This is a genomic window from Streptomyces sp. HSG2 (assembly GCF_016598575.1).
Lineage (GTDB): Bacteria > Actinomycetota > Actinomycetes > Streptomycetales > Streptomycetaceae > Streptomyces.
Genome location: NZ_CP066801.1, coordinates 1,036,335 through 1,094,005 on the forward strand (window position 1 = coordinate 1,036,335; position 57,671 = coordinate 1,094,005).

The 57,671-nt window shown below is 70.5% G+C and carries 46 protein-coding genes and 4 pseudogenes (2 of these 50 cut by a window edge); 20 read left to right on the plus strand and 30 right to left on the minus strand.

From position 1 onward, the window contains the following. Together JEK78_RS04055 and nrdR are read right to left on the minus strand one after the other, a co-directional pair. On the minus strand, positions 1-2,471 hold the 5' portion of the coding sequence (locus JEK78_RS04055; RefSeq protein WP_200262728.1) for a vitamin B12-dependent ribonucleotide reductase. 415 nt of this gene lie to the left of the window's left edge; 2,471 of the gene's 2,886 nt are visible here — the first part of the coding sequence; it begins with the start codon at positions 2,469-2,471; its stop codon lies off the left edge, out of view. A 247-nt stretch (positions 2,472-2,718) separates the two neighbouring features. Next, a pseudogene (nrdR, locus tag JEK78_RS04060) lies at positions 2,719-3,153 on the minus strand (transcriptional regulator NrdR); the annotation flags it as partial. Between the two features lie 519 nt (positions 3,154-3,672). Between nrdR and lexA the strand changes: the two are divergent. Then, positions 3,673-4,452, plus strand: coding sequence for a transcriptional repressor LexA (gene lexA, locus JEK78_RS04065; protein ID WP_200262729.1), 780 nt, complete (start codon positions 3,673-3,675; stop codon positions 4,450-4,452). 165 nt (positions 4,453-4,617) lie between these two features. On the opposite strand, the gene JEK78_RS04070 is transcribed toward lexA, so the two are convergent. The 9 genes and pseudogenes from JEK78_RS04070 to miaA form a co-directional block, all read right to left on the minus strand. Continuing rightward, positions 4,618-6,594, minus strand: coding sequence for an ATP-dependent DNA helicase (locus JEK78_RS04070; protein WP_200262730.1), 1,977 nt, complete (start codon positions 6,592-6,594; stop codon positions 4,618-4,620). Positions 6,595-7,158: 564 nt separating this feature from the next. Next, a pseudogene (locus JEK78_RS23195) lies at positions 7,159-7,683 on the minus strand (GNAT family N-acetyltransferase); the annotation flags it as partial. 247 nt (positions 7,684-7,930) lie between these two features. Next, a complete protein-coding gene (locus JEK78_RS04080) occupies positions 7,931-9,628 on the minus strand; it encodes an IucA/IucC family protein (protein ID WP_242483256.1) in 1,698 nt (565 codons plus the stop codon). Between the two features lie 374 nt (positions 9,629-10,002). Continuing rightward, positions 10,003-11,493, minus strand: a complete 1,491-nt coding sequence (gene hflX, locus JEK78_RS04085) for a GTPase HflX (protein ID WP_200262732.1) — start codon at positions 11,491-11,493, stop codon at positions 10,003-10,005. A gap of 186 nt (positions 11,494-11,679) precedes the next feature. Then, positions 11,680-13,179 (minus strand): M1 family metallopeptidase, encoded by a 1,500-nt coding sequence (locus JEK78_RS04090; protein WP_200262733.1) that lies wholly within the window; start codon positions 13,177-13,179, stop codon positions 11,680-11,682. Between the two features lie 105 nt (positions 13,180-13,284). Continuing rightward, positions 13,285-15,480 (minus strand): HD domain-containing protein, encoded by a 2,196-nt coding sequence (locus JEK78_RS04095; protein ID WP_200262734.1) that lies wholly within the window; start codon positions 15,478-15,480, stop codon positions 13,285-13,287. A 169-nt stretch (positions 15,481-15,649) separates the two neighbouring features. Next, positions 15,650-16,543, minus strand: a complete 894-nt coding sequence (dapF, locus tag JEK78_RS04100) for a diaminopimelate epimerase (protein WP_200262735.1) — start codon at positions 16,541-16,543, stop codon at positions 15,650-15,652. 53 nt (positions 16,544-16,596) lie between these two features. Continuing rightward, on the minus strand, positions 16,597-17,067 hold the full coding sequence (locus JEK78_RS04105; RefSeq protein WP_200263984.1) for a hypothetical protein: 471 nt from the start codon (positions 17,065-17,067) through the stop codon (positions 16,597-16,599). Positions 17,068-17,175: 108 nt separating this feature from the next. Then, positions 17,176-18,114 (minus strand): tRNA (adenosine(37)-N6)-dimethylallyltransferase MiaA, encoded by a 939-nt coding sequence (gene miaA, locus JEK78_RS04110; RefSeq protein WP_200262736.1) that lies wholly within the window; start codon positions 18,112-18,114, stop codon positions 17,176-17,178. Between the two features lie 179 nt (positions 18,115-18,293). On the opposite strand from miaA, the gene JEK78_RS04115 reads away from it, so the two are divergent. Further along, positions 18,294-18,581, plus strand: a complete 288-nt coding sequence (locus JEK78_RS04115; protein ID WP_200262737.1) for a hypothetical protein — start codon at positions 18,294-18,296, stop codon at positions 18,579-18,581. A gap of 22 nt (positions 18,582-18,603) precedes the next feature. Beyond that, a complete protein-coding gene (locus tag JEK78_RS04120; protein WP_200262738.1) occupies positions 18,604-18,891 on the plus strand; it encodes an antitoxin in 288 nt (95 codons plus the stop codon). 166 nt (positions 18,892-19,057) lie between these two features. Here the strand turns inward: JEK78_RS04120 and JEK78_RS04125 are convergent, their stop codons facing one another. Continuing rightward, positions 19,058-19,771, minus strand: a complete 714-nt coding sequence (locus tag JEK78_RS04125; protein ID WP_200262739.1) for a class III extradiol dioxygenase subunit B-like domain-containing protein — start codon at positions 19,769-19,771, stop codon at positions 19,058-19,060. A gap of 83 nt (positions 19,772-19,854) precedes the next feature. Then, a complete protein-coding gene (miaB, locus tag JEK78_RS04130) occupies positions 19,855-21,375 on the minus strand; it encodes a tRNA (N6-isopentenyl adenosine(37)-C2)-methylthiotransferase MiaB (RefSeq protein ID WP_200262740.1) in 1,521 nt (506 codons plus the stop codon). Positions 21,376-21,573: 198 nt separating this feature from the next. On the opposite strand from miaB, the gene JEK78_RS04135 reads away from it, so the two are divergent. The 3 genes from JEK78_RS04135 to JEK78_RS04145 all read left to right on the plus strand — a co-directional run bounded on the left by JEK78_RS04135 (position 21,574) and on the right by JEK78_RS04145 (position 24,438). After that, complete coding sequence (locus JEK78_RS04135; RefSeq protein ID WP_200262741.1) at positions 21,574-22,059, plus strand: cation:proton antiporter regulatory subunit; 486 nt, start codon at positions 21,574-21,576, stop codon at positions 22,057-22,059. A gap of 4 nt (positions 22,060-22,063) precedes the next feature. Then, complete coding sequence (locus tag JEK78_RS04140) at positions 22,064-23,305, plus strand: cation:proton antiporter (protein ID WP_242483257.1); 1,242 nt, start codon at positions 22,064-22,066, stop codon at positions 23,303-23,305. Between the two features lie 137 nt (positions 23,306-23,442). Beyond that, positions 23,443-24,438, plus strand: coding sequence for a TAXI family TRAP transporter solute-binding subunit (locus JEK78_RS04145; protein WP_200262742.1), 996 nt, complete (start codon positions 23,443-23,445; stop codon positions 24,436-24,438). Between the two features lie 71 nt (positions 24,439-24,509). Here JEK78_RS04145 and JEK78_RS04150 read toward each other — a convergent pair whose 3' ends face one another. Together JEK78_RS04150 and JEK78_RS04155 are read right to left on the minus strand one after the other, a co-directional pair. Then, positions 24,510-25,931: a HAMP domain-containing sensor histidine kinase gene (locus JEK78_RS04150; RefSeq protein WP_200262743.1), complete on the minus strand. Its 1,422-nt coding sequence runs from the start codon at positions 25,929-25,931 to the stop codon at positions 24,510-24,512. An 8-nt stretch (positions 25,932-25,939) separates the two neighbouring features. Next, the gene (locus JEK78_RS04155; protein WP_200262744.1) at positions 25,940-26,635 is read right to left on the minus strand and encodes a response regulator transcription factor; all 696 of its coding nucleotides are present in this window, start codon (positions 26,633-26,635) and stop codon (positions 25,940-25,942) included. Positions 26,636-26,948: 313 nt separating this feature from the next. Here JEK78_RS04155 and JEK78_RS04160 point away from each other — a divergent pair, with 313 nt between their 5' ends. From JEK78_RS04160 to JEK78_RS04180, 5 genes are all read left to right on the plus strand, one after another. Next, complete coding sequence (locus JEK78_RS04160) at positions 26,949-27,725, plus strand: amino acid ABC transporter ATP-binding protein (protein WP_200262745.1); 777 nt, start codon at positions 26,949-26,951, stop codon at positions 27,723-27,725. Between the two features lie 208 nt (positions 27,726-27,933). Then, positions 27,934-28,770: a glutamate ABC transporter substrate-binding protein gene (locus tag JEK78_RS04165; RefSeq protein WP_200262746.1), complete on the plus strand. Its 837-nt coding sequence runs from the start codon at positions 27,934-27,936 to the stop codon at positions 28,768-28,770. 84 nt (positions 28,771-28,854) lie between these two features. Next, entirely contained in the window at positions 28,855-29,520 is a 666-nt protein-coding gene (locus JEK78_RS04170) for an amino acid ABC transporter permease (protein WP_200262747.1), read from the plus strand. After that, positions 29,517-30,395 carry an amino acid ABC transporter permease gene (locus tag JEK78_RS04175; RefSeq protein WP_200262748.1) on the plus strand — a complete coding sequence of 293 codons (879 nt, stop codon included), beginning with the start codon at positions 29,517-29,519 and terminating at the stop codon, positions 30,393-30,395. Before JEK78_RS04170 ends, JEK78_RS04175 begins: the two co-directional genes overlap by 4 nt. A gap of 177 nt (positions 30,396-30,572) precedes the next feature. Further along, positions 30,573-32,159, plus strand: coding sequence for an FAD-dependent monooxygenase (locus tag JEK78_RS04180; RefSeq protein WP_200262749.1), 1,587 nt, complete (start codon positions 30,573-30,575; stop codon positions 32,157-32,159). Positions 32,160-32,487: 328 nt separating this feature from the next. Here the strand turns inward: JEK78_RS04180 and recX are convergent, their stop codons facing one another. From recX to JEK78_RS04200, 4 genes are all read right to left on the minus strand, one after another. Next, positions 32,488-33,270, minus strand: coding sequence for a recombination regulator RecX (recX, locus tag JEK78_RS04185; RefSeq protein ID WP_242483258.1), 783 nt, complete (start codon positions 33,268-33,270; stop codon positions 32,488-32,490). A gap of 3 nt (positions 33,271-33,273) precedes the next feature. Further along, positions 33,274-34,386 carry a recombinase RecA gene (gene recA, locus JEK78_RS04190; RefSeq protein ID WP_200263986.1) on the minus strand — a complete coding sequence of 371 codons (1,113 nt, stop codon included), beginning with the start codon at positions 34,384-34,386 and terminating at the stop codon, positions 33,274-33,276. 297 nt (positions 34,387-34,683) lie between these two features. Then, a complete protein-coding gene (locus tag JEK78_RS04195; RefSeq protein ID WP_200263987.1) occupies positions 34,684-35,823 on the minus strand; it encodes an AI-2E family transporter in 1,140 nt (379 codons plus the stop codon). 169 nt (positions 35,824-35,992) lie between these two features. Continuing rightward, positions 35,993-36,187, minus strand: coding sequence for a DUF3046 domain-containing protein (locus JEK78_RS04200; protein WP_200262750.1), 195 nt, complete (start codon positions 36,185-36,187; stop codon positions 35,993-35,995). Positions 36,188-36,362: 175 nt separating this feature from the next. Between JEK78_RS04200 and JEK78_RS04205 the strand changes: the two genes are divergently transcribed. Together JEK78_RS04205 and JEK78_RS04210 are read left to right on the plus strand one after the other, a co-directional pair. Beyond that, the gene (locus JEK78_RS04205) at positions 36,363-41,240 is read left to right on the plus strand and encodes an ATP-dependent helicase (protein WP_200262751.1); all 4,878 of its coding nucleotides are present in this window, start codon (positions 36,363-36,365) and stop codon (positions 41,238-41,240) included. Positions 41,241-41,418: 178 nt separating this feature from the next. Further along, positions 41,419-42,228: an Fpg/Nei family DNA glycosylase gene (locus tag JEK78_RS04210; protein ID WP_200262752.1), complete on the plus strand. Its 810-nt coding sequence runs from the start codon at positions 41,419-41,421 to the stop codon at positions 42,226-42,228. Positions 42,229-42,375: 147 nt separating this feature from the next. On the opposite strand, the gene JEK78_RS04215 is transcribed toward JEK78_RS04210, so the two are convergent. Then, positions 42,376-42,648, minus strand: coding sequence for a hypothetical protein (locus JEK78_RS04215; RefSeq protein WP_200262753.1), 273 nt, complete (start codon positions 42,646-42,648; stop codon positions 42,376-42,378). Between the two features lie 555 nt (positions 42,649-43,203). Here JEK78_RS04215 and JEK78_RS04220 point away from each other — a divergent pair. The 4 genes and pseudogenes from JEK78_RS04220 to JEK78_RS04235 form a co-directional block, all read left to right on the plus strand. Further along, positions 43,204-44,781, plus strand: coding sequence for an MFS transporter (locus JEK78_RS04220; RefSeq protein ID WP_200262754.1), 1,578 nt, complete (start codon positions 43,204-43,206; stop codon positions 44,779-44,781). Positions 44,782-45,192: 411 nt separating this feature from the next. Further along, complete coding sequence (locus JEK78_RS04225; protein WP_200262755.1) at positions 45,193-45,369, plus strand: hypothetical protein; 177 nt, start codon at positions 45,193-45,195, stop codon at positions 45,367-45,369. 127 nt (positions 45,370-45,496) lie between these two features. Continuing rightward, on the plus strand, positions 45,497-45,691 hold the full coding sequence (locus JEK78_RS04230) for a hypothetical protein (RefSeq protein WP_200262756.1): 195 nt from the start codon (positions 45,497-45,499) through the stop codon (positions 45,689-45,691). Positions 45,692-45,868: 177 nt separating this feature from the next. Further along, positions 45,869-46,642 (plus strand): annotated as a pseudogene (locus tag JEK78_RS04235) (transposase); the annotation flags it as partial. On the opposite strand, the gene JEK78_RS04240 reads toward JEK78_RS04235, so the two are convergent. The 3 genes and pseudogenes from JEK78_RS04240 to JEK78_RS04245 all read right to left on the minus strand — a co-directional run bounded on the left by JEK78_RS04240 (position 46,624) and on the right by JEK78_RS04245 (position 49,210). Further along, entirely contained in the window at positions 46,624-47,874 is a 1,251-nt protein-coding gene (locus JEK78_RS04240; protein ID WP_200262757.1) for a transposase, read from the minus strand. The pseudogene JEK78_RS04235 and the gene JEK78_RS04240 sit on opposite strands and share 19 nt — an antisense overlap. 191 nt (positions 47,875-48,065) lie before the next feature. Then, positions 48,066-48,365: pseudogene (locus JEK78_RS23750) on the minus strand (transposase); the annotation flags it as partial. A 371-nt stretch (positions 48,366-48,736) separates the two neighbouring features. Then, positions 48,737-49,210, minus strand: a complete 474-nt coding sequence (locus JEK78_RS04245) for a MarR family transcriptional regulator (protein WP_200263988.1) — start codon at positions 49,208-49,210, stop codon at positions 48,737-48,739. A 61-nt stretch (positions 49,211-49,271) separates the two neighbouring features. Here JEK78_RS04245 and JEK78_RS04250 point away from each other — a divergent pair, with 61 nt between their 5' ends. From JEK78_RS04250 to JEK78_RS04260, 3 genes are all read left to right on the plus strand, one after another. After that, positions 49,272-49,658 (plus strand): cupin domain-containing protein, encoded by a 387-nt coding sequence (locus JEK78_RS04250; RefSeq protein ID WP_242483260.1) that lies wholly within the window; start codon positions 49,272-49,274, stop codon positions 49,656-49,658. Positions 49,659-49,857: 199 nt separating this feature from the next. Continuing rightward, entirely contained in the window at positions 49,858-51,096 is a 1,239-nt protein-coding gene (locus JEK78_RS04255; protein WP_200262758.1) for a helix-turn-helix transcriptional regulator, read from the plus strand. A 46-nt stretch (positions 51,097-51,142) separates the two neighbouring features. Next, the gene (locus tag JEK78_RS04260; RefSeq protein ID WP_200262759.1) at positions 51,143-51,505 is read left to right on the plus strand and encodes a hypothetical protein; all 363 of its coding nucleotides are present in this window, start codon (positions 51,143-51,145) and stop codon (positions 51,503-51,505) included. Between the two features lie 328 nt (positions 51,506-51,833). Here the strand turns inward: JEK78_RS04260 and JEK78_RS04265 are convergent, their stop codons facing one another. The 7 genes from JEK78_RS04265 to JEK78_RS04295 all read right to left on the minus strand — a co-directional run. Further along, positions 51,834-52,304, minus strand: coding sequence for a DNA starvation/stationary phase protection protein (locus tag JEK78_RS04265; protein ID WP_200262760.1), 471 nt, complete (start codon positions 52,302-52,304; stop codon positions 51,834-51,836). Between the two features lie 175 nt (positions 52,305-52,479). Then, complete coding sequence (locus tag JEK78_RS04270) at positions 52,480-52,860, minus strand: helix-turn-helix transcriptional regulator (protein WP_200262761.1); 381 nt, start codon at positions 52,858-52,860, stop codon at positions 52,480-52,482. 109 nt (positions 52,861-52,969) lie between these two features. Continuing rightward, positions 52,970-53,515 carry a CinA family protein gene (locus JEK78_RS04275; RefSeq protein WP_200262762.1) on the minus strand — a complete coding sequence of 182 codons (546 nt, stop codon included), beginning with the start codon at positions 53,513-53,515 and terminating at the stop codon, positions 52,970-52,972. After that, positions 53,512-54,414 carry a CDP-diacylglycerol--glycerol-3-phosphate 3-phosphatidyltransferase gene (pgsA, locus tag JEK78_RS04280; RefSeq protein WP_200262763.1) on the minus strand — a complete coding sequence of 301 codons (903 nt, stop codon included), beginning with the start codon at positions 54,412-54,414 and terminating at the stop codon, positions 53,512-53,514. The genes JEK78_RS04275 and pgsA overlap by 4 nt, the downstream gene beginning before the upstream one ends. Continuing rightward, positions 54,411-55,892: a 30S ribosomal protein S12 methylthiotransferase RimO gene (gene rimO / locus JEK78_RS04285; protein ID WP_200262764.1), complete on the minus strand. Its 1,482-nt coding sequence runs from the start codon at positions 55,890-55,892 to the stop codon at positions 54,411-54,413. The genes pgsA and rimO overlap by 4 nt, the downstream gene beginning before the upstream one ends. Positions 55,893-56,024: 132 nt before the next feature. After that, complete coding sequence (locus JEK78_RS04290) at positions 56,025-56,870, minus strand: RodZ domain-containing protein (protein WP_200262765.1); 846 nt, start codon at positions 56,868-56,870, stop codon at positions 56,025-56,027. A 260-nt stretch (positions 56,871-57,130) separates the two neighbouring features. After that, positions 57,131-57,671, minus strand: partial view of a DNA translocase FtsK gene (locus tag JEK78_RS04295; RefSeq protein ID WP_200262766.1) — the 3' end only. The gene runs 2,186 nt beyond the window's last position; the window shows 541 of its 2,727 coding nt (coding positions 2,187-2,727); the start codon falls outside the window, past its right edge; its stop codon occupies positions 57,131-57,133.

Here is a 57,671-nt window from a genome sequence, read left to right on the forward strand (position 1 = left end):
GTCATCCCGGCCGGTTCGAAGCGCATGTTGGTGAACTTCGCCACGTAGGTCTCCAACGGCACACCGTACTGGAGGCCGACGGAGACCGCGATGGAGAAGGCGTCCATCATGCCCGCGAGGGTCGACCCCTGCTTGGACATCTTGAGGAAGACCTCGCCCAGGCCGTCGTCCGGGTAGGAGTTCGCGGTCATGTAGCCCTCGGCGCCACCCACCGTGAAGGACGTGGTGATGCCGGGACGCCCCTTGGGCAGCCGCCTGCGGACGGGGCGGTACTCGACGACCTTCTCGGTGACGGCCTTGTCGGACGCCTCGGGCGCGGCCCGCTTGCCCTCCTCCTTCTTCTTGGCGGAGAGGGGCTGGCCCACCTTGCAGTTGTCGCGGTAGATCGCGAGCGCCTTCACTCCGAGCCTCCACGCCTCGAAGTAGATCTCCTCCACCTCCTCGACGGTCGCCGACTCGGGCATGTTGACCGTCTTGGAGATGGCGCCCGAGATCCAGGGCTGGATCGCGGCCATCATGCGGACGTGACCCATCGGGGAGATGGAACGCTCGCCCATGGCGCAGTCGAACACCTCGTAGTGTTCGGCCTTGAGCCCCGGGGCGTCGACCACGTTGCCGTGCTCGGCGATGTGGGCGACGATCGCCTCGATCTGCTCCTCCTGGTAGCCCAGGCGGCGCAAGGCCTGCGGGACGGTGCCGTTGACGATCTGCATCGAGCCGCCGCCGACCAGCTTCTTGAACTTGACCAGGGCGAGGTCCGGCTCGACGCCGGTGGTGTCACAGGACATGGCCAGACCGATGGTTCCGGTCGGAGCGAGGACGGAGGCCTGGGAGTTGCGGAAGCCGTTCTTCGCTCCCAGCCGCTGGACGTCCTGCCAGGCCTCGGTCGCCGCGGCCCACACGGGGTTGTCTAGGTCGTCCATGCGCGTGGCCGCGCCGTTCGCGTCGGCGTGCTGCTTCATGACCCGCTTGTGCGCGTCCGCGTTGCGCGCGTACCCGTCGTACGGACCCACCACGGCGGCCAGTTCGGCGGAGCGCCGGTAGGCGGTGCCCGTCATCAGGGAGGTGATGGCCCCGGCCAACGCCCGTCCCCCGTCGGAGTCGTAGGCATGGCCGGTGGCCATGAGCAGGGCTCCGAGGTTGGCGTAGCCGATTCCGAGCTGGCGGAACGCACGCGTGTTGTCGCCGATGGCCTGGGTGGGGAAGTCGGCGAAGCAGATCGAGATGTCCATGGCCGTGATGACCAACTCGACGATCTTCTGGAAACGCTCCGTCTCGAAGGACTGGTGGCCCCGCCCGTCGTCCTTGAGGAACTTCATCAGGTTCAGCGAGGCGAGGTTGCAGGACGTGTTGTCCAGGTGCATGTACTCGCTGCACGGGTTCGACGCCGTGATGCGGCCGGACTCGGGGCAGGTGTGCCAGTTGTTGATGGTGTCGTCGTACTGGATCCCCGGGTCGGCACAGGCCCACGCGGCCTCGGCGATCTTCCGGAAGAGGCCGCGCGCGTCCACCTCGTCGATGACCTCGCCGGTCATCCGAGCCCGGAGGCCGAACTTCCCACCCTGTTCGACGGCGGTCATGAAGGCGTCGTTGACACGCACGGAGTTGTTGGCGTTCTGGTACTGGACGGAGGTGATGTCGTCGCCGCCCAGGTCCATGTCGAAGCCCGCGTCGCGCAGTACACGGATCTTCTCCTCCTCCTTCACCTTCGTCTCGACGAAGTCCTGGATGTCGGGGTGATCCACATCGAGGACGACCATCTTGGCGGCACGGCGCGTGGCGCCCCCGGACTTGATGGTGCCGGCGGAGGCGTCGGCACCCCGCATGAAGGAGACGGGCCCGGAGGCATTGCCTCCGGAGGAGAGCAGTTCCTTGGAGGAGCGGATACGGGAGAGGTTCAGACCGGCGCCGGACCCGCCCTTGAAGATCATCCCCTCTTCCTTGTACCAGTTGAGGATCGACTCCATGGAGTCGTCCACGGAGAGGATGAAGCAGGCGGACACCTGCTGGGGCTGGCTGGTGCCGACGTTGAACCAGACGGGGCTGTTGAAGCTGAAGACCTGGTGCAGTAGGGCGTACGCCAACTCGTGCTCGAAGATCTCGGCATCGGCGGGCGAGGCGAAGTACGCGTGCTCCTCGCCGGCCTTCCGGTACGTCCTGACGATGCGGTCGATCAGCTGCCTGAGGCTGGTCTCACGCTGCGGCGTGCCCACCGCGCCCCGGAAGTACTTGCTGGTGACGATGTTGACCGCGTTCACCGACCAGAAGTCGGGAAACTCCACGCCACGCTGCTCGAAGTTGACCGAGCCGTCGCGCCAGTTGGTCATGACGACGTCGCGGCTCTCCCAGGCAACCTCGTCGTAGGGGTGAATCCCGGGAGTGGTGTGGACACGCTCTACGCGGAGTCCCTTGCCCGCCTTGGCCCCCTTGGCACGCGAACTCCGTGCCGGGCCACTCGCCGTCTCTGTCATGCCGCCTCCCTGTACGGGCGAGAACGCCCTGATATGCCCCGATGTTCCCGGGACACGGTGTTTCTCTGTGCTACCGCGGGCCCTGTCACCGGGGTCGCGGCGGGTATTTCGGAAGCCGTCCCGGCCCCGGGGGTGTCACTCCGAGCCGAATCGCCGGTCAGCCGGCGCTCCGGGGAACCTCCGTCGTGACACGCGCGGGCGCGTCGCCCGCGCGCTCCTCCGCGTCGCCGGGCCCTCCCGGCCGCCGCCTGAGCTCCGCCACGGCGGCTTCGAAATCCTCCAGCGAGTCGAAGGCCCGATAGACCGAGGCGAAACGCAGGTAGGCCACGAGGTCCAGCTCCTGAAGCGGGCCGAGTATCGCCAGCCCCACCTCGTGGGTGGTGAGCTCGGCGCTTCCGGTGGCCCGGACCGCCTCCTCGACCCGCTGCCCCAACTGCGCGAGCGCGTCCTCGGTGACGGGTCGCCCCTGGCATGCCTTGCGCACACCATTGATGATCTTGGCGCGGCTGAACGGCTCGGTGACTCCCGACCGTTTCACCACCATCAACGAGCAGGTCTCCACGGTGGTGAAACGCCGGGAACAGTCGGGGCACTGCCGACGCCGACGAATCGACGCCCCGTCATCGGTCGTCCGACTGTCGACCACTCGACTGTCGGAATGCCTGCAGAAGGGGCAGTGCATCTACTCCAACCCTCCTCACAACGAACCCAACGGCCTCGCAGGGCCGCTCGACCCTCTCCCGAAGCAGGCCCCAGCATAGGCGATTCCCGGGAGGCCGAAGACCCGGGGTCGGCCGAGGAACCACAATTTGTGGGCAGTCAGCGCAATACAACCACTAGATGTGGGGATCGCCACCCGACGCGCCGCCGCGTCCCCATCGACCCGAGAAGCACTGGGAGCGTGTCGCGCACCGGCGCGGGGAGTCGACGAAGAGACCTCGCAAGGGCCGCCGCGCCGGGGGCGCGACGCCACGGGCACACGCAGGGCGATGACAGACTGTGCCCCACGAAGGTGCGGGAGCCATCGCGGCGCACGCTACACCGGGGGGCGCAGAGAGGTGGGACAACGCCGCCGTCATACACCCGGGCACAGGAACTCGTCCCGCGATCCGCGAATTTTCACTCGAACGTGTGTTTGGCGCAACCTTTCGAAAGCATCTACCGTTGTGCTGCTGGGAGACCATCGAGAGGGGCCGACGACGTGACCACCACAGCAGACAGTGCCGCCATCGCCGCGCAGGACCGCTCCCCCGGTCGGCTCGAACCCGTGCCGGCAGCGGGCGGAACCGAGACGCCCGAGGAGCCCAGGCGATCCCTGCCCGGCCGACCTCCCGGCATTCGCGCGGACAGCTCCGGGCTCACCGACCGGCAGCGCCGCGTCATCGAGGTGATCAGGGACTCGGTGCAGCGGCGGGGATACCCGCCGTCCATGCGCGAGATCGGCCAGGCGGTGGGCCTGTCCAGCACGTCCTCCGTCGCCCACCAGCTCATGGCGCTCGAACGCAAGGGCTTCTTGCGCCGTGACCCCCACCGGCCGCGGGCCTACGAGGTGCGCGGTTCGGATCAGGCCTCGTCGGCACAGCCGGCGGACACCACAGGGAAGCCCGCCGCGTCGTACGTGCCGCTGGTCGGGCGTATCGCCGCGGGCGGACCGATCCTGGCGGAGGAGTCCGTCGAGGACGTCTTCCCCCTCCCCCGGCAGCTGGTCGGCGACGGCGAGCTCTTCGTGCTCAAGGTGGTCGGCGACTCGATGATCGAGGCAGCCATCTGCGACGGCGACTGGGTCACGGTCCGTCGTCAGCCAGTCGCGGAGAACGGCGACATCGTGGCGGCGATGCTCGACGGCGAGGCGACCGTCAAACGCTTCAAGCGCGAGGACGGGCATGTCTGGCTGCTCCCGCACAATGCCTCGTATGAGCCGATTCCGGGTGACGACGCGACCATCCTCGGCAAGGTCGTGGCCGTGCTCCGGCGGGTCTGAGCGCGAGAGCCGAGGGCACCGCGGCCCGGGTCTCGGAGCGCGCCCCCGGGGCCCGAGTGGCGTCCCCTTCGAACGCCGGCCCCTGGGCCGGCTCGGCCCGGAACGGCCTGGGGCTCCTTCCGCGACGAACCCGCGGTGCCCGCCTGGCCACGCAGAGCGCCCCGCTCAGCCCTCCGCCGCCTGCCTGGCCGCCTCGTCGATGGCCGCCAACGACCTGCGTACCTGCTCCCGGTCCGTGGTGGACCAGAAGTCGGGCATCGAGGCCGCGAGGTACCTGCCGTACCGGGCTGTCGCGAAACGGGGGTCGAGTACGGCGACGACCCCGCGGTCGTCGGAAGCGCGGATCAGCCTTCCCGCTCCCTGAGCCATGAGCAGGGCCGCGTGCGTCGCGGCGACCGTCAGGAAACCATTGCCACCACTCTGCTCCACGGCCCTTTGCCGTGCGCTCATCAAGGGGTCGTCGGGGCGAGGGAACGGGATCTTGTCCATGACCACGAGCTGACAATTGGGTCCCGGAACATCCACGCCCTGCCACAGCGAGAGGGTCCCGAACAGGCAGGTCTGGGCATCGGCGGCAAAGCTCTTGATCAGTTCGCCCAGCGTCTCCTCCCCTTGCAGGAGAATGGGGAACTCGGGGATCCGTGAACGCAGCTCCTCGGCAGCCAGGCGTGCGGCGCGCATCGACGAGAACAGACCGAGGGTGCGTCCACCTGCCGCCCGGACCAAGGCCGTCAGTTCGTCCAGCATGTCGCCGCGATCAGCGTCGCGCGCCGGACGCTCCAGGTGTCTGGCGACATAGAGGATGCCCTGCCGACGGTAGTCGAAGGGCGAACCCACGTCGACGCCGGTCCACTCCGGTGCGTCCTCTCCCCCGGCATCGTCCGGGGAGAGGCCCAACGATGCCGCCACACCGTCGAAATCGCCGCCCAGCCTCAGGGTCGCCGAGGTCAACACGACCGTGCGATCGGTGAAGAGTTTCTCCCTCAGCAAGCCCCGCACCGACAGGGGTGCGACGCGCAATGAGGCACCGAAGCGCTCGTGGCGCTCATACCAGACGACGTCCCACTCAGACCCCCCGGCGATCCGCTCGGCGACGTCGTGGACGCTCTCGACGGAGGCGAGTGCCTGCCTGCGTACGACGTCCCCGTCGTCTCCGGACTTGTCCCTCGTGGCCCCGAGTGTCGAGAGAGCCAGTCGGGCGGCGTCACGCAGAGCCGACAAGACATAGGCGAGATCTTCCGGAAGCTCGTCCACGCGGCCGGGCAGCGCCAGCTCCATCACCCTCTCGAAGCCCTCCGCCGCCGTCTGGAGCTGGTCGGCCGCCTTCTCGTCGACGAGCTTCGCGGCCCGGCGGACCGCCCGGTGGACCTGGCCCGAGGTCAACTCGCCGGTCGCGGCACCCGTCACCCGCGAGACGAGTTCGTGTGCCTCATCGACGATCAGCACCTCGTGTCGGGGCAGGACGGACGCGTCCTGCAGGGCGTCGATGGCCAGCAGCGCGTGGTTGGTGACGACGACATCGGCGAGCCTGGCGCGTTCACGGGCGGCCTCGGCGAAGCACTCCGGACCGTACGCGCATTTGGTCGCGCCCAGGCACTCACGGGACGACACCGACACGCTCGACCACGCCCGGTCCGAGACGCCGGGAGTCAGGTCGTCGCGGTCCCCCGTCTCCGTCTCGTCGGCCCAGTCCCGCACCCGGAGCAGGTCCTCGCCAAGCCTGCTGGTCGGGGCGGCGGCCTCGAACTGGTCGAAGAGGCCGTCCTCCTCGTCCCGGGGGACGCCCTCGTGAAGGCGGTGCAGGCAGAGGTAGTTCGACCTGCCCTTCAGCATGGCGAACTCGGGGCGACGGCGGAGGAGCGGACGCAGGGCCTCCACCGTGCGCGGAAGGTCCCGCTCCACCAACTGGCGCTGGAGCGCCAGGGTGGCGGTGGCCACGACCACTCGCTCGCCCTGGGCCAGGGCGGGGACCAGGTATCCCAGCGACTTGCCCGTCCCGGTCCCCGCCTGGACCAAGAGGTGTCCGCCGGTCTCGACGGCCGTGGCGACGGCCTCGGCCATGGTCACCTGGCCAGGGCGTTCGGTACCGCCCACGGCGGCGACGGCGGCGTTCAGGAGTGCGGCGAGTGAGGGCTTCGTCATGGCACGACCACCTTACGGCCCGGGACCGACAGCGCGGACCGCGATCCGCGAGCTCGAGCCGGACGGCGACGCCACGGGAGCACGCTCCCCACGACGGCAGAGGCGGGAGGCGGAGACCTCCCGACCGCGGACCCGGGCCCGCCGCCGACCGACGGGGGGTGCGCGCGGCTCCCGGCCTCACCGGCGCGGGCGGGGCACCCGCGAACCTGCCACCGTGCGTGACGTACGGCGCGCGGCACCGTCGTGTCGAGCGATCGTGGATCGGCCGGATCCCGCCGGTGCGAGCTGCGGGATCGCATCACCCGTTGCACAGAGCCTCAGCGGCTCTCGGCATTCCGAGCACTTCGGCCCGGAAGGTCCGCCTCGTCACCAAAGCGTGAGGGCTTCGGCTCGAGTACGGTCTCTCGCTTCTGTCTGCCGCTGGTGCGGCGGGGTTGCGCCACCTGCCCGCCCCGCCCCCGCCTCGCGGCGGGTGCGGGTGGCGCGGGTCTTCCGGTCGGCTCCACGAGGCTTCGACACCACCGAGGCGGTGCCCTGGGCATCTCGTCCCTCGTGGGAGGCGTGGCGCTCTCTGACCATCAGAACCGCCCGCTTGCCCGGCAGCTCGACCTCCTCGGCGCGGCGGAAGCCCGCACCGAGGAAGGCCCCCACAGAGCGCGTGTTGCGGAGGTCGGGTTCGGCCAGGACGCGTGAGCACAGCGGTCGACGAGCGAACACCAGGGAGGCGACCGCCGCGATCAGGACCGTGCCCAAACCCCGCCCGCGGTCGGCGGCGGCACCGATGAGCAGGTGGATTCCGATGTCGTGCGCCCGTACGGGGGCGTACCGGGCCAGCGGGTCCAGATCGGCCCGGTAAATCTCCCAGTAGCTCATCGGAGTGCCCTCCAGCGTTCCCAGACACGGCACGCTGTGTCCGTCTCCGGGGAGCTGCGTCCGAATGTGCGCCGCCACCGCGCCTGGGTCGCCCGAGAGCCCCCAGAACCGGGCCACCTCGGGATCGTCCATCCACTCCACGATCCGGGGAAGGTCCCGGACCGGACGGACCGGGACGAGGCGGAAGTCTCCGGCCGGGGTGGCGACCCGTCCCCAGGAAGCCAACACGCGCCGGCCCTCGACGAGCCCCGGTGCACGGCCCGCACGCTCGGGCGGAGGGGGAGTGGGGGTTCGCTCCACGCACGGCCGGTCGGAGTACGCACCGACGCCCGCCCGGGCGTCCCGGGTCTCGACCGCTCCCGGGGCGCGCTGCGCCATGGTTCGCTCCCAGTCGTCTCGTCGTGGGCGGCGGATGGGTCGGGTGCCGGGTCGGGTGTCTGCCGCCGGCTCGTCGTCCAGGTGCTCAACAGCGCAGCGGATTGGTGAGGGCCACGTAGACGGACTGGGTGTCGACGGGGCCCTCGAGCTCGTCGAGGTCGTGCAGCCGCGTCAGCAGGTTCGCCTTGCACCGCAGGACGCGCGAGTCGAGCAGCAGGGGACGGAGCGCGCCGTGGCGTCGTCTCCCCGGCGCGACGGGACGGGCGAGGAAACGACGAAAGGCGTCCAGCAACACCCGCTCGTCCGCCAGGCGCTGGGAGCCGAAAGCGCCGATCAGACCGCAGACGTTGTTGACACCGAGGTAGTAGGCGAGGCGTTCGTCGGCGACCTCGTCCGCGACGAAGGTGTCGCTGTGCTCCCCGATGCCCGGCAGCCGGGCGTCGAGTTCGGCTCGGCCGGACTCCCGGTAGTAGTAGCCCTGATTGTCGCGGTGGCGACCGCCGATCGGCCACCCCTCGTCGTCGAGGAGTACCAGGGTGTTCTGCTGGTGTGCCTCCAGAGCGATACCGACCTCCTCGTCCAGCCACAGCACAGGGGCGACGACCCGCTCCAGGTAGCGCAGGAACCACTCCGTCCCGACGACATCGCGGGGCCGGCCGGTCCGCTCGGCGCCGGCGGTGACGATGTCCGACAGGCGCGAACCCTCCACCGGCGATCCGTCCGGTCGCGGGGCGACGAGCCCCGCGAGGCAGGCGACATCGTCGGTCGGGGCGAAGGGGTTGTGTCGGATGACCACGTCGAGCCCGCGCAGCGCCCCGCCGTCGGCCGCGTCCACGCCGATCCAGGCCGGGTCCCTCACGATGTCGAAGCCCGGGTGCGCCGCGTGCCACTCGCGCGCCAGTCCGGCGCGCAGCAACCGGTGCATCTCCGCCCCGCGATGCAGCTCCTTGCGGAGGTTCTCCCTGCGGGAGTTGGTGATCCGGAGTGCCAACGACAGCTTGAGCATGGCGGGGGAACCGGTTCGGTGCACGGTCCGCAGCGAGGACGTGGGGTGCCAGGGTTCGCCCGCGACGCCGAGGTCTCGGAGCAGTCCGCTGTCGAGGAGGCCGGCCAGGTCGGGGCGATCCCGGATCTGCCTCATCTGCCAGGGGTGCACGGGCAGCAGAGTGTGGCCCGGCGAGGGCGTCGGCACCGCCCCGGCCAGACGCGAGACGAGCCGGGCCGCCGGGACGGTCCGGCCACCCTGGGACCAGGCGGAGTCCGTCGCCGAGACCTCAGGCGCGACGGACAACCAGTGCAACGGGAAGGCACCCCGCAGCTCGGGCGAGTAGCGCAGGGTCTCCTCCTCGGTGAGCCCTTCACGGCTCTTAGGCGCGGGGTGCGTCGGATGTCCCAGCAGCAGTGCCTGTTCGGCGGTGAGGAAGAGGTCGGCTGGGCCTGCCCCGCTCGTCTTTGCCGCCTCCGGTAGGCGCTCCCGGAGAATGAGAGCGGTGCGGCGGGCCGAGTCGTCGACGCGTGCGACGAGGTCGGCGGCGCCCCTCGCGCCCCGACCCGCGAGGTCCGTGGCGAGCAGTGCCGCGATGGCGGCCCCGCGGACCGGCGTCGTGTGGTCGGGCGAGTCGGCGGGGCGCACCGCTTCGAACCGGTGCCATCCGGTCGGCGACCAGTACGCGACCGGTGCGACCAAGGCCGCTTCGCCGGTGGGGGACGGGAGTCGGAGAAGGCCGTCTGTCGGTTCGGGCAGATCGGTCTCGCGGACCCAGCACCGCAGCAGGTTCTCCACCGCCGCCGCCTGTGCCCGAGCCTCGGCCGTCGAGGCTGGAGCGTCTGGGCGGGCGGCGGCCGGGGAGGCCTTGCCGGAAGGCCGATGGGCTTGGGCCCGCCAGGGCCCGGAGCCAGGGAGCGGAACGCGCGGCGCCCCGCTCTCCCGCGCCGCGATCCGGTCGGGTGAGAGGGGTTCTCCGGCCTGGCGCACGCCCGTCGCGCCTTCCACCACGTCGACCTCCCGACTCCGGGGAGAGCGGACGTCCCCGCCGCGCTCCGCACCGGGAGCCGCACCGGTCGACGGCCCCCGGTGATCAACCGCCGGGGAGGGTTCCGGTTACGGGTGTCGGAGCGATCGGGCGGGGGCGTGCCGCACCGCCACCGCCCGATGGCTCAGGCCGCCCGTGCGGGCCCGTACGGGAGAAGCTCGGCGGCCAACTCCTCGTGCACCCTGGCCTTGAGGAGTGTCCCGTCGCTGGTGTGTTCCTCCGAGAGGACCTCGCCCTCGTCGTGGGCGCGTGCGACCAGCGTGCCGCGGGTGTAGGGCACGAGGGCCTCGATCTCGACGGACGGACGGGGCAGTTCCTCGTCGATCCGGGCGAGGAGTTCCTCCATGCCCTCGCCACTGCGGGCGGAGACCACCAGAGAGCGCTTCTCGACCCGCAGCAGTCGCTGCAACACCAGCGGGTCCGCCAGATCCGCCTTGTTGATCACGACGATCTCCGGGACGTCGGTGGCGCCGACCTCGCGGATCACCTCGCGCACCGCCGCCAACTGCTCCTCGGGGACGGGGTGTGTGCCGTCGACCACGTGCAGGATGAGATCGGATTCGGCGACTTCCTCCATCGTGGAGCGGAACGCCTCGACGAGGTGGTGCGGCAGGTGTCGGACGAAGCCGACGGTGTCGGCCAGGGTGTAGTGACGTCCGCCGGGCGTTTCGGCCCGTCGCACCGTGGGGTCAAGAGTGGCGAAGAGGGCGTTCTCCACCAGCACGCCCGCCCCGGTGAGACGGTTGAGGAGCGAGGACTTGCCGGCGTTGGTGTACCCGGCGATCGCCACGGAGGGGACCTTGTGCCGATGGCGTTCGCGACGCTGGATGTCGCGGCCTGTCTTCATTTCCGCGATCTCCCGGCGCATCTTCGCCATCTTCTCGCGGATCCGTCGACGATCCGTCTCGATCTTGGTCTCGCCGGGCCCTCGGGTGGCGAGGCCGCCCCGGCCGCCGCCCATCTGTCGGGACAGAGACTGACCCCACCCGCGGAGTCGCGGCAGCATGTACTGCATCTGCGCGAGCGCCACCTGCGCCTTGCCCTCGCGGGACTTGGCGTGCTGGGCGAAGATGTCGAGGATCAGGGCGGTACGGTCGATGACCTTGACCTTGACCACGTCCTCCAGCTGGATCAGCTGGCCGGGGCTGAGCTCGCCGTCGCAGATGACGGTGTCGGCCCCCGTCTCGTGGACGACGTCACGCAGTTCCTCGGCCTTGCCCGAGCCGATGTAGGTCGCCGCGTCGGGTTTGTCCCGACGCTGTACCACGCCGTCCAGGACCAGCGCGCCCGCGGTCTCCGCGAGGGCCGCCAGTTCGGCGAGGGAGTTCTCGGCGTCCCGCGCCGTACCGGAGGTCCACACGCCCACGAGCACCACGCGCTCCAAGCGGAGCCGTCGGTACTCGACCTCGGTGACGTCCTCGAGCTCGGTGGACAGGCCCGGGATCCGCCGCAGCGCAGCCCGGTCGGAACGGTCGAACTGATCGCCGTCGCGATTCTCGTCGATCTCGTGGCTCCGGGCGACGTCCTCCTCCATCAGAGCATCGGCCCGGAGGCCTTCGGAATAGCCGCGGGCAGTGCGCCCGGTCTCCTGGGAAGGGGAAGAAGAGGCGGTCATTGGGTCCTTCGGGTAGCGGGACGGGTGGTGTCGTCATGGTCAACGCGCGAGCGCCCCCGGGCGATTCCCGGGGCGCCGGCGGCAGCGGGTCGGCGGGGCGACGCCCCCGACCTGTCGTGCCCCCGTGTGCCGGCGGACCCCGACGTCTCCTCGATGCTCGCACGAAACGTGGTCGGCGTCACCGCCTTATCCGTCCGTCGGTCCGTCGGGGGCCGCAGGCACCCGGGACCGCCAGTCCGGATGCCCGGGCATCGGTGGGGTCTTCTCGTCGTACAGCCAGGCGTGGAGAAAGACCGCCAGATCCCGGCCTGCGATCCGTGAGGCGAGGTCGACGAAGTCGGCCGTGCCCGCCGTGGAGTCGCGGTGGCGGCTCACCCATGCCCGTTGCACCCTCGCGAAGGCGGCCGGGCCGATCTCCTGGCGCAGCGCGTAGAGCACCAACGCGGCTCCGTCGTAGACGTTGGGGCGGAAGATGCCGTTCCTGTCGGAGGGCCGGGGCGGCTCCGGCTCTCCCGGGGGGCCGCCCGCCGCCCGCCAACGGTCGGAGGCGGCGTAGGCCGTCTTCATCCTGGCGACCAGCGACCTGTCGGCGACATCCTGGGCGTGGAGTGCCTCGTACCAGGTGGCGTGGCCTTCGCTGAGCCAGAGGTCGGACCAGGTCCGAGGGGTGACACTGTTGCCGAACCACTGGTGGGCGAGCTCGTGCACCATGATCGACTCGACGTACCAGGAGGGAAGGGCGGGCTCGGTGAACAGGCGTCGCTCCACCAGCGAGAGTGTCTGGGTCTCAAGGGCGAATCCGGTGGTGGCGTCGGCCACCAGCACCCCGTAGGCCTCCAGCGGATACGGGCCGAGCCGGTCCTCCATCCACGCGATGTGGTCGGGAGTCCGGGCCAGCCACGGCTCCATCGTCTCCTCGTCGCCGACGGGCACCACGTCGCGGACGCGCAGCCCGCGGGGGCCGGCGCGCCGGAGCACGGCGGAACGGCCGATGGACACCTGGGCGAGTTCGGTGGCCATGGGGTGGAGTGTCCGGTACCGCCAGGTGGTCGTATCGGGGTCCGGGCCCTCTCCGACCCCGACCGGCAGACCGGCGGCGACCGCGGTGTGCCCGCGCGGGGTGGTCACCTTCACGGTGAACATCGCCTTGTCGGAGGGGTGGTCGTTGCAGGGGAACACCAGATGGGCGGCGTCCGCCTGGTTGGCCATGACGAGACCGTCCGAGGTCCGCACCCACCCACCGGGGCGGCTCGTCGCGTGGTGCGGCTCGCTGGTGTGCCGCACGGTGATCCGGATCCGCTGCCCGGCGGTGACACCCTTTCTCGGGGTGACCACGAGATCCTCGCCCGCCCCGACGAAGGCGGCCGGTTCCCCACCGACGCGCACCGAGGTGACCCGCCCCCGCGCGAAGTCCAGGTTGATCCGCCGCAGGTCCGTCGTCACCCGGGCGTCGATCCTGGTCAGCGCCTCCAGTGGCGCCCGGTTGTCCCCGGAGTAGGTGAAAGACAGGTCGTACGCGATCACGTCGTACCCGGGGTTGCCCAGGTGGGGGAAGAGCCGGTCGCCGACACCCAACGGCGTCGGCGGCGCCGCGAACGCGGCGAGACAGGAGACCGACACGGCGGCGGCGAGCAGCGCCACCGCCGTGCGCCGACGCGGGCGGCGGGGGTGGGGAGTGTGGGGCATGGACCCACGGCTACCAGCGCGCCGCGGCCGGGGGGCGGAGAGGCGCGCCGCTCCCACTCGAACGGGTCGCCCGGGAGGGAGCGCGGGCCGTGAGTTCCGACCCCGTCAGCGGCGACCGGAGGATCCGGTCTGCGAACGGTTGACGTCGTACACCCCTGCCACGTCGCGCATGGCCCGCATGAGGGAGGGCAGCAACGCCGCGTCGGCGAGTCGGACGGTGTAGGTATGGCGGACGCGCTGGTGGTCGGGGGGTTCCACCGTGGCGGAGACGATCTCGGCGCCGGCCGAGGCCATGGCCTCGGTGAGATCGGCGAGAAGATGCGGGCGGACGAAGGACTCGGCCAGGAGAGTGACCCGACACTCGGCCGTGTCGCCCCACCGCACGGTGACCTCGGTACGCCCCGAGCCACGCATCCGCGACACCACGGCGCAGTCCACGCGGTGCACGGTCACCACGCCCCCGCGCACCGCGAAGCCGGTGATCTCGTCGGGGGGAACGGGCGTGCAGCAGCCGGCCGGCCGAGCGGGCGGGCCGGGTGGCTCGACGCGAACGTCGGGTCCGCTCGCCCGGGTGGGTCGGGTGTCGGGAGTCCGGGCCGCCGATCGTTCCCCGCCGCCGCGGCGTCCGCGGTCGCCGTGTTCCGGCTCCGCGGCACCTTCCTCCTCCGTCCGCGCGGCGGAATGGGCGAGGCGTCGCTGAATGGCGATCCGCGCGCCGGGGGTGCGGGCGTGCTCCAGCCACTCTCGGGAGGGCTCGGTGGCCGGGTCCTGCCCCATCAGGGCTTCGATCCGGTCGCCGTCCCGCAGCACCGTGCCCATGGGGGCCAACCGACCGTTGACCCGCGCCCCGATGCAGGCGTGCGCGTCCTCGCCGTACTGCGCGTACGCGGCGTCCACACACGTCGCCCCCTCCGGCAGGCCCAGTGTCACGCCGTCCGGCCGGAACACCGTGATCTCCCGATCCTGCGCGAGGTCCTCCCGGAGCGTGGACCAGAAGGTGTCGGGGTCCGGAGCGGCACGCTGCCAGTCCAGCAACCGCGAGAGCCAGCCGGGTCGGGTGGGGTCCGCCCTTTCCTCGCCTTCCTTCGTCTGCTGCTCCTCCGTCGGGTGGGCGTACGGGTTGCCCAGGGCGACGACTCCCGCTTCGGCGACGCTGTGCATCTGGTGTGTGCGGATGAGGACCTCGACCACCTCTCCGTCGGACGCCCGGGCAACGGCGGTGTGCAGGGATTGATAGAGGTTGAACTTGGGGACCGCGATGAAGTCCTTGAACTCCGCCACGACCGGCGTCAGGCAGGTGTGCAGCTCGCCCAGGACGGCGTAGCAGTCCGCGTCCTCCTGCACGAGCACCAGCAGCCGACCGAAGTCCGCGCCGCGCAGCGGGCCCCGCTTCCGGGCGACCCGGTGCACGGACACGACATGGCGTGGCCGAATCAGCACCTCGGCGGCGATGTCGGCGTCCCGTAGGACCGCTCGGACGTCCTCGGCGGTCTCGGCGAGCGGGTCCGCCGGCGCGGCGGCGTTCTCCGCGATCAGGCCGCGCGTCTCGGCGTGTTCCCCGGGATGGAGGACGGCGAAGACCAGGTCCTCCAACTCGGTCTTGAGTGCCTGGACCCCGAGCCGCTCCGCCAGCGGGATGAGGACGTCCCGGGTCACTCGGGCGATCCGCTCCTGCTTCTCGCGCCGCATCACCCCCAGGGTGCGCATGTTGTGCAGCCTGTCGGCGAGCTTGATCGACATGACCCGGACGTCGTTGCCGGTGGCCACGAGCATCTTGCGGAAGGTCTCCGGCTCGGCGGCGGCGCCGTAGTCGACCTTCTCCAGTTTGGTGACGCCGTCGACCAGATAACGCACCTCCTCGCCGAACTCGTCGCGGACCTGGTCGAGGGTGACCTCGGTGTCCTCCACGGTGTCGTGCAGGAGTGAGGCGGTCAACGTCGTCGTCTCCGCGCCGAGTTCGGCGAGGATCAGGGTGACGGCCAAGGGGTGGGTGATGTACGGCTCGCCGCTCTTGCGCGTCTGACCTCGGTGCGAGGACTCGGCGAGCAGATAGGCACGGCGCAAGGCGTCGAGATCGGCGTCGGGATGGTGGGCCCGGTGGGCCTCGGCGACGTGGCCGATGGCCGCGGGCAGTCGGTCCCGTCCGCCGGGGCCCAGGAGCGCGGCGCGCCCGAGTCGGCGAAGATCCAGCCGGGGTCGTGCTCTCCTGCGGGCGGCCGGCGGCGACGGCGCCTCGGCCCCGCCTTCGGACTCCGGCTCGACGGGGCGCGAACCCGCGGGATTCGTGGCCTCCGCGTTCATGGGCACCTCCGGCTGCGTCGACCGGCGAACGGGGCGCCCCGGGGCGGACACGGCTCAGAGGCGGGTGCCGGTCCCCCGGACGGGCCGGTGCTTGATGCTATCGAGCCCATCACGTACGACCGACCGCCTCTCACCAAGCGTGAAACGGATCACCCATTCGAGCGAAGCCTCAGCGGTGGACGTTTCCGGTGTGCGGGCCCGTCGCCAGCGCTTGGGGATCGATCTCGCCCTCGGCGACGATGACGGCCGGGCCGGTCATCTCGATCTCGCCGTCCGGTCGCTCGGTGATCATCAGAGTACCTCCGGGAACATCGACCGTGTACGACACCGGGAGGCCCGTGACCGCCGGGTCGACGCCGTCCCGGCGGGCCGCGGAAACCGCGACCGCGCAGGCACCGGTGCCGCACGAGCGCGTCTCGCCCGACCCCCGCTCGTGGACCCTCATGGCAACGTGTCGGGGCCCTTGGTCCACCACGAACTCGACATTGACCCCGTCGGGGTAGGTGGTCGTCGGGCGCACCGAGGGCGCCGCGCGCAGGTCCCCGGCATGAGCGAGGTCGAGTACGTGGGCCACGGCGTGCGGGTTGCCCATGTCGACGTGGGTCGCCGACCACTGCCTGCCGTCGACGTTTACCGTGACCTCTCCGCCGGGAAGCGCCACGCGGCCCATCCCCACGGTGACCGCTCCGTCGGCGGCGAACCGCACCGCCCTGACCCCGGCGCGGGTGGCGATGCTCAGGGTGTTCTGGGTGACGAGCCCGGCACGCCGGAGGTAGTGCGCGAAGACCCGCACCCCGTTTCCGCACATTTCGGCGAGCGAGCCGTCCGCGTTGCGATAGTCCATGAACCACTCCGCGTGGCCCGCCATCTCCCGGGCGTCCGGGTGGGCCGCCGAGCGGACCACGTGCAGGAGTCCGTCGGCCCCCAGTCCGGAGCGACGGTCGCAGAGCGCCGCGACGACGGCCGGAGGCAGCTCCAACGCGTTCTCAGGGTCGGGAAGGATCACGAAGTCGTTCTCTGTGCCGTGCCCCTTGAGAAAGGGAATCCCCGTGCGTGTGCTCATCCCCCGATCGTACGGGTTCACGGCGCGGAGGTGCCCGGGACGACGGGCCACCGTCAGCCGCGGAGGCGCGCGACCCTCCAGATCGCCAGGGCGACCGCGCCCGTGACCACCACCGTGTAGAGAAGCACGACCCGCCAGTCCGGTCGGCGACCGGACCCGTGCTGTGGCAGACCCGGCCAGGAGTAGCCGACCCGACCGGCCACCGTGGTACCCCAACCCGCCGCGCACAGACAGATCAACAGGCCCAGCATCGCGATCACCGCGCCGCTGTCACCGAAGTCGAAGGCGAGCGGGAAGGCGAACATCAACGACCCGACCGCGGCCAGCGACACCGTCGGGGCGATCTGCCAGAACCGCAGCCGCCTTCGCGGGCGCAACTCGACCTCGTCGACCTCGCCGCCCTCGTACATCTCGTCGGACTCGGGTCCGTCGGAGCTCAGTCCGGTCCCCTCCGGTGTCGGTACTCCGCCGTCGGTGGCGACGTGCTCGGTGCTCGTCGCGGCGTCGCGAGGGCCGGCCTCCATCGCCACACGCCCTCCCAACTCGGGTCTCGCTCGGTCGATCGATGCTCGATGATGGCACGGCGACAGGCCCCCGGGAGGCGGCCTGAGCGTCCCGATGCCAGGACGTGATCAGGCTGTGACCGGTCCCTCCACCACGGACAGAGCGAGCCCCGGCAACCGCGCGGCGTGGGCCTCCGCTCCGCTCAGCCAGTGCACGCGGGAATCTCGCCGGAACCACGCGTCCTGACGCCGCGCGAAACGCTTGGTCGCCCGTACCGTGGCGTCCCGCGCCTCGGCCTGCGAACAGGTCCCGGCGAACGCGTCGAGGAGCTGCCGGTAGCCCAGCGCGCGCGCCGCGGTGAGCCCGTCGCGCAGACCCACGGCCTCAAGCGCCCGCACTTCCTCCACCAGGCCCGCTTCCCACATGCGATCCACCCTCCGCGCGATGCGCTCGTCGAGTTCCGGGCGGGGCACGTCGATGCCGATCTGGATCGTCTCGTACACGGGGTCGGGCCCGGGGAGAGTGGCGGTGAAGGGGCGACCGGTGATCTCGATCACCTCGAGCGCGCGCACGATCCTACGACCGTTGCCGGGCAGGATGGCACGCGCGGCCCCGGGGTCGACGGCGGAGAGCCGTTCGTGCAGCACCGCCGCCCCACGAAGGGTCAGCTCCTCCTCCAGCCGGGACCGGACCTGGGGGTCGGTCCCCGGGAAGCGGAGGTCGTCCACGGCCGCGCGGATGTACAACCCCGAACCACCCACCAGGATCGGCCACCGCCCGGCGGCGAGGAGCGCGTCGACGCGCTCACGGGCCAGGCGTTGGTACTCCGCCGCGGAGGCGGTGACGGTCACGTCCCAGACGTCGAGGAGATGATGGGGCACCCCGGCACGTTCCCGAACAGTCAGCTTGGCGGTGCCGATGTCCATCCCCTGGTAGAGCTGCATGGAGTCCGCGTTGACGACCTCGCCCCCGAGCGTTCGGGCGAGGAGGACACCCAGGTCCGACTTGCCGGAGGCGGTGGGGCCGACTACGGCGATGACACGGGGACGGGGGGCTGCGTTGCTCACCGTCACAGTCTCCCAAACCTCGCGGCCCCCTCACGAACGAGCGACGTTACGCTCCGCCGACCAGGTCGTTGCCCGTTGCGAGACCTCCGCCGAGGCGGATCGCGGCGGCGCCCGGATCGCCCGTCGGACGCTCCGGGACACGCGGGATCCGACCGGCACGAGTACCGTATGGAGTGGACATGGGCGCATTTTCACGGCTGTTTCGCAGGTCGAGGGAGACGGAGGCCTCCTCGCCGTCCGGCACGCCCGACGTCGAGGCGCCACCGGCCGCGGGCGTGAGCGCGGTGTCGGCGGGCCCCGAGGCGGCCAAGAGCCCCGTGGCCGAGCCGGACCCCGGCCCGACCGAGGCACCGTCGGACCGGGTACGGTCCCACCGGGATCCCGAACCCGACGGCATCGGGATCCCGAAGCAACAGTCCGTCGAAGCCGCCGCCGACAGAGAAGCCGGCGAGAGCGCCTGTTCGTGACCATCCGTGAGGGAAGGACATCATGGGTCTCCTTGACAACATGAAGGCCAAGCTGACTCCGGCCAAGGGCAAGGTCTCGGGTCTCGCGCGCGAGCACGGGGACAGGATCGACCGCGGCCTCGACAAGGTCGCCAAGAGCGTCGACCAGCGCACCAAGGGCAAGTACAGCGAACGGATCCAGTCCGGTACGGGCAAGGCCAAGGACGCGATGGACCGCCTCGCCCGCCGCGACGAATCCTCGGGTACCGGCGACCGCGGCGGCGCCGACTCGACCGGCCCGGCGTCCGACGATCGACCCTCCGCCTCCTGACGGACCGACCCCCACCCGCGCCAAGGGGGATCCGGCTCACGCGGCCCCGCCCGCGTGACCGGCGTCCACGCGGAGGGCCTGTGGCCCACGTCCCCGTCCCCGCCGGGCGGAACCCCGCCCGGCGGGGACGGGGACCGGGCGCCGGCAGACGGGTCGGACAAGCTTCCTACGACCAGGACGCGACCAGGTACCCCACTCCATAGGGCGCCCCCTCGTACAGCAGGGCCCCGCCGAGCGAGGCGCCTTCCGCCGCGCCGGCGAGCACCTGCCACGGCCCACGTCCGGACACCCTCAGCGTGCGTGCCAGTTCCTCGTCGAGGGCGCCCAGCGCTCCGGTGTCGGCGGCGGCCAAGGCTCGGGCCACATCCGCGTCGAAGGGCTCGGCGCGCGCGTCGAGGTAGCCGGGAGCCTTGAGGGTGCGACAGGCGCTGCCGTCGCCCAGCACCAGCATCGCGACGCGGTCCGAACTCTCCCTCAGCTCGCGGCCCGCGGCCCGGCAGCGCGCCCCGGGCGTCTCCTGGCCCACGGCCACCCCCTCGACCGGGGACGCGCACCGGTCGACACGTGCCAACAGCCAGGCGCCCACCGCGAGCCCGTAGGGCAGGGTCCGGCCGCCGCCCGCTTCCGGCCCTTCGCCGAGCCGTACCTCCAGTTCCACACCGAAGCCGCGGAACGACCCTCGGGTACCGGCGGGATAGGTCTCAAGGACCCCACTCCTGCCGGGTCCCACCACCACGAGCCGGTCGGGACGGGAAGCCGCGAGCGCACCCACGGCCTCGGCGCACGCGGCGCGCGCGGAGGCCAGCTCGGGTGCGGCGCCCGCGGCGATCTCGGGTACCAGGAGAGGGGGGCAGGGGCAGAGGGCGGCGGCAACGAGCATGATCGGCAGCGTAGCCGCGCGAGGACGTCGCGCGTCACCGGCCGGGGCGAAGAGAACCCGTCCGCCCCGGAACCACCGCCGCCTCACCCACTCTGGCAACCACCCCCGGCGGGAACGGGAAGCGGATCGGGCACGCCGACCGTCGGCACCCCGAGCATCACTCCGCCCGACTTCTCGGCCGGGGCGGCGTGACGCGCGCTCCACGCGTCCCCCGCACGTGTGCGTCGCACCTCCCGCACCGGCCCCTCGGCGAGCAGGTGGTGCGGGGCGGCGTAGGTGATCTCGACCGTCACCATGTCGCCGGGGCGCACCTCCGCCTCGGGCTTGGCGAAGTGCACCAGGCGGTTGTCGGGGGCACGGCCCGACAACCGCCTGGTGGTGCCGTCCTTGCGCCCTTCTCCCTCGGCGACCATGAGTTCGAGCCGGCGGCCGACCTGCCGCTTGTTCTCCTCCCAGGAGATCTCCTCCTGAAGTGCCACGAGACGTTCGTAGCGTTCTTGGACGACCGGCTTGGGGATCTGCCCGTCCATCTCCGCGGCCGGGGTTCCCGGTCGCTTGGAGTACTGGAAAGTGAACGCCTGCGCGAAGCGGGCCTCTCGGACCACACGCATGGTCTGCTCGAAGTCCTCGTCGGTCTCGCCCGGGAAACCGACGATGATGTCCGTGGTGATCGCGGCCTCGGGGAGGGCGGCCCGGACCTTCTCGATGATCCCGAGGTACCGCTCCTGACGGTAGGAGCGCCGCATGGCCCTCAGCACCGCGTCCGAGCCGGACTGCAGCGGCATGTGCAGTTGGGGCATCACGTTGGGGGTCTCGGCCATCGCCTCGATCACGTCGTCGGTGAAGTCCCTCGGGTGGGGGGAGGTGAAGCGGACCCGCTCCAGCCCCTCGACGCCGCCGCAGGCGCGGAGCAGTTTGCCGAACGCCTCGCGGTCGCCCATGTCGGAACCGTAGGCGTTGACGTTCTGGCCGAGCAGGGTGATCTCGCTGACACCCTCCGCGACGAGGGCCTCGACCTCCGCGAGGATGTCCCCCGGCCTGCGGTCCTTCTCCTTGCCGCGGAGCGCGGGAACGATGCAGAAGGTACAGGTGTTGTTGCACCCGACGGAGATGGAGACCCACGCCGCGTAGGCGCTCTCGCGTCGCGTCGGGAGGGTGGAGGGAAAAGCCTCCAGCGAGTCCGCGATCTCGACCTGTGCCTCCTCCCGCACGCGGGCGCGCTCCAGGAGCACCGGCAGCCGCCCGATGTTGTGGGTGCCGAACACGACGTCCACCCAGGGGGCGCGTCGGACGATGGTGTCGCGGTCCTTCTGGGCCAGGCAACCGCCGACGGCGATCCGCATGCCGGGGCGGGCGGCCTTTCGGGGGGCGAGGCGCCCCAGGTTCCCGTAGAGCTTGTTGTCGGCGTTCTCCCGCACCGCGCAGGTGTTGAAGACGACGACGTCGGCGTCGCCGTCGGCGCCTTCGGGGGCGCGCACGTAGCCCGCCCCCTCCAGCAGGCCGGCCAGGCGCTCGGAGTCGTGGACGTTCATCTGGCACCCGTAGGTGCGCACCTCGTATGTACGCTCAACGTCCACGGGCCGGTTCCGGTCGATGCTGGTCATGCCACAAGGGTAGGCGGTGCGCGCGGGGCCCTTCGCCGCTCGCCTCGTCTCGGGTCCGGCCCGAGCGCCGAGTCGCGGGTGCGCCGGCGCGGGCCGGGGCCGCCTGGCCGCCGTCCTGCCGGCGGATGGCAGCATGGCCTGGTCAGGGGCTCTCGACGAGCGGGCCCGACGACCGATCGACGAACAAGGGGAAGAGACGTGTCCGCTCCACGCCTGAAGGCGACACCGCTGCCGGGAATCGGGGTGCAGTACAACCTGGTCACCCGGGAGCAGCGGCACCTGTCGGTCGTCGCCCACCGGGACGGCGCCCGCACCGTGAGCCTCTACCGCACGGACGACCCCGACTCGTGCGCCTACTCGCTCCGGCTGACCGCGGCGGAGGCGGAGGCGGTGACCGACGCCCTCCAGCCCGACCACCACAGCGCCAGCCTGCTGTCGACCACCCAGCTGGGGTTGGTGGCCGAACGTATCGAGATCTCCGCCTCCTCTCATTGGAACGGCAGACTCCTGGGCGACACCCGAATGCGCACCGAGACGGGCGCCTCGGTGGTCGCGGTCCTCCGTCGCGCGGAGGCCATCCCCTCGCCCGCCCCCGACTTCCGTCTCGTGGGAGGGGACATACTCATCGTGATCGGCACCCGCGAGGGCGTCGACAGCGCCGCCGCCATACTCGGGCGGGAGTGAGCCGGTGCACTCAGCGACGCTGCTCATCGAGTTCGGGGCCATCATCCTCGGCCTCGGTCTCCTGGGTCGGTTCGCCGGCCGTTTCCGCCTGTCGCCCATTCCCCTGTACCTCATCGCCGGTCTGGCGTTCGGCGAGGGAGGGCTGCTGCCGCTGGGGGCGAGCGAGGAATTCATCGCCATCGGCGCCGAGATCGGCGTCATCCTCCTGCTGCTGATGCTCGGTCTGGAGTACACGGCGGGCGATCTCGTCACCAACCTCAAGGCCCACTATCCGGCCGGCCTGGTCGACGGCGCGCTCAACGCGTTGCCGGGGGCGGCGGTGGCGCTGCTCCTGGGATGGGGCCCGGTGGCCGCCGTTGTCCTGGCCGGGGTGACGTGGATCTCCTCGTCGGGTGTGATCGCGAAGGTTCTGGGAGACCTCGGCCGGATCGGCAACCGCGAGACGCCGGTCATCCTCAGTGTCCTGGTCCTGGAGGATCTGGCGATGGCCGTCTACCTGCCGATCGTCACCGCGCTGGTGGCCGGGGTGGGGCTGATGACCGGCAGCATCACCCTGGCCGTGGCGCTGAGCGCGGCAGGTCTGGTCCTGTTCGTGGCCGTGCGCTACGGAAGGATCATCTCCCGGTTCGTGTCCAGCGACGACCCCGAGAAGCTGCTGTTGGTGGTGCTCGGCGTGACGATCCTCGTGGCGGGCCTCGCCCAGCAGTTGCAGGTGTCGGCCGCCGTGGGCGCGTTCCTGGTGGGCATCGCCCTCTCCGGGGAGGTCGCCGAGGGCGCGCACACCCTGCTGAGCCCGCTGCGTGACCTGTTCGCCGCCGTCTTCTTCGTCTTCTTCGGCTTGCACACCGACCCGGCCAGCATTCCTCCGGTGCTGCTTCCGGCACTTCTGCTGGCCACCGTGACGGCGCTCACGAAGATCGCCACGGGGTACTGGGCGGCCCGCCGAGCGGGGATCTCCGAACGGGGTCGGTGGCGGACGGGTGGCGCTCTCGTCGCCCGGGGCGAGTTCTCGATCGTCATCGCGGGCCTGGCCGTCTCGGCGGGGATCGAGCCGTCGCTGGGGCCGCTGGCCACGGCCTACGTGCTGATTCTGGTCATCGTGGGTCCGTTGACCGCCCGCTACACCGAGCCCTTGGCCATGCGCCTGTCGCGACGGCTTCGGTCGGGCACCGGAGGGGGCGGGGGGCCGGGCCCCGTCACCGGCGCGGTGCCGACGGTCGCCGCCGAGGCCAGGGTCGGCGACTGACCTCCGGGTCGGGGCGGCGCGACCGCCCCGACCGAGGTTTCTCGCCACCGCCCGGGCCCCTGTCGCCCGACCACGGCGGCGGAGCGCTGTGATCCAGGCCCTGGCCGGATCGAACCGGGTCTGGCACGATCGCGCCCATGTCCCCCCGACGCCCCTCCATCACCGGACGTCGGGCCGCCACCGGCGCGGTGGCCGGCCTGATCGCCCTCGGTCTCCTCCTGTGGTGGCTGGTGCCGGTGGGTGAGGATCCGCCCCGAGGGACGATCACCGTGAGTACCGGCACGCAGGCCGGTGTCTACCACAAGTACGGGGAGCTGCTCCGCGACAGGCTGGCCCGGGACATGCCCGACCTGCGAGTGCGCCTGGTGCCCAGCGCGGGCTCCCAGCAGAACCTCGAGCGGCTCGCCTCGGGCGAGGCGGACTTCACCATTGCCGCCGCCGACGCGGTGGAGACCTACAAGATCGATGATCTTCCGGAGGCGGACCGATTGCGAGGGGTTGCCCGGCTGTACGACGACTACGTGCAACTCGTGGTGCCGGTCGACTCCGACATCCACTCGCTCGCCGACCTCCGTGGCAAGAGGGTCGCCATAGGTCTGCCGGACTCCGGGGTGCGTCTGATCGCCACGCGTCTGCTGTCGGCCGCCGGCATCGATCCCGAGCGCGACATCACGGCGCGGTCCGACGGCATCGACACCGGTCCGGGGCGGCTGGGCGAGGAGCTGGACGCCTTCTTCTGGTCGGGTGGCGTGCCGACGGACGGGCTTCGACAGACGGCTGAGACCTCCGCCTTCCGCTTCGTTCCCATCGGCGAGGAGCGCGTCGCCGAACTGCACGCGGAGGGGGGCGCGACGCGCTACTACCGCGCCGCCAACATGCCGGAATCGGCCTACCCGACCGTGCAGAACGGCTCGCCCGTGCCCACGATGGCGGTGTCGAACCTGCTGGTGACGCGCGACGACCTCGATCCCCGACTCACCGAGTGGCTCACTCGCACGGTGATCGAGAGCAGGGACGGCATAGGCGCACACGTCCACTCCGCGCAGTTGGTCGATCTCCGGACGGCGATCTACACCGATCCGGTGACCCTGCACGACGGCGCCCGACTCTACTACCGGTCCGTCAAGCCGTGACCCTCCGGCGGAGGCGTCGAGCGGGTCACCGCCTCGGGCCCTGGGTGCCCGACCGTGCCGGGTGCCCCACGTCAGGACTCGGGTGGCCGGCTCCTGGGTACCGTCACGGTCACCTTCAGTCCGTGCGGTTCGTGATGGTCGAACGCGATGCCGCCGCCGACACCGGCGAGCAGTGCACGGCAGATGGAGAGGCCGAGTCCGGACCCCTTGACGTTCTGGTGTCTTCCGCTGCGCCAGAACCGGTCGCCGACACGGGCGAGTTCGTCGTCGGGCAGTCCGGGCCCGAGGTCCGTGACCACCACGGTCGCCTCGTCGCCGCGTGAGGCGACCTCCACGCGCACCCCCTCGTCGCCCTCTCCCTCCGGAGTGAACTTGACGGCGTTGTCGATGACGGTGTCCAAGGCGCTGGACAGGGCGACCGGATCGGTCCAAGCGGTGGTCGGCGGACACTCCGCCGCCAGTCGCACCCCCTTGGCCTCGGCGGTCGGCGCCCAGGCGGCTACCCTCTCCGCGACGAGAGCGCCGATGTCGGTGACCGCGAGGCTGGGCGTCGCGTGCTCCGCCAGTGCCAGGTCGAGCAGGTCGTCCAGTACGCGGGCCAGGCGTCTGCCCTCCGCCTGCACCGACGCGATCTCCTCGTTGCCCTCCGGCAGTTCCAGCGCGAGAAGCTCGATTCGCAAGAGCAGGGCGGCGAGCGGGTTGCGCAGTTGGTGCGAGGCGTCGGCGACGAAGGCGCGCTGCTGCTCCAGCACGTCCTCCACGTGGTCGGCCATCTCGTTGAACGACTTGGCCAGGCGGCGAAGTTCCGGTGGCCCCCCGGTCGGCGCGACGCGCGACTTCAGGCGACCGGTCGCGATGTCGTGGGTCGTGGCGTCCAGGACTCCGACGGGGCGCATGACCCAGCCCGTCAACCGCCACGCCGCCACGACCGCCAGCAACATCGCCGCGGACTCCCCCGCCCCGATCAGGAGCCAGCCCCGCAGGATCCGTGCGCGCATGGCGTCGGTGGGGGAATCGGTGACCACGACGGCCACGACGTCCCCGTCCCGGATGACCGGTGAGGCGACGACCAGCCGCCCGGTCTGCCCGGGCCACACCTGCGAAGGGTCGTGGCTTCGCCTGCTGAGCAGAGCCTCCTCGAAGGCGGCGCGCACGTCTCCTTCCTTCGGGAGGAACCAGCTGGTCGGGGCGTTGGCCATGGGTATGTCGTTGCGGTAGAAGACACCGGCGCGGATTCCGTAGACGTCGTAGTAGCTGTCCAGCTCGCTCTGGAGCGTCCGCAACCGCTCGGTGCCGGTGGCGGAGGAACCGTCGGTGTCGTCGGCGTCGGTGACGAACTGCGCGAGCGCGGCGAAGCGAGCCGTGTCGTCGATGCGGTCGACGACGACTTTCTGTTGCTCGGCCCGGGCGAAGCTGATGCCGAGGGGAATCCCGAGGGCGAGCAGCACGGCCGCCATCAGGACGACGAGCAACGGCAGCAGTCTCGTACGCACCGTGCCGACTACCGTTCGGTGGGACCGGGCGCGACGAGTCGGTAACCAACGCCGCGCACCGTCTCGATCAGCGCCGGCAGTCGGAGCTTGGAGCGCAGAGAGGCCACGTGCACCTCCAGCGTGCGCCCCGTCCCCTCCCAGCTGGTCTGCCACACCTCGCTGATGATCTGCTCCCTGCGGAAGACGACTCCGGGGCGTTGGGCGAGCAGAGCCAGCAGATCGAACTCCTTGCGTGTCAGCGGGACGACCGCTCCTCCCGCACGGACGGTGCGGGTCGGCAGATCGATGTGGATCGGACCGAGCCGGAGATCGGTCTCGACGGTGGAGACGGGCTCGTCGGGGGCGTTCCGACGACTGACGGCGTGGATGCGAGCGAGGAGTTCTCCGGTGTCGTAGGGCTTGACCACGTAGTCGTCGGCGCCGAGGTTGAGGCCGTGGATCCGGGACCGCACGTCGGAACGGGCGGTCACCATGATCACCGGAGTCGCGGTGAGCTTGCGGATCTTGCCGCACACCTCGAACCCGTCCTGGTCGGGCAGACCTAGATCAAGCAGGACCACCCCGAAACCACTGCCCTCGGGGACCAGGGCCTGTAGCGCCTCCTCGCCGCTGCGCGCGTGGGTCACGGCGAAGCCGTGCCGGGTCAGGACCGCGGACAGCGCCGCCGCCACATGGTTGTCGTCCTCGACGAGCAGCAGTCTCATCCGGCCCTCCTTCGATCTCGTCGGCCGTACGCACCTCCTCGCGCGGGCGCGGCCCGACACGGGCGTCACGCGCGCGTCCCTGTTCGCACACCCGTCCCAAGCAGTCACGCCGAAGGACGGGGATCGAGTCAAGGGGGTTCCGGTTGTGGACCCCCGAAGTTACCCGGCCGATATACGCCCAGCTCACAAGTGCTACGACGGGTGTCCGTTTGCTACCGGATCGTGATGCTCAGATTCCCCTCAGATGTGATGACGCCGCTCGACACCTCTCACTACTGTCCACCGAAACCGAGGAGGACGGAGCCCAGAATCGATGACCGAAGTATCGGTGGCCAAGGAAGACGTGGCCAAGACCGGCGATCTGGTCGTCCTGAAGAGCGTCAACAAGCACTTCGGCGCGTTGCACGTTCTCCAAGACGTCGATCTGACGATCGCCCGCGGCGAAGTCGTCGTGGTCATCGGACCCTCCGGGTCCGGCAAGTCCACGCTGTGCCGTACCATCAACCGGCTGGAGACGATCGATTCCGGGACGATCACCATCGACGACAAGCCGCTGCCCCAGGAGGGCAGGGAGCTGGCTCGACTGCGAGCCGATGTCGGTATGGTCTTCCAGTCCTTCAATCTCTTCGCGCACAAGACGGTGCTCGACAACGTGATCCTCGGCCAGGTCAAGGTCCGCAAGGCGGATCGCAAGGCCGCCGAGGAGAAGGCACGACAGCTGCTCGACCGGGTCGGCGTGGGGGCGCAGGCGGACAAGTATCCCGCCCAGCTCTCGGGCGGCCAGCAGCAGCGCGTCGCCATCGCGCGGGCGCTCGCCATGGACCCGAAGGTCATGCTCTTCGACGAGCCGACCTCGGCCCTCGACCCCGAGATGATCAACGAGGTGCTGGAGGTCATGCAGCAGCTCGCCCGGGACGGCATGACGATGATCGTCGTCACACACGAGATGGGCTTCGCCCGCTCCGCCGCCAACCGGGTGGTGTTCATGGCGGACGGCAAGGTCGTCGAGGAGGCGACCCCCGAGCAGTTCTTCAGCAATCCGCGCAGCGACCGCGCCAAGGACTTCCTGTCGAAGATCCTGCACCACTGACTTCACGAGGCCGACCCAGGACGGTCGGCACCACGCTCGACGGCCCGCCGGTCCCGTAGGCCCGCCGTCGATTTCGGCCTGTACGCACCGGACTCCCGAGCCGGCGCGCCAGGCCCCCTGTCCAGGCGGCCCGACCGCGCGACGGCACCGTCCGTCCGAGACGGACGGTGCCGTCCGATCGCCCGATCACAGCCAAAGGATGTTCACCATGAAGCTCCGCAGAGTCACCGCGGCCTCGGCCACCGTCCTCGCGCTCGCCCTCGCCGCCACCGCTTGCGGTTCCGGCGACGACAGCGACGGGTCCTCCGGCGGCGACGACGAGAAGATCACCATCGGCATCAAGTTCGACCAGCCGGGCCTCGGCCAGAAGACCCCGCAGGGCTTCGCCGGCTTCGACGTGGACGTCGCCACCTACGTCGCCGAGAAGCTCGGATACAGCGAGGACCAGATCTCCTGGAAGGAGTCGAAGAGCGCCGACCGCGAGACGATGCTGCAGCGCGGCGACGTCGACTTCATCGCCGCCACCTACTCGATCACTCCGGAGCGCGCGGAGAAGGTCGACTTCGCCGGCCCGTACCTGCTCGCCCACCAGGACGTGCTGATCAGCGCCGACGACGACTCCATCGAGAAGCCCGAGGACCTCAAGGGCAAGAACCTCTGCTCGGTGGTCGGCTCGACCTCGGCCCAGAACGTCAACGACAAGCTGGGCCTCGAAGCCAACCTGCAGGAGTACCCGACGTACTCGGCCTGCCTCGGCGGCCTGGAGAACGGCGCCATCGACGCTCTGACCACGGACGACTCGATCCTGGCCGGCTACGCGGCGCAGGACCAGTTCGCCGGCAAGTTCAAGCTCGCGGGCTTCGACATGACCAACGAGAACTACGGCATCGGCGTCAAGAAGGGCAGCGACCTCAAGGAGAAGATCGACGAGGCGCTGGAGGCGATGGTCGCGGACGGCTCGTGGGACAAGGCCGTGGAGGACAACTTCGGTCCGGCCGACTACGACAACGAGCCCGCGCCCGCGATCGGCGACGTCAAGAGCTGAGGCAACGTCTGACCGGGTGCGCCCCCGTCGACGAGGGGCGGCGCACCCGGACGGACATCCCTACACGCGGAAGCGCGGGAGATCGTGTTCGACTTTCTTGAGGGTTACGACCTGCTGGGGGCCTTCTGGACGACGGTGCAGCTCACTGTGCTCTCCGCCGTCGGCTCCCTGGTCTGGGGCACTCTGCTGGCCGCCATGCGCGTCGGCCCGGTTCCCCTGATGCGCGGTTTCGGGACCGCGTACGTGAACATCGTGCGGAACATCCCACTGACAGTGATCATCCTGTTCACGTCGCTGGGCCTGAACCAGTCCCTGGGCATCAGCCTCGGGGCGGAGGACTTCGGAACGATCAACTTCCGGCTGGCCGTTCTCGGCCTGATCCTCTACACCTCGGCCTTCGTGTGCGAGGCGCTGCGCTCCGGCATCAACACGGTGCCGGTCGGCCAGGCAGAGGCGGCCCGCGCCATCGGCCTGAGGTTCACGCAGGTACTGGGCCTGGTCGTTCTTCCGCAGGCGTTCCGGTCCTCGGTCGGCCCCATGGCGAACGTGTTGATCGCGCTCACCAAGAACACCACGGTGGCGGCGGCCATCGGTGTCGCCGAGGCCGCCCTGCTGATGAAGAAGATGATCGAGAACGAGGCCCAGCTGCTGCTGATCTCCGCGGTCATCGCCTTCGGTTTCCTGGTTCTGACGCTGCCGACCGGCCTGATCCTGGGCTGGGTGGGCAAGAAGGTGGCGGTGAAGCGATGAGCTCCGTCCTGTACGACGCACAGGGCCCTCGGGCCAAGCGCCGCAACATCGTCCTCACGGCCGCCTTCGTGGTCGCCCTCGCGGCGTCGCTGTGGTGGGTGATCACCGCACTCGCGGAAAAGGGCCAGCTCGACTGGGTGAAGTGGGAGATGTTCTTCACCAGCACCGAGCCGTGGACGACATACATCTGGCCGGGTCTGCAGAACACCCTGACCGCCGCCGCCCTGGCGATGATCATCGCGCTGCCGCTGGGCGCCGCCCTGGGCATCGCCCGGCTGTCGGACCACACCTGGGTGCGAGTCCCGGCCGGAATCGTCGTGGAGTTCTTCCGGGCCATCCCCGTCCTGGTGTTGATGATCTTCGGTCTGGCGCTGTACGCGCAGTACACCGATGTGAGCTCCGAGGTCCGGCCGCTGTACGCGGTCGTCACGGGCCTCGTCCTGTACAACGCCTCGGTGCTCGCCGAGATCGTCCGTGCCGGAATCCAGTCCCTTCCCAAGGGGCAGTCCGAGGCCGCCCTGGCCATCGGCCTGCGCAAGAACCAGACCATGCGTCTGGTCCTGCTGCCCCAGGCGGTCACCGCGATGCTGCCCGCCATCGTGAGCCAGATGGTGGTGATCGTGAAGGACACCGCCCTCGGCGGCGCCGTCCTCACCTTCTCCGAGCTGCTCTCGTCGGCCAGTACGATGAGCGGCTACTACGGCGCCAATACCATCGCCAGCTTCACCGTGGTAGCGGTGATCTTCATCGCTCTGAACTTCGCGCTCACGACGCTCGCCGGGGCGCTGGAGCGGCGGCTGCGACAGGGGAAGAAGTCGAGCGGCGGCGCCGCGAAGTCCGCCGGCGCGCTCCCCGGTGCCACCACCGGCGACTGACGGCCGGTCGTTCCCTCTCTTCAAGTGACGGAGGCGGTGGCGTGGGCGCCGCCGCCTCCGTCACTTGACGCGTGCGGTGGCAATGGGTTGCATACGTTCTGTGATCGTGGACCCCGCCCCGCCTTCGTGTACCCCCGTGTCCGCCCGGACGCCATCACGGTCGGGAGGCGCGGCGACGTGGACCCCGTGATCGTCACCGGGGCGGGACCAGTGGGGCTGACTCTGGCCCTGGCACTCGCCCGTCAAGAGGTCCCCTGCCTCCTCTTGGACGAGGGCTCGGGAAGGGACGAACCGCGGACCGCCCGCACGGTCGTCCTCCGTGCCGACACCGTGTCCCTGATGGAGCGCCTGACCGGCCTGCCGCTCGCGGACGCCGGTACCGACTGGGTGGGATGGCGGGCCATGCGGCGAGGTCGGGTCGTGCGCGAGGAGCACTTCGAGCCCGGTCCCCGCCCCCTGCACGTCGGCCAGCACCTGCTCACGGACGCCCTGCGATCGGCACTGACCCGCGAACCGCTCGTCCGTGTGGTGGTGAACGCGCGCCTGGACGGCGTCGAGCGGGACGGCTCCGGCGTCACCGCGCGCACCCGCGGCACGGCGGACGACAGGTGGCGGGGTGCCTTCCTCGTCGGGTGCGACGGCCCCCGTTCGACCGTCCGCAAACTCCTGGACATTCGGTTCCCGGGTCGCACGGCGGTGGAGCGCCACGCCGTGGCTGCGCTGCGTACCGATCTGCCATGGGCGGGCCTGGCGGTCATGCACCGAAACCCCCCGTGGCCTACCTCGGGTCCGTCCGTCTCCGAGATCACCGCGTGTCCGCTGTCCGAGGGCGTGTGGCGACTGGACTGGCTCCTCCCACCCGGAAGGGACCTGGTCACACCAGAGTTCATGGTGCACCGAGTACGAGAGGCACTGACCGGCTGGGGCGCCGGGAAGAGCCCCTGCTACGAACTCCTCGACACCGGCGTGCACGTGGTGCACCACCGCCTCGCCCGCCGCTGGCGGGACGGCCGTGTCTTCCTCGCCGGTGACGCCGCCCACCTCCTCGGCGCGCTCGGCACGCACGGGCTCGACGAGGGCCTGCGCGACGCGGACAACCTGGCCTGGAAGCTGGCCGCCTGCTGGCACGACGGCCCGCGTGAGGCGCTCCTCGACAGCTACCAGGAGGAGCGGCGGGCCGCCGTAGCGGCGCGGCTTCGTGCGGCGGACCAGGTCCTGCCCCTGCTCAGAGGCGGAGGAGGGTTGCGGCTTCGAGTTCCCGGCACCTCCCGTGACGCCCTCCTCCTCGACGGCCGCCTGGGCCGAGGCGCGCTCGGTGCGCCGGTGAGCTACGCGGATTCACCCTTGGCGCCGCGGAGGCTGGAAGGAGGCGCCCGCGTGGACACCCGCCCGGGCGAGACCGCCGAGGACGTCGAGGTCACGGCCGAGGACGGCGACCGTGTCCGGTTGCGCGAACGCCTCGGGCGGGGGGCACTGCTGGTCGTGCTCGTCGCACCGGGCACCAGCGTGTGGGATCGACGGCACTGGGTGGGTGCCGGCGTCATGCCACGGCTGGCCGCCGCCGTGACGGCGCTGCCCTACCGCGCGGAGCTGCTGGTCGCCGACGGCTACCCGGGCGCGGCGCCCCATACCGTGCTGTTGGTGCGTCCCGACGGGTACCTGGTGACCGCCTTCGGCGGGGTTCGGCCCGCGGACCTGTACGGCGCCGCGGAGGCCGCGCTCGGGGGCTCGGAGGCGGCGACGACCGCCGTCGGTGCGTGCTGAACGGCCACAACCGGAGTCGCGGCCGGACCCCTCCCGGCGGTCGAGGACGGCGTGACGTGGCCGAAGCGGCCGGACCGAGTGCGGTGAGCCGGCCGTTGGCGCCGAGGGACCTAGGAACCGTGCCCACGCCCGAGATCGGAGCGAGACGGAGTCGTGATTCGCCCTCGATCGTCAGACCGGGGCATTCCGCGGATCAGCGCCGGTTGGGCGGCTCACCCTCCCCGACAAGGCCTCGGCCGACCTGCGGCTGTGGCCGTCCGCGTCGAGGGCGCACAGGGTGTGCGTCTACCCGGGATCGACGCCGGGGTCTCCTCCACGACCGGAGGTGTCAGACCGCTTCGTCGGGAGGGTCCACCTCCTCCCCCTCCTCTCGCAGGGCCTGTCGCACCACGCGGAGGGCGAGGCCCTCGGGGTAACCCTTGCGGGCCAGCACGCCCGCGAGGCGGCGCAGCCGCTTGTCCCGTTCGAGCCCGCGTGTCGCTCGCAGCTTCCTGCCGACGAGTTCGCGTGCGGTCGCCTCCTCCTGATCGGAGTCGATCCGGGAGACGGCGGCGTCGACAAGGTCGGGGGCCACGCCCTTGGTCCGCAGTTCTCGGGCGAGGGCCCGACTCGCCAACCCCCGACCGTGGTGTCGGGATTCCACCCATGCGTGCGCGAAAGCCACGTCGTCGATCAGGCCGACCTGCTCGAACCGGTCGAGCACCTCCTCGGCGACGTCGTCGGGCACGCGTCGCCGGCGCAGCTCCTCGGCAAGCTGCCCTCGGGTCCGGGGCGCCCCGGTGATCAGGCGCAGGCAGACCGCCCGTGCCCGCTCGGCCGGGTCAGGGTGCGACCCGTCCTGCCCGGCACCCGACGTGGCGGTGATTCCGGCGCCCCGGGCCGGAGGTAGGAGTCGGTCCCGTCCGCCCCCTCGCGCCGAACTTCCGTGTCGGGGCCGATCGGGCCCCCGGGCCGGGGGACCCTCGGGAGGGATGCGATCCGGGCCGGTCGTGGGGGACACGCTTCGGCCGACGCCGTCTCGGTCCTCGCCGCCGGCCGGGGTGCCCGAGGACCGTGAGCCGCTCACGGTGGTCCGGTCGACGTCGACCGGCCACTCGGTGCGTCGTGTCACGGATCAGCCCTTGGCCGCTGCGGTCTTGGACTTCGCCCCCTTGGTCGAGGCGGGGGCGGGTACGGTCGCCGTCCCCGATGCCGGGGAATCCGCCCCGCCCTCGCCGGTGGCTTCGGCGGGGTGGGTGCCGACGCCCAGCTTGTCCTTGATCTTCCTCTCGATCTCGTCCGCGAGGTCCGGGTTGTCCTTGAGGAAGTTCCGCGCGTTCTCCTTGCCCTGACCCAGCTGATCGCCCTCGTACGTGTACCAGGCACCGGCCTTGCGGACGAAACCGTGCTCGACCCCCATGTCGATCAGGCCGCCCTCGCGACTGATGCCCTGGCCGTAGAGAATGTCGAACTCCGCCTGTTTGAAGGGGGGCGCGACCTTGTTCTTGACGACCTTGCACCGGGTGCGGTTGCCCACCGCCTCCGTGCCGTCCTTGAGCGTCTCGATGCGACGGATGTCGATGCGCACCGACGCGTAGAACTTCAGGGCACGGCCTCCGGTGGTGGTCTCCGGCGAGCCGAACATCACGCCGATCTTCTCGCGCAGCTGGTTGATGAAGATCGCCGTGGTCTTGGACTGGTTGAGCGCGCTGGTGATCTTGCGCAGGGCCTGACTCATCAGCCGGGCCTGCAGACCGACATGACTGTCGCCCATCTCACCCTCGATCTCGGCGCGGGGCACGAGGGCGGCGACCGAGTCGATGACGATGAGGTCCAGGGCACCGGAGCGGACGAGCATGTCCGTGATCTCCAGCGCCTGCTCTCCGTTGTCGGGCTGGGACAGGATCAGGTTGTCGATGTCGACGCCCAGCTTCTTCGCGTACTCGGGGTCGAGAGCGTGCTCGGCGTCGACGAAGGCGACCTGTCCACCGGCCTTCTGCGCGTTCGCCACCGCATGGAGTGTGAGAGTCGTCTTGCCCGAGGACTCGGGGCCGTAGATCTCGACGACACGGCCCCGGGGCAGGCCCCCCACGCCGAGAGCCACGTCGAGCGCGGTCGACCCCGTCGAGATGACCTCGATCGGCTCCTTCGACCGCTCCCCCATGCGCATGACCGCGCCTTTTCCGAATTGTCGTTCGATTTGTGCGAGCGCGGCATCCAACGCCTTCTCGCGGTCGCTTCCCGCCATGGGTTCCACCCGGTTTGCTTGAGTCGATCGCTTCACGCCGGAGACGCTAGCGCCTGGCACCGACAACGCGCCCCGACGCCGAGCGATCTGTGGACAACTCCACCGCGGCGCCGACCCCGCCGCTCCCGAAGAGGTCACCCCCTCCGCACCGACGGCGCCGTCGAACCCCCATGAGAATGGATGTTCGATTTTCATGTCAAGCGCGCCACCACGCACCTCCGAGCGTACGCCGGAGACACCCGAGCACACCTCGGGGCGGGCCCGGACACCCTCGAAGCCCCGCGAGGCCGCGACCGCTCAGCCGACCTCCCCCACGGCACCCTCCACCGTCTCCCGCGCGCCACCCGCGCCCCCGTCGGGCACCACAGGCCGCGGGACGTGTCCTCGGCGTCCACTCACGCGCGGATCCTCCGCCACGTCGTAGCGGCGTACGTAGGCGCCGAGAAAGGCCTGCAGGGTGGCCACGGCGGGGATCGCGATCAGGGCCCCGACGGCACCGAGAAGCGCGGTCCCCGCCACGACCGAGCCGAAGGCGACCGCGGGATGGACATCCACGGTCCGCGCGGTCAGCTTGGGCTGCAACACGTAGTTCTCGAACTGCTGGTAGACCACCACGAAACCCAGCACCCACAACGCGTACCAGGGGTCCACCGTGAACGCGATCAGCAACGGCAGGGCTCCGGCGAGATACGTACCGATGGTCGGAATGAACTGCGAGACCAACCCCACCCAGACCGCGAGGGCCGGAGCGTACGGAACACCCAACACCTCCAGCAGGATGTAATGGGCGATTCCGGACACCAACGCCATCAGTCCACGCGAATACAGATAGCCGCCGGTCTTGTCCACGGCGATCTCCCAGGCCCGCAGCACCTCGGCCTGCCGCGACGGCGGCAGCACCGAACAGAGCGCGCGACGCAACCGGGGACCGTCCGCCGCGAAGTAGAACGAGAACAACATCACCGTCAGTAGCTGGAACAGGCCACCGAGGACCTGCGCGGAGACGTCCAGCACACCGGTGGCGCTGTTCTGTACGTAGTCGCGCAGCCAGTCCGACCGCAGGAGTCCCTCCTGGATGTCCACCCGCCTCAGTTCCGTCGCGAAGTGGGTGTTGATCGCCTCGATCACGGAGTCCAGGTACTGGGGGAAGTCGTCGACCATCTTGACGATCTGCCCCGCGAGCATCGACCCCAGCAGGGTGACGAAGCCCGCCGCCGCCGCCGCGGTCGTCAGGAAGACCAGGAAGGTCGCCGCCCCCCGCCGCACCCCCCGCCCGGCCATCCAACTGACCGCGGGCTCGATGGCGAGGGCCAGGAAGAAGGCGATCAGAATGTCGATCAGCAAAGCCGTGAGCTGGTGGAACGCCCAACTTCCGAACTGGAACGCCGCATACAGCGCGAGAGCGAGGAGCATTGCCCGCGGCAACCAGGGCGGCATGCGTCCGGGCCTGCCCGCCGGGTCGGGAGGGGGCGGCCCGCCCGACGAGGTCGGGGCGGACGGGGGTGTCTGGGGGGCTGCCTGCCCGGTCTCCTCTGTGGATGCCACGGACCAAGTGTCGCCCACCCCCGGGCGCGCGCCGACGCCGTCCCCCACGGGCTCCGCCCCGTCAGCGCAGGGCCCGCGGCACGTCCATGACAGCGCAGACCACCCGCCAGACCTCCTTGGCGTCCCACCCCTCGCGCAGCGCCTCGTGCACCGTCAGTCCGCCCAGTTCGGACATGACGTGATCGCGCGCGAAGGTGTCCGCGTACCCGGGACCGAAGTGGTCCGCCATCCGCTGCCAAAAGAGCGTCAACCGCATGGGCCCAGTATCCCGCCTCGGGGGCCGCCCCACGCCCACGCCCACGCCCACCGCGGCCACGACGGATGGCCAACGCCCCGGGCACTCGGCGAACCCCTCGGCGCGCCGGGCCACGCCTCACCCGCGCCGGACACGGTCCCGCCCGACTGTCGGTGGCGAGGTGCACGATGGACGCATGGCCAGCTCGACAACGCCCGCCCTGGACGGCTTCTCCCCCGCCACCCGCGCGTGGTTCCGTGCGGCCTTTCCCGCGCCCACTCCGGCTCAGGAAGGCGCCTGGCGGGCCATCGCCGACCGCTCCGACGTGCTGGTGGTCGCGCCCACCGGATCCGGCAAGACCCTCGCCGCGTTCCTCGCCGCTCTCGACGGGTTGACGTCCGCGGCGCCGCCCGCGGACCCCCTGAAGCGCTGCCGAGTGTTGTACGTCTCCCCCCTGAAGGCGCTCGCGGTGGACGTCGAACGCAACCTCCGCAGCCCGCTGATCGGAATCCGTCATGAGGCGGCGCGCCTCGGCCTCCCCGAGCCGGACGTCAGGGTGGGCATCCGATCGGGGGATACCCCGGCCGCGGAGCGACGGGCGCTGGCCATCCGTCCCCCGGATGTTCTGATCACCACACCGGAGTCCCTGTTCCTCATGCTCACCTCGGCCACGCGCGAGGCGCTGACCGGTGTGGAGACCGTGATTCTCGACGAGGTGCACGCCCTCGCCGGCACCAAGCGCGGCGCTCACCTCGCACTCTCGCTGGAGCGGCTCGACACGCTGTTGTCCGCGCCGGCCCGCCGTATCGGGCTCTCCGCCACCGTTCGTCCGGTGGACGAGGTGGCCAGGTTCCTCTCGCCCCGCCGCAAGGTCGAGATCGTCCAGCCGCCCTCGGGCAAGGAGTTCGACCTCTCCGTCGTCGTGCCGGTGGAGGACCTGGGCGAGCTGGTCGCCGGCGGCCCCGGGGAGAACGGAGAGGGCGATCGACCGTCGATCTGGCCCCACGTCGAGGAGCGGATCACCGAACTCGTGCGGTCGCACCGCTCCACGATCGTGTTCGCCAACTCACGTCGTCTCGCCGAGCGCCTGTGCAACCGCCTGAACGAGATCGCCTTCGAACGCGCCGGCGGCGAGCCCACCGAGGCACACCACGCACCGGCGGAGCTGATGGGCGGCTCGGGCTCGTCGCGGGGCGCTCCCCCGGTCCTCGCCCGCGCCCACCACGGCTCCGTCTCCAAGGAACAGCGGGCCCAGGTGGAGGAGGACCTGAAAGCGGGACGACTGCCCGCGGTGGTCGCCACCTCCAGCCTCGAGCTGGGTATCGACATGGGCGCCGTGGACCTCGTGGTACAGGTGGAGTCCCCGCCCTCCGTCGCATCCGGACTGCAACGCGTCGGTCGGGCCGGCCACCAGGTGGGTGCGGTCTCGGCGGGGGTGGTGTTCCCCAAGTACCGGGGCGACCTCGTCCAGGCCGCCGTGGTGACCGAGCGCATGCGCGAAGGCGCGATCGAAGCGCTGCGAGTGCCCGCCAACCCGCTCGACGTCCTGGCCCAGCAGATCGTCGCGATGACCGCCATGGACACCTGGCACGTGGACGAGCTGCTCGCCACCGTCCGACGTGCCGCCCCCTTCGCTTCCCTTCCGGAGTCGGCCTTCACGGCCGTCCTCGACATGCTCGCCGGACGCTACCCCTCCGACGCCTTCGCGGAGCTGCGCCCACGCGTGGTCTGGGATCGTGTCGCCGGCACCGTGGCAGGGAGGCCGGGTGCCCAGCGACTCGCCGTCACCTCCGGCGGGACGATCCCAGACCGAGGGCTCTTCGGCGTGTTCCTCGCCGGCGCCGACCCCAGGAAGGGCGGCGGCAGGGTCGGCGAGCTCGACGAGGAGATGGTCTACGAGTCCCGGGCCGGGGACGTCTTCACCCTCGGCACCACCTCTTGGCGCATCGAGGACATCACGCGCGACCGGGTCCTGGTCTCCCCCGCGCCGGGCGTGCCTGGCAGGCTGCCGTTCTGGAAGGGCGACCAGCTCGGCCGCCCGCTGGAGTTGGGCCGCGCCCTGGGAGCCTTCCTGCGAGAGGTGGGCGCCCTGACGGAGGAGGACGCGCGGGTGCGACTCCTGGCGGCAGGGCTCGACGCCTGGGCCGCGGGCAACGTCCTCGCCTACCTCGACGAGCAACGCCGGGCGTGCGGACACGTACCCGACGACCGCACCATCGTCGTGGAGCGTTTCCGGGACGAGCTGGGAGACTGGCGCGTGGTGGTCCACTCCCCCTTCGGCGCTCAGGTCCACGCGCCCTGGGCGCTGGCCCTGGGCGCCCGGCTCTCCGAGCGGCACGGTATCGACGCGCAGGTGATGCACGCGGACGACGGCATCGTGCTGCGCCTGCCGGACGCCGACCTCGCGGGCATGGATCTCCTCGACGCCGATCCGGTCCGCGACGGCACGGCCGCGAGCGGCGCGCACGAGAGCGGGGAAGCCCCGATCGGGGCGGCCGAGGTGGTCTTCGACCGGACGGAAGTCGAGCGGATCGTCACCGATCAGGTCGGCGGTTCGGCGCTGTTCGCCTCCCGCTTCCGCGAGTGCGCCGCGCGGGCCTTGCTCCTGCCCAGGCGCACGCCTGGCAAACGGACGCCGCTCTGGCAACAGCGGCAGCGCGCCTCCCAGTTGCTGGAGGTCGCGAGCGACTACGGCTCCTTCCCGATCGTCCTGGAAGCCGTGCGCGAATGTCTCCAGGACGTCTTCGACGTCCCCGGGCTGGTCGAGCTGATGGGCGATCTCGAGACCCGCCGGGTGCGCCTGGTGGAGGTCACCACCACCGAACCCTCCCCGTTCGCCCGGTCCCTGCTCTTCGGCTATGTGGCCCAGTTCCTCTACGAGGGAGACTCGCCCCTGGCAGAGCGCAGGGCCGCGGCCCTCTCCCTGGACTCCGGCCTGCTGGCCGAGTTGCTCGGTCGGGCCGAGCTGCGCGAACTGCTCGACGCCGAGGTACTGAGCGCGCTGGAGAGCGAGTTGCAGTGGCTGACCGAGGAGCGGCGGATCAAGGACGTGGAGGGTGTCGCCGACGCCCTCCGAGTGCTCGGGCCGCTGTCGGACGCCGAACTCCTCGACCGGGGCGCCCGCCTGGACTGGGTGCGGGAGCTGGCCCGAGCGCGCCGCACGATCAGGGTGCGCGTCGCCGGCGTCGAGCACTCCGCGGTGATCGAGGACGCCGGACGGCTGCGGGACGCCCTCGGCACGGCACTGCCGGTCGGCGTGCCCGAGGCTTTCACCGAACCGGTGCCGGACCCCTTGGGCGACCTCCTCTCTCGCTATGCCAGACGCCGCGGCCCCTTCACCTCGGCGACCGCGGCGGCCCGCTTCGGTCTGGGCGTGGCGGTCACGGACGGCGCGTTGCGGCGGCTGTCCGCGACCGGTCGCGTCGTCCGGGGCGAGTTCCACCCGGTCGGCGTCGGGCAGGAGTGGTGCGACGCGGAGGTGCTGCGTCGGCTCCGACGACGGTCCCTGGCGGCGTTGCGCCAGGAACTCGAGCCCGTGCCACCGGCTTCGCTCGCCCGTTTCCTGCCGCAGTGGCAGCACATCGGAGGCGGCCACACGCTCCGGGGCGTCGACGGGCTGGTGCGCGCCGTCGAACAACTCCAGGGCGCGGCGGTGCCGGCCTCCGCTCTGGAGCGTCTGGTCCTGCCCGCCCGAGTGGGCGACTACACGCCGGCGATGCTCGACGAGCTGACCGCGGCCGGAGAGGTGGTGTGGTGCGGCAACGGGGCACTGACGGGCAAGGACGGCTGGCTCTCCCTGTTCCTGGCGGACGCGGCGCCCCTGCTCCTCCCGCCGCCCGGGCCCTCGGAGACGACCGCGCTCCACCAAGCCGTCCTGGAGTCACTCTCGGGCGGTTACGGACTGTTCTTCCGACAAATCGCCGAACAGGTGGCCATCGCCCATCCGCAGGCCACCGACCGACAGCTGGCGGAGGCCGTGTGGGACCTGGTCTGGTCCGGATGGCTCACCAACGACACCCTGGCACCGTTGCGCACCTTCCTGGACTCCGGCCGGACCGCCGGGTCCACCGCCCACCGGGCCAGGCGCCGCACTCCCCGAGGCCGCTACGGCACTCCGGCGGGCGGTTCCCGGCCCGCTTCCAGGGGCGGACCACCGAGCGTCGCCGGCCGCTGGTCGCTGCTGCCGGGCAGGGAGGCCGACCCCACCGTCCGCGCCCACGCGCGGGCCCGGGTCCTCCTCGACCGGCACGGAGTCGTGACGCGGGGGGCCGTCGCCGCCGAGGGGGTGGAAGGCGGATTCCCCGCGGCCTATCGGGTCCTGTCCGCCTTCGAGGAGACCGGGCAGGCCCGACGAGGCTACGTGGTGGAAGGACTGGGGGCCGCCCAGTTCGCCACGGAAGGCGCCGTGGACCGGCTGCGGGCCGTCGCCAACGCGCGTGAACACGGTCGGGGGGTACCGACGTCGCCCCCTGCCGGTGGCGCGGAGCATGGCGACGCGCGTCGACTGGTCCCGTCAGGCCGCCCCGACGCCGACCGCTCGTCAAGCCCGGGGACTGCGTACCCGGCCCTCGACATCGGCTTCGCCGGTGGAAACGACGCCCAGGCCCAGGATGGCCGTTCGCCCGCGCCGCCCGATCACCCACACGGTCCCGGGTACGGAGCCGGTCCCCCGCGACGCGGGGCACCGGCGGCCGTCGTGCTGGCCGCGGCGGACCCGGCGAACGCCTATGGCGCCGCACTCGCCTGGCCCGAGCCTGTCGGCTCCGCCGGACACAAGCCCGGTCGCAAGGCGGGTTCGCTGGTGGTCCTGATCGACGGCGAGCTCGCCCTCTACCTGGAGCGGGGCGGAAAGACACTGCTCGCGTGGCCCGCGGACCCCGAGGTCCTCCCCATGGACGACCCCCGTCTACGACCGGCGGCCGAGGCACTCGCCGCGGCGGCGCGCTCCGGATCGATCGGCACGCTCACCATCGAACGGGTGAACGGAAGCAGTGCTCTGACCTCGCCCTTCAGCCCTTGGTTGGAATCCGCGGGCTTCGCCGCCACCCCTCGCGGGCTGCGTATCCGGGCTTGACATCCGCCCAGCCCCCAGGAGGGGTTCCCTCGATCGCGTCCACCGGGGCCAGCGGCCCCGGTTCCTCGCCCCTGGGGCGAGACGACCGTGCGTGCACGGTGTGTGCTTGGTTCTCTCTCCGCGCGCCGGAGGTCTGCGGTGACGGTCTGACGAGCCGGACGGTGTCACCCTGGGACGCATGCCTGAGGGAGACTCGGTCTGGCGGGCGACGCGGACATTGCACGATGCTCTCGCGGGCAGGGTGGTCACGCGGAGCGATTTCCGGGTGCCGCGCTACGCCACCGCGGACTTGACCGGACGCACGGTCCTCGAGGTCGTTCCACGGGGCAAGCATCTCCTCACTCGGTTCACCGGCGGCCTGACCCTGCACACACACCTCCGAATGGAGGGTGCCTGGAAGGTCTTCGCCCCCGGCGCTCGGTGGACCGGGGGGCCGGTGCACCAGATCCGCGTGGTTCTGGGCACCGCCGATCGCTGCGCCGTCGGATACCGCCTTCAGACACTCGACCTGCTCCCCACCTCGGAGGAACACCGCTTCGTCGGGCACCTGGGCCCTGATCCGTTGGGTGACGACTGGGACGGCGACTCGGCGCGCCGCAACCTGTCGGCGGACCCGACCCGTCCGATCGGTGAGGCGCTCCTGGACCAGAGGAATCTCTCCGGCCTGGGCAACGTCTACAAGAGCGAGCTGTGCTTCCTCCTGGGCGTCACCCCCTGGCTCCCCGTCGGGGACCTCCCCGCAGATCGGGCGACGACGCTGCCCGATCTCGCCCGGCGACTCCTGCGAGCCAACCGCGAGCGTCCGGTCCGGAACACCACGGGTCTCCGCTCGCCCGACCTGTTCGTCTATGGCCGCTCCCGTCTCCCGTGCCTGCGGTGTGGCACACCGATTCGGTTCTCCGTGCGAGGCGACGGCTCACTGGCGCGTCCGACGTACTGGTGCCCTCGTTGTCAGTGGGGTCCGGTGCCCTCGTCGCCGGATCGATGAGGCCCTGCGTTGCCGACGCGGGCACCCTCACCACCATCCGGTCGGAGGGGTGGACCACGTTCTCCTCCGGTGAGCGCCGGCCCGGGAGTCAAGCGGTGAGAGGGAGGCAGCATGTCCCAACCAAGATCGGGGCGATGTCGCCACGTGTCACCGGCGACTTCGTTCGGAGGGAGTGCAGTGCACGGGCAACAGACTCAGCCCCCACCCCGTCGCCAACACGACGCCCTCCAGCGCTCCGGCCTCGGGTACCAGTACCAGCCGGAACGCCGACCACCAGCACAGCGCACCGGCCCCGACCAGAATCCCCCGGCTCAGGGCGCCGCTCGTGCCCCACTGCCATCGCCCCGCGCGGAGCGACATGCCCCGTTCGGGAACGGACGGGTCGGGCGGCGTCAGCCGTTCTCGGCTCGGAGCATCCAATGGTGATCCACTTGAGCTCACCTCACCTGACGCGGAGACCTCTCGACGAACCCACTCCGGAGTCCCTCCGTTCCTGACGGAAGCCTCCTCCTGGTCGGCAGTGTCTCGCGGCCCGGGACGTGCCGCATCCAGAGAGTCTGCCGCCGCCCCCGAGACGGGGGGCGATCGCCAGGTCACACGCGCCCCCCGCCTGCCCCGCTTCGGGTCCGACCTGCCGGGCCACGACGTACCGGATGTCGCGCGACGACGCCGAGCCCAGCCTCGGGGATCGACCCACGAGACGAAGGGCCACCTAGCGTGACCGCCGACAGGTCGTCACGAGGGGACTGCTCGACAAGCACGGCGATCCACCCCGCGCTTCGCCGTCGACGACGGGAATCGGCGACACGTGTGAGCGCGGATACCGGTCGACCGGACCGAAGGAACGCGGACTCTCCGAATGTCCCCATACAGAGCGCGCCGCACTCCGATTCACACAATCGAGCGCAAGCCAAATGCGCCAATAATATCAGGAGTTCACGTCCGGGCGAGCACCTCGTACTGTACTCTTCGAGCATGATCCGGGTCAGAAATACTCCGCGCGCCTCTCGCTGGACCAAGAGAGAACGCGCCACTCTGATCGTCACCGCTTTCGGCATGTTGACGGTCTACCTGGACGTGCTGATGCTGAACACCGCACTGCCCAATATTCAAAGAGAGTTCAGCGCGGGCGAATCCGGCCTGCAGTGGTTGGCCAGTATCTACAGCCTCGGACTCGCCGCCTTCACCATGTTCGCAGCCGCTCTCGCCGACCGATTCGGACGCAAGCGCGTCTTCATGGCGTCCCTTCTCCTTCTCGGCGTGGGCTTCCTGAGCGCGGGACTTGCCACGACTCTGGCCATGATGATGGCGGCCCGCGGACTCCAGGGCATCGCTGCGGCGGGGGTCATCGTCACATCGCTGGCCTTGGTCAGCAACGCCTTTCGAAGTCCGGGCGAGCGGGCCAGAGCCATCGGGATCTGGACCGGGATCGCCAGTCTGGGGACAGCCGTCGGCCCACCCCTCGGCGGAGTTCTCGTCGAGTTCCTCGGATGGCGCAGCGTCTTCCTGCTGAGCATTCCGGTCGTCGCAGTGCTCCTCTTCTTGTCGCCCCACTACCTGGCGGAGTCCCGAGAACGTGGAATCCAGAGTCTGGACTGGTGGGGACAGATCTTGTTCGCGCTCGCCATCGGCTCGCTGACCTACGCCCTCATCCAGGGACAGAAAGCAGGGTGGAGCTCTCCGACGATCATCTCCCTGTTCGCCTTGAGCGCTTTCAGCTTCGCTCTCTTCGCGAGGCACGAGAACACCAGGGACAGCCCGATGCTGGACGTGAGCCTTTTCCGGGACCGCGTCTACTCACTGTCCATGGCGACAATTCTGGTTCAGTTCTTCTGCACCTATGGCCTGCTGCTCATCATCACCCAATACTTCCGTAACATTCGCGCCTATCCTCCGATTCAGGCAGGACTCTTCACCCTGCCGTTCGTCGGGGGCATCGTGCTGGGCTCCCCGTTCGTCGGGCGTCTCGTGAGCCGCTTCGGGAACCGGCCGCTCGTGCTGTCCGGGCAAGTAGCACTGTTCGCCGGTCTCCTCATCGTCGCCGTCGGCATGTCCACGGCCCCGGCAGTGGTACTGGCAGGTCTTCTCCTGGCCGGATTGGGGTCCGCCTGCCTGTTGACCTCCATCGCCTCGTTCGCCATGACGGCCGTGCCCCCGCACCGCGCCGGGATGGCGGCCGGAATCATGAACACCCAGCGAGCGGTCGGCTCCACTCTCGGCTACGCAGTGGTGGGGACCACCCTGGCCGTCTGGCTGGGAACGACCCTCGACGGTGCCCTGCGCGACACGATCCCCGACTCGTCTCTCAGAGGCTCGGCTGTCGAAGAGATCATCGGGGCGGCGAACCCACATGCCATCGCATCGGGAATCGCCCTCGGCCCCGGGCCGACGCACCGCCTTCCGACCCACGTCCGCGATGCCGCCGTGGCCGCCGCCGAGGGCGACTTCATCCAGGGCAGCCAGCTCGCCCTCGGAGTGTCCGCGGGCCTACTGGCCCTGGTGTCCGCCTCGTTCATCGTCGGCACTCGCGCACAGCACCCACCGAGCCGTTGACCAAGAGCCAAGGGCGTCCAGGACGCCGCTCCGTGCCCCAGCGGGCACCAGAACACCGGCATGGGCGCCAACCGTCCACCGAGGTCGCCTGCGGTGTAGAGGGGACACGATTCGAGATGGCGCGGGTCGGTCGATGTCTCCGCGCGGGCGGAGGAAGCGATTTCGTGACCGTCGCAGTCCAGAACGGCCTCGGGTACGCGGCGAGCGTGGGCCGGCCGCCGCACCGTGCCGCGGCACAGCGGACGCCCGCGTCAGAGTGGTCGGGGCACTCGCCGGGTGACCTCGCTTCCCGCCGTCAGCGGAAGCGAGGTCACCCTGTCGAGAAGTCCACACGGGGGACGACCCGCCGCCAGAACTCTCCTATGGTTATGCCACGAACGAAACACGCAAACCCGACATTGGGAGGCGGAGATGGATTTCACCGACATCGACCTCAGTGACCCTAGGTTCACTCAATTGAGAGAGGACGACAAGGGCGAGGTAGGGGCCGAGCAGTTCGCTATAGCGGCGACCCCTGCCAGCATAGCTTGGACCATCATAGCGGTGACGTGGTCCGGCGCCATAGCGTACTACGCGGCATGCACTTGAGGGTTTCGAGTTCGCAGGTTTCCGCCTGCCCAAGGGGACGCACGTCCACGAGCTCTCCACAGTCAACAGCAACGGTCACACAGGGAACGCAGTTTGCACAGACTCCGACCGAGATTGGAATCGAGAGATGTACAGGCTTGAAGAGAAAGTCGAGGCTCTGACCGAAGGTCTGGGGACACTCGACGAAGCAAACCAAGGTGAATTGAACGTCGAGTCCGGCCAGGCGGTCCTGTGGGCGCTGGCGGCAAGCCTGGTCGCGGCCGCGGCCCTGACCGGTGCGATGTGGGGAGCCATCGTCATGGGCAAGAACGCCGGCGGTTGAGCACAGGTCGCGGGCCCGGGGCTGTCGAAGTGCGGGCCAGGCCTGGTTCGAAGTCTCGGTGACGGCGCTTCCCCCCCTGTAGGTGGACACCTTCGATCCGGCCCCGCAGGGGACCGGCCAGAAGGAGTCATTTATGGTGATGAGGGTCTACTCGCCCGAGTTCAAGGCCGACGCCGGCGGATGCGCACGGACCGGGTGATGCGCCGCCCGACCCCGTCCCTCAAGGAGTACGCCCAGACCTATCCCCAGGGCGGGAGGCCGCCGAAGCACGGCAAGGAGTTCCGCTTCGCCAAGCCCGAGACCCGGGGCGAGCCCGACGCGGAGACGGTGCAGGTCACCGACCGCTACGGCACCGCGACGGCCATGGCCTGGGACCGCCTCCACCCCAAGCTGACCACCCGCTCCGCCTGGATCGACCACACCGGCGAACTCCCCGTCATCGAGGGCACCCAGATCCGTCTCTCCGTCGACCACCTGCCCGGCGGCCAGGACCCCCTCCCGGTCTGGCTGTGGTCCTCGAAGACCGGCATGACCGGCGCGGACGTTGACCTGCGATGGCAGGTGTTCCTTCGCCGCTTCGACCTGGAACACACCTTCCGGATGATCAAACAGACACTCGGCTGGACCCGCCCGAAACTACGGACTCCCCAGGCCGCAGACCGCTGGACCTGGATCGTGATCGCCGCCCACACTCAGCTCCGGCTCCTGCGCGAGGCCGCCGCCGACCTCCGCCGCCCCTGGGAGAAGCCAGTCGCGCCGTCCCGGCTCACCCCGGCCCGCGTCCGCCGGGGGTTTCGCAACCTCCGCCCGCACCTGCACTGCCCGGCCCGCGCGCCGAAACCATCAACGCCAGGACCAGGGAGACCAGTTGGCTCGAAGAACCGACACCCGGCCACCCGTCATGACGACTCTGTTGCGCATTTTGGCTGGTGCTACGCGGCGAGTTGGTAGACGAGGCGGGACAGGCGGCTTGTCCAGGATCGTCTGGTGCGGTGGGGCTGGCGGCTGGCCCAGTGGGCGTCGAGCCGGATGATGTTGATCGCGGTGGCGGAGAAGGCGTGTTGGAGGGTGACCTTGGGCAGGCCGCGGTAGCGGGCCCGGCGCATCCCGGTGACGTCGAGGGCCTGGTTGATGGTGCCCTCGACACCTGCACGCAGGGCGTACTTGGCCTGCCAGGTGTCGCTCTTCTGCTCGGCGCGGGCGGCGGTGACGTGCTCGTGGACCTCGCGGGGCCGCAGGGTGAGCATGCGATTGCCGCGGACGGCAGCGGTGCACCGCTCGCGGGAGGGGCAGGGGCGGCAGTCACCGCCGGCGAAGGCGATCACGATGGCGTCGCGGCCGTGCTGTTGCACGGGATACCAGCCGGTGCTGGTGCTGCCCTCGGGGCAGGTCACCTGGCGGGTGTTCCAGTCGATCCGGAACGCGGCCTTGTCGAAGCCCTCGGCCTCCCGTGCCTGGCGGGAGTGGTCGCCGAGGAGCGGGGTGATCATGGTGATGCCGTCGCGGGCCGCGTCGGTGACGAGGTCGGCGGAGGGGTAGCCGGAGTCGAGGTAGTGCTCGCCCGGCTTGACCTGGCGTTCGGCCAGGCGGTGCTGGATGGCGGCGGTGGCAGTCACGTCCGGCGCGGTCGAGGCGGTGGTGGCCACGTCCGTGATCAGGTGCGGGGCGCCGGCCGCGGCGGGAGCGGTTCCGTCAGTGCCGCCCGCACCGTCAGTGCCGTTGTCGTTGTCGCAGGTCTCGGTGAGGTGGACCTTGTAGCCGCACCAGAACAGCTCGTCTCCCTTCGCCGACCAGCGGGCATCCGCGTCGTAGGGCGAGGCGAGCCGCAGTTGTCCGGGCGGGACGCCGTCACTGTCGGCCTCCCGCTTCCTGACCACCTCCCGTCCCCGGGCGTTGCAGGTGACGTGGTAGGTCTGCACGAAGATCCGCCGCAGCAACTCCACCGGCTCCACTTCGCGCAGCCAAGCGGGGGCATCCGGCTCGCGCACGGCGCGCAGCAGCACGAGCGCGTCCTGCCCGTAGACCTCGGCGAGCCGGTCCCGCCTGGTCTTCGACGACGGCAGCCGCCAGGAATCCACGCGGGCCGCATACCGCAGCTCCCACTCGGCGACCCGCTCAGCCCCGAACCGGCCCGCCAGCCAGGACGGCGCCGCACCGGCCAGCGCCTCCAGCACCGCGCGCACGCTCTCCCGGCCAGCTCCAGACGGTTCAGGTCCCGCACCGCACTGATCACGTGCGTGGAGTCCGTGCGCTGTTTCCCGCCCGCGCCGACCAGGCCCTTGCCGCGGCAGTGCTCCAGCAGCCGGTCGAAGACCAAGCGCTCCATGCCGTGCTCGACCAGCCGAGCCCGGAACCTCGCCAGCACCGTGAAGTCGAAACCGGTGTCGGTCAACTCCAGTCCCAGCGCGTACTTCCACGACAGGCGCTCACGCACCGCCTCCGCGGCCTGCCGGTCGGTCAGGTTCTCCGCGAACTGCAACACCGTGACCAGCGCCAGCATCCCCGGCGACAATCCCGCCGGCCCGCGCGCACCGAACGCCTCCGCGAACGGCTCGTCCGCGAACACCCCCGCCAACTCCTCCCGAACCCGCATCGCCAGCGAGCCGTCCGGGAACACCACCGCGGCCACCGCCGCCGTCAACTCCGGAACCTCTGGTAACCCCTGCGGCCGCATCGACACCGAGCACCGTCCTCCCCGGGCCCCGCAACAACCCGGCAGGACCCAACGGAACGATCATCCCCGACCCGACGAGCACCCCGCAGCAAAATGCGCAACAGAGTCCATGACGTGGGCAAAACGACCAGACGCCCCGAGAGCATCACCGAACGAAACAGGATGAAAGCTAACAAAGGTTAAATTTCAAGCTGATGGCTGGCTACGTCGGGGGATGGATCCCGGACGGGCCCATCACGCTGGACGCATGAGATCGCCCTGAAAGGGGGATCGCTCGCTTCTGGAAGCAGGAAGCGCTCGATGCATAGTCGTCCCGCTTCACCTGCTGCGGTCGCCGTGGCCGCGCCTGGTCACCGCGCCACCGTGCTGCTTCACCAGACGGGGCGCAACGGCGGGATCGAGTCGCCAGCCAAAGTGCGGATGATGGCTGCGAGTTCAGCCCGCGGGACCTGTCGACCGACCTCGTGGAGCTGTTTGGCCAGTTGTGTCTCCAGCTCGTGCAGGATCCGCCCGGCCACGGCGAGGTGCCTCAGAGCCTTGTCGGTCAGAACGACGAGCTTGCGCCGACCTCCAGCGGGATGTGGCTGGCGTTCCACGTAGCCCCGCTTCTCCAGGTCGTCGATGATCTGGCCAGCAGCCTGCTTGGTGACCCCGAGTTCCTCAGCCAGCTCACTGCTGGTCGCGCCGGAACCGTGCAGCACCTGGAAGACCAGGCCGTGCATAGGGCGCAGGTCGGCATAGCCCGCGGCGTCAAGGCGGCTCACGAACTCGGAGAGGACCAGCTGGAAGGCCATCCCGAGCAAGAAGGTGAGCTCGGTTCGCTCGAGTGGGTCGTGGGTCTCCATCGGTTCATCTTGACACATCGATGTAAAGTGGCTTTACTCGCAGCAAGTAAAGTTACTTTATATGAGAGACGCCATGAACGTGGTCAGCGAGAGCGAGCAGCGGACGACCAAGACCCCCGCCGGTTCGATGTTCGGCCTGGCGGCCCCCAGTCAGGGGAGCGCCGAGGTCAGCACGTGGCGGGTGGAGCTGGGAGCGGACTCGGTCACGCCGGTACACATCATCGACCGCGAACAGGTGTGGATGCCCCTGTCGGGCGAGTTCGAGGTCGAGGTGGAGGGCAAGACCGGTCAGGCCAAGGCCGGTCAGGCCATCATCGTGCCCGCCGGGGCGGTGCGACAGCTGAAGGCCGTGGGCGGCCCGGCGGAGGCACTGGTCGCCATGGTCGTCGGCGGCAAGGCGATGATGCCCGGCAGCGAGGACAAGATCCCGCTCCCGTGGGCCGAGTGACCATTCCCGACGGAACAGCCCGACCAGGCCAACCCCCGATGGTTCTGGTCGGGCTGTTCGCCTCTCCGGGCCCTGTGTCGCCGTCCGTACGTGACTGCGAGGCCGGAAGCACCAGACGTCGAGCACGACCCGACCAATCCGACTAAGCCCCGCCCCCTACTCTGGTCAGTGAAGAGCTGATCAGAGTAGGGGCGAGACCGTGCCGTCTGATGCCACCCCCGACCCGTACACCACTCCGCTCGCATTCGGTCTGCGGATGCAGATCCACCGCCAGCGTCGAGGTACCCGGACCGTCCTGGCCGGTCTCCTGGACCGGTCGCCATCCTGGGTGAAGCAGGTGGAGTCGGGCGTGATCCAGCCACCGAGGCTCCCCATGATCCTGCGTATCGCCGAACTGCTGCGTGTCCGGGACCTCGCCGACCTCACGGGCGATCAGACGATGGCCGCGGAGCTGTTCATCGGGCCTGGGCATCCGAGGCTGGCGGCGGTCAAGGCCGCCGTGGATGTCTTCCCGGCCGGCCACGACCGGGAGGCTCCGCCCGCCATGCACCTGCGGCACCGCCTGGACGGGGCGTGGGAGGCCCGGCACGAGGCGCCGAACCACCGCGAGGTCGTCGGCGCGTTGTTGCCGGACCTGATCCGTGACGCCCAGCTCGCCGTCCGCCAGGCCGACACCGGCGCCGAGCGGCGCGCCGCGCAGGCCCTGCTGTCGGAGGTGTACTCCCTCAGTCAGTTCTTCGTGGCCTATCAGCCCGACAGTGCGCTGCTGTGGCAGGTCGCCGAGCGGGGCATGGTGTGTGCTCAGGAGTCGGAGGATCCTCATGCCATCGGGGTGGCGGCGTGGCTGAGCGCGCAGGCTCACCGGGACAGCGGGCCGGCGCACTTCGGGGCGGCGGACGCGGTCACGCTGGGTGCCCTGCGCTACCTCGAGCCGCTGCTGCCCGACGCTGGCGACGATGTGCTCGCTGTGGCGGGGGCGTTACGGTTCGAGGCCGGGTACACGGCGGCCCGCCGTGGTGAGACGGGCTCGGCGTGGGGCTGGTGGGACAAGGCGGACGAGGTGGCGAGGAAGCTGCCGGCGGGCTATTTCCATCCGGTGACGAGTTTCGGTCGCGCCATCATGGGCGCGCACGCGGTGACGGTGGCGGTCGAGCTGCATCAGGGGGGCGAGTCCGTGAGGCAGGCGACCCGCACGGACAGGTCGGTGATCCGGTCGCGGCCTCGGCGGGCTCGGCATCGCATCGAGGAGGCTCGTGCGTACCAGCTCGATGGGCAGCCGGATACGGCTCTCGCGACGCTCGACAAGGCGCACGAGGCGGCGCCGGAGACGATTCGGTACAACGGGTACGCGCGGCGGATCGTGTTGGAGGAGACGGAGGCGCGGCGGCCGGAGCGGCGGCGTCGGGCGTCGGAACTGGCGGTGAAGCTGGGGGTGTGAGGGGTGGGCAGGATTCCTGCCCCTGCCCGGTGCGTGGGGGCGCGGCGTGAGTCAGATCACCGAGCCCGTGGAGGCCCCGAGCATGTCCGCCACCCCCGACACCCAGCATCCACCCAGCATCCTGCGCACCCTGCCCCTGCCCGACCCTGACGGTATCGCCGACGCTCAGCGCCCCGGCACCTCGTGCGTGTGGTGCCAGGCCGAGTTGACCATCGCCACGGCGGTGAATCTCGGCGAGCGGGTCACGGGCGGCCTGCGCTGGTGGCCGCGTTCCTGCCCCGCCTGTGTGCCCGTCAAGGCCCATCGGGCGCTCCTGGACCACCCTGCCGGGTGCGCGGAGTGTGCTGGGGGCGGCAGGTGTGGGCTGCTGGTGGGTCTGTACCGGGTCGTGCGGGACGGTATGCGGTGAGGGTCCGGTGTGCGCGATGCGGTCGGGTGGTGGAGGGGGAGGCGGAGCGGCATGTGATTCATGCTGCGTCGGGTGCGGGGGCGACGGTGTACCGGTGCCGGGGTGGCTGCGATCGTGAGGGTCGGCCGGGGGTGTCGGCGTCGGATTCCGGGCGGTCGTGAGGGGATGTCTCAGTCAGTCGGCAGGTGGTCGGGCGTTCCGGAATCGTTCCGGTGGGGTCTCGATCGCCAGGGATTCTCCGACCGACGTCGTCCCACCACGAGACGTGGCGACCCACGTAGATACGGGCGACTTCCCAGGTTACAAGCGTGGACCCCCTCCGGCCTGCTCAACCGTTCTCGGCCTGGAACATCCAGTGATGCTTTTCGAGCGCGGCGGTGACCTGCACGAAAATGTCCTGTGTCACTGGGTCCGGGTCTCCTGTCGCGGTGATCCGCCCCCGCATCCGGGTGATCACCGCACCAAGGGCTTCGACGACCGCGCCCACGGCGGTGCCGTCCTCGATCCAGCCCTCCGGAGTCACCCCGATCCCACTCCCGACGGCGACGGTCGCCGCCCGGCCGTCCGGCGGCACACCCAGCGCGGCGGCGCGTTCGGCCACCGCGTCGGAGTAGGCACGTGCGGTGGCCACGACCTCGTCCAGTTGCAGGTGAACCGTGCGGAACCGAGGCCCCACCACGTTCCAGTGGATCTGCTTGGCGACCAGAGCGAGGTCGACCAGGTCCACCAGTGCCCCTTGGAGGGCCTCGGACACCACCCGAAGGTTCGCGTCGGACAGCGGGCTCTTCACGACGTACATCCGTGCCTCCGTCGAATCGCCCCCGTCTGCTCCTCCCACCATGGCCGTGGACTGGGAGTCAGGCAAACGGACGGCGCACGCGGTGTCACCCAGCGCCACTGGCCCTTCGGGGATCGGTGGCCTCGCCCACGATTTGGCGGCGTGGAGCCGTCGTCGAAGCCTCCGCGGGACACACTCAGGCGGCCACGACGTCCACGGCTTCGGCAGGCGCCTTGATCGTCACCCGCTCCGGCGGCACCCCGGCGACGGAAACGGAGCCCAACATCGGCCGGACAGGCGTGGGCACGGTCTCGCTCGGGGTGGCGGCGGCAGACCTCGCCAACTCGGCGAGAGCGAGCTCGTCACTCACTTCCCGCATCAGCTCGGACATGCGGACATCCAGCGCGTCGCAGATCGCGGAGAGCAGCTCGGAGGACGCCTCCTTCTGGCCCCGCTCCACCTCGGAGAGGTAGCCGAGTGAAACTCGAGCGGACGAGGAGACTTCACGCAGAGTACGGCCCTGGCGCTGGCGCTGCCGACGCAGCACGTCACCCAACAGGCGACGGAGCAGAATCATCGGTGGCTCCCTCCTCGGACCGCGTAACCGCATCCTCCACGCCCCACCGTACCGCCTAGCGTCGCGGCCGTGCGGGGAGCGATGTCGTGTTCACTCAGGGCTGCAAACATCAAAACCCCCCGTGTTGTTCCGTATCCTGCGCCCGCCTGTTCCCGGGACGTTCGCCCGAGAGTTCTCGCAGGAGCAGGCCGAGTACGCTCCGTACACTCTCCTTACGAATGTCCGCGCGCTCGCCGTTCAACCGCAGTGCCCGCACTTTTCCGCCGGCCGCGGCGGCCGAAACGGCCGTCGCCGGTCCGGTCACGGCGATGAAGACCGTGCCCACGGACATGCCGTCCTGTGGCTCGGGGCCGGCCACACCGGTCGTCGCCAGACCCCAGTCGGCGCCGAGCAGGGCCCGCACACCCGCCGCCATCTCGACCGCCACCTGCGCGTCCACTGCTCCCCGCTCGGCCAGAAGCGTGGCGTCCACGCCCAGCAGACGGTGCTTGAGCTCGGTGGCGTAGGCGGTGACGGAGCCTCGGAACACCTCGGAGGCACCGGGCACCGAGGTGATCTCCGCCGCCACCAGGCCACCGGTCAGCGACTCCGCGATGGCGAGCGTCCGCCGCGTCACCTTGAGTAGTCGAACCACGTCGGAGGCCGGACAGCTCACGTTTCGGCGCGCCCTTCGACCGCCCGGGACTCGGCGATTCCCCGCCCCCGCAGCACAATGGCCTGTTTCACGTAGTCCAGTCCCGTGGCGACGGTGAGGACGACCGCCACCGCCATCACCCAGAACCGAAGTGTGGCCAATGGGCCGGTCAGCGCCAGGACGTACATGCCGACCGCCACTCCCTGGGTGAGCGTCTTCAGCTTTCCGCCCCGGCTCGCCGGGATCACGCCGTATCTGATGACGACGAAGCGCAACAGAGTGACGCCCAGCTCCCGACCGAGGATCACTCCCGTCACCCACCACGGCAACTCGTCCAGGAAGGAGAGGCAGACCAACGCCGCACCCATGATCGCCTTGTCGGCGATGGGGTCGGCGATCTTTCCGAAATCCGTGACCAGGTCGTAGGCGCGCGCGAGGTGGCCATCGAAGAGATCGGTGATCATCGCCACCGCGAACGCGGCCCAGGCGAAGGCGCGCCAGGCCGGATCGTACCCACCCTCGGCGAGCATCAGCGCCACGAAGGCGGGGACCAGCATGAGCCTGAGCATCGTCAGCAGGTTGGCGATGTTCCACACGCTCGTCTGGTTCACCGCGGCGGCAGTGATCTTGGCGCTCCGTGGCGGTCGGGAACCGTCCGAGGGTCCGCCCGTGTCGCCGCCGGCCTCGGCAGCCGGGTCCCTCGCCGACCACCGACGCCGACCGCCCGTGCGATCGTCGTTCCTCCCTGTCTCCGCCCCTCGCCGCGCGCGGGACTCGCCCGGCGTGCCGGTCTCGGGTGAAGCGGGCGAGGCCGGTCCACCGCCCGCGCGACGAGCCGCCGCCTCGGCACTGGTCGCGGCACGGGGGGCGACGTTCCGCGCCGGGGAGCCACCCCCCGCGGACGCCGGGATTCCGGTCATCTGCCCGCCTCCTCGATCCGCGGGAGCGGCCCACGCAGCGGCTCCGCCACGAGGTCGACGCCCTCCGTACTCACCACCCTCGCGTCGACCATAAGACCGGCACTCAGGCCCTCGCTGCTCGTGAGGAGCACTTGGCCGTCCGTCTCCGGCGCCTGGTGCGCCGCTCGACCGAGCACACCGTCGGGGCCTTCGACGGACTCGACCAGGACGCTGACGGTCGATCCCACACGCTCCTCGGCCCGCTGGCCGACGAGTTCTTCCGCGAGCCGGGACACGCGAGCCAACCGGTCGGCGACGACCTCGGCGGGGAGCTTGTCCCGGTAGCCCGCCGCCTCCGTCCCCTCCTCGTCGGAGTACCCGAAGACACCGATGGCGTCCAGCCTGGCCCGGCTCAGGAAACGTTCCAGTTCCGCGAGATCGGTCTCCGACTCGCCAGGGAACCCCACGATGAAATTGGAGCGCACGCCGGCCTCGGGTGCCTTGGCTCGCACGGTCTCCAGCAACTCCAGGAAGCGCTCGGTGTCCCCGAAGCGACGCATGGCCCGCAGCACACCCGGCGCGCTGTGCTGGAAGGACAGATCAAAATAGGGGGCGACCTTGGGGGTGGAGGTCAGCACCTCGACGAGCCCCGGACGCATCTCGGCCGGCTGGAGATAGCTGACGCGAATTCGTTCGATTCCGTCGACCGCGGCCAACTCGGGAAGCAGGGTCTCCAAGAGCCGGATGTCGCCGAGGTCCTTGCCGTAGGAGGTGTTGTTCTCGGAGACCAACATGACCTCCTTGACTCCCTGCTCCGCGAGCCACCGCGTCTCCCCCAGCACGTCCGAGGGGCGCCGGGAGATGAACGATCCGCGGAAGGAGGGAATGGCGCAGAACGAGCACCGCCGATCGCACCCGGAGGCCAGTTTCACCGACGCCACGGGAGAACCGTCCAGTCGCCGACGGAGCGGAGCCCGGGGTCCGGAGATCGGCGCGACGCCCTCGGGAAGATCCTCGGGAACGGTCGTCCCATGTCCGGGGAGGCCCACGGACGAACCCGCGTGCTGCCTCTCCGCAGGGCTGATCGGCAACAGCTTGCGCCGGTCGCGAGGGGTGTGCGCGGCGTGAACTCCGCCGCCGAGAATGGTCCGCAGCCGGTCGGAGATGTCCGCGTAGTCGTCGAAGCCGAGCACGCCGTCGGCCTCCGGCAGGGCTTCGGCGAGTTCCTTGCCGTATCGCTCGGCCATGCAGCCCACGGCCACGACGGCCTGGGTTCTGCCGTGGCCCTTGAGGTCGTTGGCCTCCAAAAGGGCGTCCACGGAGTCCTTCTTGGCGGCCTCGACGAATCCGCAGGTGTTGACCACGGCGACATCGGCGTCCTGGGCACTCCCCACGAGCTGCCAGCCGTCCGTCTCCAGACGACCCGCGAGCTCTTCGGAGTCCACCTCGTTACGGGCACAACCCAGGGTGACCAGTGCGACGGTACGGCGTTCAGGCATGGGCTCAAGACTACTTCGTCCCGCGGACGACCCACGTCGACGGGGGTTGGCCGCCCCGCTCGCCCGGCCTCTCACCGCGCGGGCGGTCGGGTTCCGCCTCCGGTCCGCGACGCCCGGAGAGCCGCACCGCCCCTAGCCGTCCTGGGGATCACCCGTGGTGTATGTCAATCGCTCCACCGCTCCGGGCTGGAAATCGCCTTCGATCTTCTTGCCGTTCACATGGAGCTGGACGGCTCCGGCGTCGCCGAGAACCAGGTTGATCTCGGAATCGTCCTGGAAGGTCTTGATCTCACCCTCTTCGAGCAGGCCGTCGAAGAGCACCTTGCCGCTGTGGTCCTTGGCCGAGATCCAGCTGCGTCGTTCCACCGCGCCGACCCGAACGGTCACCTTGTCCAGAGGTGCCGCCGCGATCACGCTGTCCGTCGGTTCCGGGCGCGGGCCCGCCGGCGTCGACTCCTCCGATCGAGGGGTGGAGGACTCGGTGGACGCGGGCGTGCCGCCGCCCGCCAGATTCCCCTCGCTCCCGTCGTCGCCGTCCTTGACGATCGTGAAACCGACGAAGCCGACCAAGCCGACGATCGCCGCGACCATGGCCGCCGTCCAGTTCGGTCCGCGTCTCTCGGGTCGGATCCGCTCGGCCTCGAACAAGGTGGCCGGAGTCGACGGCGCACGCCCCCCTCGGTCGGCGTCGAAGCGCTCGATCAAAGGTTCGGGATCGAGTCCGAGAGCGCGCGCCAGCGCGCGAATATGACCGCGGGCGTACACGTCGCCGCCACACGACGCGAAGTCGTCCGCCTCGATGGCCCGCACGATGCCGACACGCACACGGGTGGCACCGCTGAGATCGTCGACGGTCCGTCCCGAGTCCACCCGCGCGCGCCTCAACGCGTCCCCGACGGTAGGAGTGGACTCCTCGGGAGTGTCCTGGGGCGCCCCGTCGAACGGGCGCTCTTCTTCAGGGGAGTTGTCGATGGACACGGGGGCGCCTTTCGAGCGTGTAGCCGCCTGTGCTAAGGCTTCAGTGTAGGGGTGGTACGAACGGGTGGAGCAACCCGGCGACCGACCCCGCTACGCCAGGGGAAGGGTTCGACACACCGATGGCGGAGCGGCGGTCGCCCCAGCCGCTCGGCAGGGCGTAGAGCGCGCGTTCCTGGTGGCGCGCGACGCACGCACGCCGTCCCGGCCCGCCCGGGTCGGACCGACCCCGGCCACGAGCCGCCCGGGCCGGTCGCGTGTCCCTACCCCTCGGACTCTCCTCGGATCAGCGCGAGAACACCGTCGAGCTCTTCGGGCTTCACCAGGACGTCGCGCGCCTTGGAACCCTCACTGGGTCCCACCACGTTCCGCGACTCCATGAGGTCCATCAGTCGTCCGGCCTTGGCGAACCCGACCCGGAGCTTGCGCTGGAGCATGGAGGTCGAGCCGAACTGGGTGGACACGACCAACTCCGCCGCCTGGCACAACAGATCGAGGTCGTCACCGATGTCCTCGTCGATCTCCCTCTTCTGCTTGGTTCCCACCACGACGTCGTCTCGGAAGACCGGGGTCATCTGCTCCTTGCAGTGCCGGACGACCTCGGCGACCTCCTCCTCGGTCACATACGCTCCCTGCATCCGTACCGGCTTGTTCGCCCCCATGGGGAGGAACAGCCCATCGCCCTTTCCGATGAGCTTCTCGGCGCCGGGCTGGTCGAGGATGACCCTGGAGTCGGCGAGCGAGGATGTGGCGAAGGCCAGACGGGAGGGGACGTTCGCCTTGATCAGACCGGTCACGACGTCG

Coding starts and splice junctions, on each gene's coding strand:
- JEK78_RS04070 (WP_200262730.1), bottom strand. CDS start 6,594: ATGACGAAGCCCTCACTCGCCGCACTCCTGAACGCCGCCGTCGCCGCC.
- hflX (WP_200262732.1), bottom strand. CDS start 11,493: ATGACCGCCTCTTCTTCCCCTTCCCAGGAGACCGGGCGCACTGCCCGC.
- JEK78_RS04090 (WP_200262733.1), bottom strand. CDS start 13,179: ATGCCCCACACTCCCCACCCCCGCCGCCCGCGTCGGCGCACGGCGGTG.
- JEK78_RS04095 (WP_200262734.1), bottom strand. CDS start 15,480: ATGAACGCGGAGGCCACGAATCCCGCGGGTTCGCGCCCCGTCGAGCCG.
- dapF (WP_200262735.1), bottom strand. CDS start 16,543: ATGAGCACACGCACGGGGATTCCCTTTCTCAAGGGGCACGGCACAGAG.
- JEK78_RS04105 (WP_200263984.1), bottom strand. CDS start 17,067: ATGGAGGCCGGCCCTCGCGACGCCGCGACGAGCACCGAGCACGTCGCC.
- JEK78_RS04115 (WP_200262737.1), top strand. CDS start 18,294: ATGGGCGCATTTTCACGGCTGTTTCGCAGGTCGAGGGAGACGGAGGCC.
- JEK78_RS04120 (WP_200262738.1), top strand. CDS start 18,604: ATGGGTCTCCTTGACAACATGAAGGCCAAGCTGACTCCGGCCAAGGGC.
- JEK78_RS04125 (WP_200262739.1), bottom strand. CDS start 19,771: ATGCTCGTTGCCGCCGCCCTCTGCCCCTGCCCCCCTCTCCTGGTACCC.
- miaB (WP_200262740.1), bottom strand. CDS start 21,375: ATGACCAGCATCGACCGGAACCGGCCCGTGGACGTTGAGCGTACATAC.
- JEK78_RS04145 (WP_200262742.1), top strand. CDS start 23,443: ATGTCCCCCCGACGCCCCTCCATCACCGGACGTCGGGCCGCCACCGGC.
- JEK78_RS04155 (WP_200262744.1), bottom strand. CDS start 26,635: ATGAGACTGCTGCTCGTCGAGGACGACAACCATGTGGCGGCGGCGCTG.
- JEK78_RS04160 (WP_200262745.1), top strand. CDS start 26,949: ATGACCGAAGTATCGGTGGCCAAGGAAGACGTGGCCAAGACCGGCGAT.
- JEK78_RS04165 (WP_200262746.1), top strand. CDS start 27,934: ATGAAGCTCCGCAGAGTCACCGCGGCCTCGGCCACCGTCCTCGCGCTC.
- JEK78_RS04175 (WP_200262748.1), top strand. CDS start 29,517: ATGAGCTCCGTCCTGTACGACGCACAGGGCCCTCGGGCCAAGCGCCGC.
- recA (WP_200263986.1), bottom strand. CDS start 34,386: ATGGCGGGAAGCGACCGCGAGAAGGCGTTGGATGCCGCGCTCGCACAA.
- JEK78_RS04195 (WP_200263987.1), bottom strand. CDS start 35,823: ATGCCGCCCTGGTTGCCGCGGGCAATGCTCCTCGCTCTCGCGCTGTAT.
- JEK78_RS04200 (WP_200262750.1), bottom strand. CDS start 36,187: ATGCGGTTGACGCTCTTTTGGCAGCGGATGGCGGACCACTTCGGTCCC.
- JEK78_RS04205 (WP_200262751.1), top strand. CDS start 36,363: ATGGCCAGCTCGACAACGCCCGCCCTGGACGGCTTCTCCCCCGCCACC.
- JEK78_RS04210 (WP_200262752.1), top strand. CDS start 41,419: ATGCCTGAGGGAGACTCGGTCTGGCGGGCGACGCGGACATTGCACGAT.
- JEK78_RS04220 (WP_200262754.1), top strand. CDS start 43,204: ATGATCCGGGTCAGAAATACTCCGCGCGCCTCTCGCTGGACCAAGAGA.
- JEK78_RS04225 (WP_200262755.1), top strand. CDS start 45,193: ATGGATTTCACCGACATCGACCTCAGTGACCCTAGGTTCACTCAATTG.
- JEK78_RS04230 (WP_200262756.1), top strand. CDS start 45,497: ATGTACAGGCTTGAAGAGAAAGTCGAGGCTCTGACCGAAGGTCTGGGG.
- JEK78_RS04245 (WP_200263988.1), bottom strand. CDS start 49,210: ATGGAGACCCACGACCCACTCGAGCGAACCGAGCTCACCTTCTTGCTC.
- JEK78_RS04250 (WP_242483260.1), top strand. CDS start 49,272: ATGAGAGACGCCATGAACGTGGTCAGCGAGAGCGAGCAGCGGACGACC.
- JEK78_RS04265 (WP_200262760.1), bottom strand. CDS start 52,304: ATGTACGTCGTGAAGAGCCCGCTGTCCGACGCGAACCTTCGGGTGGTG.
- JEK78_RS04270 (WP_200262761.1), bottom strand. CDS start 52,860: ATGATTCTGCTCCGTCGCCTGTTGGGTGACGTGCTGCGTCGGCAGCGC.
- pgsA (WP_200262763.1), bottom strand. CDS start 54,414: ATGACCGGAATCCCGGCGTCCGCGGGGGGTGGCTCCCCGGCGCGGAAC.
- rimO (WP_200262764.1), bottom strand. CDS start 55,892: ATGCCTGAACGCCGTACCGTCGCACTGGTCACCCTGGGTTGTGCCCGT.